General features: G+C 46.7%; 56 protein-coding genes, 2 tRNA genes and 1 other annotated feature (2 of these 59 cut by a window edge). Of the genes, 30 read left to right on the forward strand and 28 right to left on the reverse strand.

Going from position 1 to position 57671, the window contains the following annotated elements; translation table 11 throughout:
- Positions 1-591, reverse strand: the 5' portion of a protein-coding gene (gene nadE, locus M2387_RS00580) for an ammonia-dependent NAD(+) synthetase (protein WP_259046552.1). The gene continues 237 nt to the left of window position 1, outside the view; only the first 591 of its 828 coding nucleotides appear in the window; its start codon is at positions 589-591; its stop codon lies beyond the left edge, outside the window.
- A 259-nt stretch (positions 592-850) separates the two neighbouring features.
- On the opposite strand from nadE, the gene osmE reads away from it, so the two are divergent.
- The 3 genes from osmE to M2387_RS00595 all read left to right on the forward strand — a co-directional run bounded on the left by osmE (position 851) and on the right by M2387_RS00595 (position 3037).
- Positions 851-1189, forward strand: a complete 339-nt coding sequence (osmE, locus tag M2387_RS00585; protein ID WP_259048203.1) for an osmotically-inducible lipoprotein OsmE — start codon at positions 851-853, stop codon at positions 1187-1189.
- A 527-nt stretch (positions 1190-1716) separates the two neighbouring features.
- On the forward strand, positions 1717-1953 hold the full coding sequence (gene cedA, locus M2387_RS00590; RefSeq protein WP_259046553.1) for a cell division activator CedA: 237 nt from the start codon (positions 1717-1719) through the stop codon (positions 1951-1953).
- A gap of 304 nt (positions 1954-2257) precedes the next feature.
- Complete coding sequence (locus M2387_RS00595; protein ID WP_259046554.1) at positions 2258-3037, forward strand: SGNH/GDSL hydrolase family protein; 780 nt, start codon at positions 2258-2260, stop codon at positions 3035-3037.
- Between the two features lie 81 nt (positions 3038-3118).
- Here the strand turns inward: M2387_RS00595 and M2387_RS00600 are convergent, their stop codons facing one another.
- The 3 genes from M2387_RS00600 to hxpB form a co-directional block, all read right to left on the reverse strand.
- Positions 3119-4510 (reverse strand): L-cystine transporter, encoded by a 1392-nt coding sequence (locus M2387_RS00600; RefSeq protein ID WP_259046555.1) that lies wholly within the window; start codon positions 4508-4510, stop codon positions 3119-3121.
- Between the two features lie 284 nt (positions 4511-4794).
- Positions 4795-5385 (reverse strand): metal-dependent hydrolase, encoded by a 591-nt coding sequence (locus M2387_RS00605; RefSeq protein ID WP_259046556.1) that lies wholly within the window; start codon positions 5383-5385, stop codon positions 4795-4797.
- A 116-nt stretch (positions 5386-5501) separates the two neighbouring features.
- The gene (gene hxpB / locus M2387_RS00610) at positions 5502-6170 is read right to left on the reverse strand and encodes a hexitol phosphatase HxpB (RefSeq protein WP_259046557.1); all 669 of its coding nucleotides are present in this window, start codon (positions 6168-6170) and stop codon (positions 5502-5504) included.
- 165 nt (positions 6171-6335) lie between these two features.
- On the opposite strand from hxpB, the gene M2387_RS00615 reads away from it, so the two are divergent.
- Positions 6336-6872, forward strand: a complete 537-nt coding sequence (locus M2387_RS00615) for a YniB family protein (RefSeq protein WP_259046558.1) — start codon at positions 6336-6338, stop codon at positions 6870-6872.
- Positions 6873-6875: 3 nt separating this feature from the next.
- Here M2387_RS00615 and M2387_RS00620 read toward each other — a convergent pair whose 3' ends face one another.
- The gene (locus M2387_RS00620; RefSeq protein WP_259046559.1) at positions 6876-7736 is read right to left on the reverse strand and encodes a fructosamine kinase family protein; all 861 of its coding nucleotides are present in this window, start codon (positions 7734-7736) and stop codon (positions 6876-6878) included.
- 449 nt (positions 7737-8185) lie between these two features.
- Between M2387_RS00620 and M2387_RS00625 the strand changes: the two genes are divergently transcribed.
- Together M2387_RS00625 and M2387_RS00630 are read left to right on the forward strand one after the other, a co-directional pair.
- The gene (locus M2387_RS00625; protein WP_259046560.1) at positions 8186-8944 is read left to right on the forward strand and encodes a DUF481 domain-containing protein; all 759 of its coding nucleotides are present in this window, start codon (positions 8186-8188) and stop codon (positions 8942-8944) included.
- A gap of 255 nt (positions 8945-9199) precedes the next feature.
- Positions 9200-9433: a hypothetical protein gene (locus tag M2387_RS00630; RefSeq protein ID WP_259046561.1), complete on the forward strand. Its 234-nt coding sequence runs from the start codon at positions 9200-9202 to the stop codon at positions 9431-9433.
- A gap of 159 nt (positions 9434-9592) precedes the next feature.
- Here M2387_RS00630 and M2387_RS00635 read toward each other — a convergent pair whose 3' ends face one another.
- The gene (locus M2387_RS00635) at positions 9593-12253 is read right to left on the reverse strand and encodes an autotransporter outer membrane beta-barrel domain-containing protein (protein WP_259046562.1); all 2661 of its coding nucleotides are present in this window, start codon (positions 12251-12253) and stop codon (positions 9593-9595) included.
- A 718-nt stretch (positions 12254-12971) separates the two neighbouring features.
- Here M2387_RS00635 and M2387_RS00640 point away from each other — a divergent pair.
- The 15 genes from M2387_RS00640 (at position 12972) to selO (ending at position 26559) form a co-directional block, all read left to right on the forward strand.
- Positions 12972-13580, forward strand: a complete 609-nt coding sequence (locus M2387_RS00640; protein ID WP_259046563.1) for a hypothetical protein — start codon at positions 12972-12974, stop codon at positions 13578-13580.
- 279 nt (positions 13581-13859) lie between these two features.
- The gene (thrS, locus tag M2387_RS00645) at positions 13860-15788 is read left to right on the forward strand and encodes a threonine--tRNA ligase (protein WP_259046564.1); all 1929 of its coding nucleotides are present in this window, start codon (positions 13860-13862) and stop codon (positions 15786-15788) included.
- A gap of 3 nt (positions 15789-15791) precedes the next feature.
- Positions 15792-16334: a translation initiation factor IF-3 gene (gene infC, locus M2387_RS00650; RefSeq protein ID WP_259048205.1), complete on the forward strand. Its 543-nt coding sequence runs from the start codon at positions 15792-15794 to the stop codon at positions 16332-16334.
- Positions 16335-16425: 91 nt separating this feature from the next.
- Complete coding sequence (gene rpmI / locus M2387_RS00655) at positions 16426-16623, forward strand: 50S ribosomal protein L35 (protein WP_010275699.1); 198 nt, start codon at positions 16426-16428, stop codon at positions 16621-16623.
- A gap of 45 nt (positions 16624-16668) precedes the next feature.
- Positions 16669-17025 carry a 50S ribosomal protein L20 gene (gene rplT / locus M2387_RS00660; RefSeq protein ID WP_259046565.1) on the forward strand — a complete coding sequence of 119 codons (357 nt, stop codon included), beginning with the start codon at positions 16669-16671 and terminating at the stop codon, positions 17023-17025.
- Positions 17026-17098: 73 nt separating this feature from the next.
- Positions 17099-17222, forward strand: a sequence feature (Phe leader region).
- Positions 17104-17148, forward strand: coding sequence for a pheST operon leader peptide PheM (gene pheM, locus M2387_RS00665; protein WP_181684249.1), 45 nt, complete (start codon positions 17104-17106; stop codon positions 17146-17148). (Overlaps the previous feature by 45 nt.)
- Positions 17223-17281: 59 nt before the next feature.
- Positions 17282-18265, forward strand: coding sequence for a phenylalanine--tRNA ligase subunit alpha (pheS, locus tag M2387_RS00670; protein ID WP_259046566.1), 984 nt, complete (start codon positions 17282-17284; stop codon positions 18263-18265).
- Between the two features lie 14 nt (positions 18266-18279).
- Complete coding sequence (gene pheT / locus M2387_RS00675; RefSeq protein ID WP_259046567.1) at positions 18280-20667, forward strand: phenylalanine--tRNA ligase subunit beta; 2388 nt, start codon at positions 18280-18282, stop codon at positions 20665-20667.
- A gap of 4 nt (positions 20668-20671) precedes the next feature.
- On the forward strand, positions 20672-20971 hold the full coding sequence (gene ihfA / locus M2387_RS00680) for an integration host factor subunit alpha (RefSeq protein ID WP_211991189.1): 300 nt from the start codon (positions 20672-20674) through the stop codon (positions 20969-20971).
- Between the two features lie 109 nt (positions 20972-21080).
- On the forward strand, positions 21081-22061 hold the full coding sequence (gene btuC / locus M2387_RS00685) for a vitamin B12 ABC transporter permease BtuC (protein WP_259046568.1): 981 nt from the start codon (positions 21081-21083) through the stop codon (positions 22059-22061).
- A 19-nt stretch (positions 22062-22080) separates the two neighbouring features.
- A complete protein-coding gene (locus M2387_RS00690; RefSeq protein WP_259046569.1) occupies positions 22081-22632 on the forward strand; it encodes a glutathione peroxidase in 552 nt (183 codons plus the stop codon).
- A gap of 10 nt (positions 22633-22642) precedes the next feature.
- A complete protein-coding gene (gene btuD, locus M2387_RS00695) occupies positions 22643-23380 on the forward strand; it encodes a vitamin B12 ABC transporter ATP-binding protein BtuD (protein WP_259048208.1) in 738 nt (245 codons plus the stop codon).
- Between the two features lie 57 nt (positions 23381-23437).
- Positions 23438-23902 carry an NlpC/P60 family protein gene (locus tag M2387_RS00700; protein WP_259046570.1) on the forward strand — a complete coding sequence of 155 codons (465 nt, stop codon included), beginning with the start codon at positions 23438-23440 and terminating at the stop codon, positions 23900-23902.
- A gap of 415 nt (positions 23903-24317) precedes the next feature.
- Positions 24318-25040 carry an EAL domain-containing protein gene (locus tag M2387_RS00705; protein ID WP_259046571.1) on the forward strand — a complete coding sequence of 241 codons (723 nt, stop codon included), beginning with the start codon at positions 24318-24320 and terminating at the stop codon, positions 25038-25040.
- A 73-nt stretch (positions 25041-25113) separates the two neighbouring features.
- Positions 25114-26559 (forward strand): protein adenylyltransferase SelO, encoded by a 1446-nt coding sequence (gene selO, locus M2387_RS00710; RefSeq protein ID WP_259046572.1) that lies wholly within the window; start codon positions 25114-25116, stop codon positions 26557-26559.
- A gap of 1 nt (position 26560) precedes the next feature.
- Here the strand turns inward: selO and M2387_RS00715 are convergent, their stop codons facing one another.
- The 8 genes from M2387_RS00715 to ppsR form a co-directional block, all read right to left on the reverse strand.
- A complete protein-coding gene (locus tag M2387_RS00715; protein WP_259046573.1) occupies positions 26561-27340 on the reverse strand; it encodes a heme ABC transporter ATP-binding protein in 780 nt (259 codons plus the stop codon).
- Entirely contained in the window at positions 27340-28296 is a 957-nt protein-coding gene (locus tag M2387_RS00720; RefSeq protein WP_259048209.1) for a FecCD family ABC transporter permease, read from the reverse strand. The genes M2387_RS00715 and M2387_RS00720 overlap by 1 nt, the downstream gene beginning before the upstream one ends.
- A 35-nt stretch (positions 28297-28331) precedes the next feature.
- Positions 28332-29147, reverse strand: coding sequence for a heme/hemin ABC transporter substrate-binding protein (locus tag M2387_RS00725; RefSeq protein ID WP_259046574.1), 816 nt, complete (start codon positions 29145-29147; stop codon positions 28332-28334).
- On the reverse strand, positions 29144-30178 hold the full coding sequence (locus M2387_RS00730) for a hemin-degrading factor (RefSeq protein WP_259046575.1): 1035 nt from the start codon (positions 30176-30178) through the stop codon (positions 29144-29146). Before M2387_RS00730 ends, M2387_RS00725 begins: the two co-directional genes overlap by 4 nt.
- A 128-nt stretch (positions 30179-30306) precedes the next feature.
- Positions 30307-30585 carry a hypothetical protein gene (locus M2387_RS00735; RefSeq protein ID WP_259046576.1) on the reverse strand — a complete coding sequence of 93 codons (279 nt, stop codon included), beginning with the start codon at positions 30583-30585 and terminating at the stop codon, positions 30307-30309.
- A 75-nt stretch (positions 30586-30660) separates the two neighbouring features.
- Positions 30661-30825, reverse strand: a complete 165-nt coding sequence (gene hemP / locus M2387_RS00740; protein WP_259046577.1) for a hemin uptake protein HemP — start codon at positions 30823-30825, stop codon at positions 30661-30663.
- Positions 30826-31065: 240 nt separating this feature from the next.
- Positions 31066-32112, reverse strand: coding sequence for a 3-deoxy-7-phosphoheptulonate synthase (locus M2387_RS00745; RefSeq protein WP_259046578.1), 1047 nt, complete (start codon positions 32110-32112; stop codon positions 31066-31068).
- Between the two features lie 166 nt (positions 32113-32278).
- Positions 32279-33112 carry a posphoenolpyruvate synthetase regulatory kinase/phosphorylase PpsR gene (gene ppsR / locus M2387_RS00750; RefSeq protein ID WP_259046579.1) on the reverse strand — a complete coding sequence of 278 codons (834 nt, stop codon included), beginning with the start codon at positions 33110-33112 and terminating at the stop codon, positions 32279-32281.
- A gap of 355 nt (positions 33113-33467) precedes the next feature.
- On the opposite strand from ppsR, the gene ppsA reads away from it, so the two are divergent.
- Positions 33468-35846, forward strand: coding sequence for a phosphoenolpyruvate synthase (gene ppsA / locus M2387_RS00755; RefSeq protein ID WP_259046580.1), 2379 nt, complete (start codon positions 33468-33470; stop codon positions 35844-35846).
- Between the two features lie 302 nt (positions 35847-36148).
- Here ppsA and ydiK read toward each other — a convergent pair whose 3' ends face one another.
- Positions 36149-37270, reverse strand: coding sequence for an AI-2E family transporter YdiK (ydiK, locus tag M2387_RS00760; RefSeq protein WP_259046581.1), 1122 nt, complete (start codon positions 37268-37270; stop codon positions 36149-36151).
- Between the two features lie 200 nt (positions 37271-37470).
- On the opposite strand from ydiK, the gene ydiJ reads away from it, so the two are divergent.
- Together ydiJ and M2387_RS00770 are read left to right on the forward strand one after the other, a co-directional pair.
- Complete coding sequence (ydiJ, locus tag M2387_RS00765) at positions 37471-40527, forward strand: D-2-hydroxyglutarate dehydrogenase YdiJ (protein WP_259046582.1); 3057 nt, start codon at positions 37471-37473, stop codon at positions 40525-40527.
- Positions 40524-40934: a hotdog fold thioesterase gene (locus M2387_RS00770; protein ID WP_259046583.1), complete on the forward strand. Its 411-nt coding sequence runs from the start codon at positions 40524-40526 to the stop codon at positions 40932-40934. The genes ydiJ and M2387_RS00770 overlap by 4 nt, the downstream gene beginning before the upstream one ends.
- 220 nt (positions 40935-41154) lie before the next feature.
- On the opposite strand, the gene M2387_RS00775 is transcribed toward M2387_RS00770, so the two are convergent.
- The 5 genes from M2387_RS00775 to mdtK all read right to left on the reverse strand — a co-directional run bounded on the left by M2387_RS00775 (position 41155) and on the right by mdtK (position 45494).
- Positions 41155-41391, reverse strand: coding sequence for a major outer membrane lipoprotein (locus tag M2387_RS00775; protein ID WP_259046584.1), 237 nt, complete (start codon positions 41389-41391; stop codon positions 41155-41157).
- A gap of 420 nt (positions 41392-41811) precedes the next feature.
- Positions 41812-43224: a pyruvate kinase PykF gene (gene pykF, locus M2387_RS00780; RefSeq protein WP_259046585.1), complete on the reverse strand. Its 1413-nt coding sequence runs from the start codon at positions 43222-43224 to the stop codon at positions 41812-41814.
- A gap of 536 nt (positions 43225-43760) precedes the next feature.
- Positions 43761-43837 (reverse strand) — tRNA-Val (locus tag M2387_RS00785).
- A gap of 13 nt (positions 43838-43850) precedes the next feature.
- A tRNA-Val gene (locus tag M2387_RS00790) sits at positions 43851-43927 on the reverse strand.
- Between the two features lie 193 nt (positions 43928-44120).
- On the reverse strand, positions 44121-45494 hold the full coding sequence (gene mdtK / locus M2387_RS00795; protein WP_259046586.1) for an MdtK family multidrug efflux MATE transporter: 1374 nt from the start codon (positions 45492-45494) through the stop codon (positions 44121-44123).
- A gap of 302 nt (positions 45495-45796) precedes the next feature.
- On the opposite strand from mdtK, the gene M2387_RS00800 reads away from it, so the two are divergent.
- Complete coding sequence (locus M2387_RS00800; RefSeq protein WP_259046587.1) at positions 45797-46438, forward strand: riboflavin synthase subunit alpha; 642 nt, start codon at positions 45797-45799, stop codon at positions 46436-46438.
- 76 nt (positions 46439-46514) lie between these two features.
- On the opposite strand, the gene cfa is transcribed toward M2387_RS00800, so the two are convergent.
- Together cfa and punC are read right to left on the reverse strand one after the other, a co-directional pair.
- On the reverse strand, positions 46515-47663 hold the full coding sequence (gene cfa / locus M2387_RS00805) for a cyclopropane fatty acyl phospholipid synthase (protein WP_259046588.1): 1149 nt from the start codon (positions 47661-47663) through the stop codon (positions 46515-46517).
- A gap of 254 nt (positions 47664-47917) precedes the next feature.
- Positions 47918-49120, reverse strand: a complete 1203-nt coding sequence (gene punC, locus M2387_RS00810; RefSeq protein WP_259046589.1) for a purine nucleoside transporter PunC — start codon at positions 49118-49120, stop codon at positions 47918-47920.
- Between the two features lie 113 nt (positions 49121-49233).
- On the opposite strand from punC, the gene punR reads away from it, so the two are divergent.
- Positions 49234-50157: a DNA-binding transcriptional activator PunR gene (gene punR, locus M2387_RS00815; RefSeq protein WP_259046590.1), complete on the forward strand. Its 924-nt coding sequence runs from the start codon at positions 49234-49236 to the stop codon at positions 50155-50157.
- A gap of 11 nt (positions 50158-50168) precedes the next feature.
- Here punR and purR read toward each other — a convergent pair whose 3' ends face one another.
- Positions 50169-51194, reverse strand: a complete 1026-nt coding sequence (purR, locus tag M2387_RS00820; protein ID WP_259046591.1) for an HTH-type transcriptional repressor PurR — start codon at positions 51192-51194, stop codon at positions 50169-50171.
- Positions 51195-51485: 291 nt separating this feature from the next.
- Here purR and cydH point away from each other — a divergent pair, with 291 nt between their 5' ends.
- Positions 51486-51575 carry a cytochrome bd-I oxidase subunit CydH gene (gene cydH, locus M2387_RS25855; protein ID WP_299996175.1) on the forward strand — a complete coding sequence of 30 codons (90 nt, stop codon included), beginning with the start codon at positions 51486-51488 and terminating at the stop codon, positions 51573-51575.
- A gap of 63 nt (positions 51576-51638) precedes the next feature.
- Here the strand turns inward: cydH and M2387_RS00825 are convergent, their stop codons facing one another.
- Entirely contained in the window at positions 51639-52484 is an 846-nt protein-coding gene (locus M2387_RS00825) for a C40 family peptidase (RefSeq protein ID WP_259046592.1), read from the reverse strand.
- A 400-nt stretch (positions 52485-52884) separates the two neighbouring features.
- On the opposite strand from M2387_RS00825, the gene M2387_RS00830 reads away from it, so the two are divergent.
- On the forward strand, positions 52885-53226 hold the full coding sequence (locus tag M2387_RS00830; RefSeq protein WP_259046593.1) for a Grx4 family monothiol glutaredoxin: 342 nt from the start codon (positions 52885-52887) through the stop codon (positions 53224-53226).
- A gap of 85 nt (positions 53227-53311) precedes the next feature.
- On the opposite strand, the gene rnt is transcribed toward M2387_RS00830, so the two are convergent.
- From rnt to M2387_RS00850, 4 genes are all read right to left on the reverse strand, one after another.
- The gene (gene rnt / locus M2387_RS00835; RefSeq protein ID WP_259046594.1) at positions 53312-53971 is read right to left on the reverse strand and encodes a ribonuclease T; all 660 of its coding nucleotides are present in this window, start codon (positions 53969-53971) and stop codon (positions 53312-53314) included.
- 95 nt (positions 53972-54066) lie between these two features.
- Positions 54067-54474, reverse strand: coding sequence for a lactoylglutathione lyase (gloA, locus tag M2387_RS00840; protein ID WP_259046595.1), 408 nt, complete (start codon positions 54472-54474; stop codon positions 54067-54069).
- 82 nt (positions 54475-54556) lie between these two features.
- Entirely contained in the window at positions 54557-55660 is a 1104-nt protein-coding gene (nemA, locus tag M2387_RS00845; protein ID WP_259046596.1) for an alkene reductase, read from the reverse strand.
- A gap of 51 nt (positions 55661-55711) precedes the next feature.
- Complete coding sequence (locus tag M2387_RS00850) at positions 55712-56311, reverse strand: TetR/AcrR family transcriptional regulator (protein ID WP_259046597.1); 600 nt, start codon at positions 56309-56311, stop codon at positions 55712-55714.
- Between the two features lie 223 nt (positions 56312-56534).
- On the opposite strand from M2387_RS00850, the gene M2387_RS00855 reads away from it, so the two are divergent.
- Positions 56535-56774, forward strand: a complete 240-nt coding sequence (locus tag M2387_RS00855; protein ID WP_259046598.1) for a DUF1289 domain-containing protein — start codon at positions 56535-56537, stop codon at positions 56772-56774.
- 119 nt (positions 56775-56893) lie between these two features.
- Positions 56894-57671 carry the 5' portion of an aldo/keto reductase gene (locus M2387_RS00860; RefSeq protein WP_259046599.1) on the forward strand. Its footprint extends 119 nt past the window's final position, so 778 of the gene's 897 nt are visible here — the first part of the coding sequence; the start codon lies at positions 56894-56896; its stop codon lies beyond the right edge, outside the window.

Below are 57671 nucleotides of genomic sequence, written 5' to 3' on the forward strand. Positions count from 1 at the left end.
TTTCAGTAGTATCTTTCCCTGCCGTTTATTTAGACGGAACAGCGGATTAATATCGGTACCACCATCACCATATTTAGTATAAAAACCGGTGAGCGCTTCTGCTGCATGGTCAGTTCCTACCACCACGCCTTGGGTCATACTGGCAATGCTATATTGTACTTTCATGCGTTCGCGCGCTTTTTCATTACCGCGCACAAAATCACTGACTTCAATACCTGCATCACGCAATGCTTGTTCACTGGCCTGTACTGCCGCTTTAATATTGACCGTTAATACACGGTCAGGCTTAATAAATTGGATAGCATCCTGGCAGTCTTTCTCGTCAGCCTGGACACCGAAGGGCAGGCGTACCGCAATAAACTGATAGCGATTATCATTGGTTTCAGCGCGCAGTTCACTGATGGCTATCTGGCAAAGTTTACCGGTGAGAGTTGAATCCTGACCACCACTGATACCCAGTACCAGTGATTTGATAAACGGGTAGGTTGCCAGATAAGATTTTAAGAAATTAACGCTCAGACGAATTTCCTGGGCGCTGTCAATTTCTGGCTTAACACCTAATGCCTGAATGATTGCCTGCTGCAGACTCATTGATACCTCCGGTTACGGACTACCTGCGATGTGCAAGTATAACCCCTTGAACAATAAAACTACCTGTTTGCTATTGAAACGACAAGTCGCAAGCAGCAGCTGTGGCATAAGCCTGACAATTTTTTGATATTTTGGCTAAAAATGTCGCACCACAGACATAATTTAGAATCAAAATTGCCAAATAGTTGAAAAAAAGCCATTTCTATTCCAGGCTTGTCAGTGAGATGTATCTATAAGACCAACAGACTAAGGACATATGATGAACAAGAAATTTGCTGCTTTGATCGGAAGTGCTGCGCTTATCAGCCTGCTGGCAGGTTGTACTGCCTACGATCGTACCAAAGACTTGGTCACTGAGCCGGTGGTCAAGGATGTTAAAAAGGGAATGAGTCGCGACCAGGTGATGCAACTGGCAGGAAAACCTTCTTCAGAAGTCTCGATGATTCATGCTAAAGGGACCTGTCAGACTTATATTCTTGGTCAGCGTAATGGCAAAATCGATACCTATTTCGTTGCTCTGAACGATACAGGTCATGTGATGAATTCGGGTTATCAAACCTGCGCGGAATATGACACCGATCCACAAGCAAAAAAATAATCCGCTAATACCCTCTATCGGCCATCTTCCGGATGGCCGTTTTTCATATGTGTAACACCTATTTAATCGACCTGCCATTAACAAAATAGTGGGTAAGTTCCTTCGAACACATCGGATAGTCTTTATTAAAGACTCGATTGATCACTTCTTTGACTCCGTACTCCGCCAGAATTTCCCGAAGTCACCAAAAAGGTCTGGAACTCTGATGATTCTGATACGTATATTGGGAAGGGATTACTTAAGAATATATTCAATTCGACCTTTTAAATAGAACTTGTCTGATTTTTTACTAATCAGCTTGTTGGTGTTGTGGTTTAGGGCTAATTCCTTCATGTTGCTACCCCTATTTTTTGCCATTATGTTCATGTCCACATTTTGTTTTAATCTTAACCTTTTTGTAAATCAGGCAGGAGAAATCCAGGGACTGGCACCGTTCATCCGCACTCTGAGCGTTATAGCAACATGCAAATTGAATTAATTAGGGTATAGTACAAGTGTTTCCTAAACTCACTGAACCCATGTTACTTATGAAACCACTACGTCAAGCGAGTTCGCGTCCTGTCATTAGCTATAAACCGCGTGTTGAACCAGCGCCTCCGGTGCATGCCCGGCGGGTGGAAGGGTATCAGGATGTCTATCAGTTACAGAAGCAGTATGTGGCTTTTGTCTTACTGGGTGATGTTTTTCAGCAATCACCGGTATTTACTCAGCCCGAGTCGGCGCAGCGCTGGGCTAACCAGACTCGACAAAATAACGATACTTGACAGGCCATCGGAGTTAGCAGGAACGTGAGTTACTACGGTTCCTGATTTTATATATTATGTTCTCAGTCAGGGAATGATTTGTAATAATTCACTCCTCTTTCTTTACCATATTAACTTGGCACTGGTTCCCTGCATTTATTTAAGCTCAATTACTGGGCGATGTAGAGCTCATTTCTGTTAATGATTAAAAATAGCGCTTTTAGCAAGTAATATCAGACTGATTATTTTATGCTGAATTCAGTGAGATGTTATGGATGATATTATAGGTTTTTATCCGAAGTGTTATTTATAAAGGAGCATCACTATGTCATTTAATGTTGGAAATGGTTTGCTCACCGCACATATCAGTTATGAAAGACTACATGATATAAAAAATAACGAATTTCTGCCGGAGATGACCCTGTGGGAAAAAATAAAAGATTTTTTCTTTTCCACTCATCAAAAAGCCGCGTATGAATGTGTTCATAAGCTTTATCATCGAGATGATTTTAATATGTCCGAACAGGATGTTCGGGAAACTTTTATTAACCTCAGGCAGCTCGCATCGCCAGGTTGTAAAAATAAATTTATTATAGACAGCAACATCTATAAGGACGTCTATAAAATAGATTCTGAGGTGATTTTATCCTGTCCTAACCCGAATCTGCACGAACATAGAATCTGGTCTGATACCGATGATGAGGACGATGATGACATTTTGCAAAATGATAATAATGAACAACCGACTGCATCAGAAATATCGTTATTGCAGCAAAGAAAGATATCTGCACCAGAAAGGGATTTTTTATTAGTAGATAATGTAGATGTTCAAAATTTCAAAATATTAAAATCGAAAATTGAAGAGACCATTCGTACAATTGGTGTTTTTAAAATTATCGATTCAGGTGGTTATTCAAAATTATTTGAGGCACTAGATATAAGTAATCGGATAATTAAAAACCTTCATGAGCCGAATAATAACAGACAGGCTTTTTACAACAATATAGATGCTTTGCTAAAAATTTCTGAAGGGTTGAATTTAGTGGCGCCAGATATTACCAGAATGCCAGAGTTCACTGCTATTCAAAGTAGCTTTGCTGGGTAATACCTGTCAGTACCATTATGGACGCCCTGTCAGATAATTTACCGACAGGGCGAGATAGTTTTCAGCTATTAATAACGTCTGTTAACGTTGAATCAGTTCGGCGTCATCTTCACTGTTCAGTACTGACTTATCAGTTTGCTTCATCAGTTGACTGGTGACAGTACCAGCAGTCATTGATCCGCTCACGTTAAGTGCAGTTCTTCCCATATCAATTAATGGCTCAACTGAAATCAGCAGCGCAACCAGCGTCACAGGCAGGCCCATAGCAGGCAAGACAATCAGTGCTGCAAAGGTCGCACCGCCGCCGACACCGGCAACACCGGCAGAACTAATAGTGACAATACCGACCAGCGTCGCAATCCACAGAGGATCAAACGGGTTGATACCAACAGTCGGAGCAACCATGACTGCCAGCATAGCAGGATACAGGCCAGCACAACCGTTTTGGCCAATGGTCGCACCGAAAGATGCCGAGAAACTGGCTATAGACTCTGGAATACCTAAGCGACGAGTCTGGGTTTCAACGTTTAACGGGATACTGGCAGCGCTGGAACGGCTGGTAAAGGCAAATGCCAGTACCGGGCCTGCTTTGCGGAAGAATTTCAGCGGACTTACACCGGTGAACGCCAGCAGTACGCCATGAACCACAAACATGATTCCCAGCCCGATATAAGACGCCACTACAAAGCTACCGAGCTTAATAATGTCATCGATATTAGAGCTTGCGACAACTTTAGTCATTAATGCCATTACACCATAAGGTGTCAGTTGCATAACCAGACGAACCAGCTTCATCACCCAGCTTTGAATCACTTCAATCGCCATCAGGGCTCGCTCGCCTTTTGGCGCATCATCTTTTAACAAACGAAGAGCTGCAACACCCAGGAAGGCGGCAAAGATGACGACACTGATAATTGAAGTTGGATTAGCCCCAGTCAGATCGGCAAACGGGTTTTTAGGTACAAATGACAGAATCAATTGCGGTAACGACAGGTCGGATACTTTCGCAATATAACTCGACTCTATTGTTGCCAGACGCGCGTTTTCAGCAGTACCCTGGACCAGTCCTTCAGCTGTCAGACCAAACATATTGGTCACCAGCACCCCAACAAGTGCGGCTATCATCGTGGTAAAAAGCAGGGTTCCAATGGTCAGAAAACTGATTTTACCCAGCGATGAAGCATTATGCAGCTTTGCTACCGCACTCAAAATAGAGGCGAAGACTAATGGCATAATGATCATTTGCAGTAACTGAACATAGCCGTTACCGACAATATTAAACCATTGAATAGATTCTTTTAGAATCGGATTGCCAGCACCGTAAACGGTATGCAAGCCAAGACCAAACAGTACCCCGAGCGCCAGGCCTGCAAGAACTTTCTTTGCCAGGCTCCACTGTTTTTTACGCGTTTGCGCAAGCAACAATAGCAATACTACGAACACAACAATGTTCGCTATCAGTGGAACGTTCATCCCATATCTCCTTAATTATTATTATCCCGAATACATCAAGTCACCTGCTGGTGACTCGAGATCTTTGGGATGTATCCGTCATATTTCGAGTTACCCGGGCATTAGTGTCGTAAAACACGTCAAATAACCGTGTTTTTCAGTGCTTAATGGCACGTCTTACAGCGAGCTCGAATTATTCCGAATAGATACAACAAAATATCATGTTGCATATATTATCAGAAGGTGATGAACGACTATATAATCAAAAGAAATTGATTATACTTAAAGGTAATAACGCGGTGCGTTTATTGCTCACGTTGATGATGTAGCAAGCCATTAAAAGTGGTTTGTAGCGAGTTAATCATTTGTGATGACCAGCGTACGACATGGTTTTCTGGCAAAGTATGTGGCATCCAGACGGCAAATCCAAATAATGCCATACAGAGTACGCGTTCGAGCTGGTTACCTTTTTGTGGCCTGATAACGGGGAACCGAAAACGCCAGCGGCAAGGCCAGAGCAAAGGGACACCGGCAGGCGTGAGCATATCGGCGATGATATGACTGATATAACCCAGAACCATGCCCTGGAGTGCATCAGCCGGGATAACCCAGTCATTCGGTACTTGCAGAGAAAATAGGGCCAGACCAATAAATACCGCCAGCAAACTGTGGGTAAATCCGCGATGCCCGAACATCCGGGCAACAGGTTTAGAAATCCATTTTAAGCGCTGGCCGAGAAACGATTTAGGATGATCGATATCGGGTAGCAGGCAAGTCAGAATGGCTGACGGAACAATATGCCACCAGTCCCCATTAGCCAGGACCGGCGTTAACTCCGCATTTTTAGCAAATACTGCAAGCGAAATAGAAAAAAGCAGATGGCCTTCCGCCGTCATAATGCACCCGAATAAGAACTGTCAATTCGTCCAGTATAGGGTTTTTATACAGTATGCGAAAGAGGTGACGCTGTAACATTTAATCAGAATGAGGGTGGTTTGCACCACCCACAGTATCAGCCAGTCAAATTGCTGGCGGTGAGCTGTTCCAGAGAGCTGATTTTAACCTCTGCCAGGCCCCAGCGTGGGTCTGAAAGGCTTTCAACCAGCGGCACCACAATAGAGCGCATACGTGCAGCTTTACTGGCAACCATGCCTGTCACAGAATCTTCCAGTGCCACACAGTTAACCGGGGAAATATTCAGTTGAGCAGCCGCATTCAGATAGACCTGAGGATGTGGCTTGCTATAGGGCAGATGCTCTGCCGAAGCGAGTGTGTCGAAGTACTCGCGCAGTTCGAAAATTTCCAGTACTTTTTCCAGCATGGCTAAAGGTGATGCGGAAGCGAGGCCAATTTTCAGTCCCCGAGCCTTGCACAGTATCAGAGCTTCTCGTACGCCAGGCTTCAGTGGGCGCTGTTGTTCGACTAACTCAATAACACGTTTAATCACACTGGCTGTCACCTCTGCACAAGAGGGGCCTGCCCACGGCATCAAGTTAAACCACAAATCCACCACCACATCGATACGTACGCCGAGGGTTTCGGGAAGTTCATGGTGCCTTGAGGTGTCCACTCCTATAGAGGAGAGAATTTCGTGCTCAGCCTGTTCCCAGAGTGGTTCAGAATCAATTAACAGACCATCCATATCAAAAATCGCCGCATGGATCTGGTGCGTACTTGCCATTAGAGACCTCCCTTAGTCCATATTAATCACGGGTTCGTTAACTTCAGACCCCAGACAATACAGGACAATGGCTCTTTTGCGAATTTAAGCTGTAAAGCCCGGGCGAAAAGAGGATATACAGGGTAGACTTTAGCCGACATGTTACGTCTTAAATAAGGGGAGTTCATGACGTATCAACAAGCTGGACGTATTGCTTTACTAAAACGCATCGCCGGCTGGGTGATTTTTATCCCGGCGTTGCTATCTACTTTTATCTCTGTGCTGAAGTTTATGTATGCGTACAGCGAGAAACAAGTCGGTATTAATGCGGTGATGCTGGACTTTATTCATGTCATGATCGAGATGGTGCGTTTCAATACGCCTTTCCTGAACCTGTTCTGGGATAATTCACCGCAGGCAGATTTTCTGCAACAGGCAAACATTACGTTCTGGATTATTTTTGCTCTTATATTTATTGGTCTGGCGTTAAAAGACTCAGGTGCAAGAATGTCACGGCAGGTAAAATATATACGGGAAAGTCTTCAGGATCAGCTGATTATTGAAAAGGCCAAAGGCGAAGAGGGACTTAGCAAACAGCAACTGAATGCTAAAATTAATGTCCCGCATCACACGTTTCTGGTTCAGGTTTTCCCGCTATATATTCTGCCGGTGATTGTGCTGGCAGTCGGTTATCTGTTTTTCCGACTACTGGGCTTTGTTTAACCGCTAACGGGACAGCACTTGTTCCAGAGCATGATCTGCTACCGGAATATGTTCCCTGCCAAACACGACAGCCCGATTAATCAGGGTATAAAGCTGGTAAATCGGCTGTCGCTCAATAAATCCGGATGGTAGAGGCGCTATTGACTGGTAACCATCATAAATGTGCGGTGGCTGTTCCGGATGCAAGGGCAGCATGGCTAAATCGCACTCCCGGTCCCCCCAGTAGCAGGCGGGATCATAGATAAAAGGGCCGTCAGGTCCCAGCGCGCAGTTATCAGCCCACAAATCACCATGTAATAGCGACGGCTGTGGCTGGTGTGCGGCCAGAGCCTGCTGAACAGTGTCAACAATCGTATCGATATTTCCGAACTTAATCCCTTTTTCTGCCGCTATCTCGAGTTGCCAGCCAATACGTTGCTCAGCAAAAAAAGTAGACCAGCGGCGCTGCCAGAGATTAGGTTGTAATGTCGTAGACAGCGCATTATCGAAGTCCAGGCCAAATTGCGGCTGGTCACTCCATTGATGGAGTCGTGCCAGATGTTGTCCGAGTAAATAGGCATTGTGCAAATCTAAAGGTCTGGCAGGGAGGTACTCCAGTAGCAGGAAACTATTATCCCGGTCAGCTCCTGTCGCCCAGACGGCGGGGACTCTGACGGTATTCGTGCGTGCTAGCAGCGCCAGTTGATCGGCTTCGGCAATAAATAACGGTAACATCTCATGGTTATCACTTTTGACAAAAATCTCATGTTCACCGTAGTAGAGATGCCATGCCTGGTGACTCTGGCCACCAGGCACCTGCGTCGGTGCTGAGATTTCGGCTTCACCTAACTGCTCGCTTAACAAACGACGAATAGTTTGCCACATATTGAATTCCTCTGCGGGTGACCGGATTATCAATAGATTATCGCGCTTAGTGGTGACTAACCGCGACATCACGCACAGTTACCAGGATTTTTATAGTCATGCGATTTCTCCGCGATGACTGCCTTTTGATATCAAGAATAGTTCATTCTGAAACAAGCAGGAGGTAAACCCCTGTTATTTGTGTGTCTGCTCCTACAGGTTATGGGATGCGTTATGGTGATAAAATCCATATGTTTTATAATGTTATGCGGAAAGGTCTGATTTTTTTATCATTATGAAAATAAACACTTTTTATTTTACACTTGGCTAGAAAATGTTATTAAGATCTCATTGCTAAGTTTACGGGGCTTTTTTATAATTCACCTCCTTCCAAGGGGCATATTCTCTAGCCCTTGTGAAATAGGCCGAATACTTGCGGTTATCTTTTTTTGTGTTGTACGGATTAATAAATGAAGCTTTTAAAGACAGTACCGGTAGCACTCCTCCTGGCTGGAGGATCGTTTGTAAGTCATTCTGTTTGGGCAGATGATTCGGTGTTCACTGTCATGGATGACCCCGCTACAGCCAAGACAGACTTCGGCGGTAACCTTAACGCAGGCTATACTGCTCAGTCAGGGAACACCAAAAGCTCGACGCTGACTGCAAATACCAATATGACCTGGTACCAGCAGGTAACAGCATGGTCACTGTGGGGCAGCGCAAGTAATACTTCCTCTAACGATGTACGTTCTTCCGAAAAATATTCTGCCGGTGGTCGTGGTCGTTACAATCTGTCTGATAGTAACTATGTTTTTGGCCAGGCAAGCTGGTTGACCGATCGCTTCAATGGTTATCATGCCCGCGATATCTTTACCGCTGGTTATGGTCGTCAGGTATTGGCAGGGCCTGTACAGTTCCTGCGTCTGGAAGCCGGTCCTGGTGTACGCTATGACGAATATGTCGACGGTGGTCATAAAACGCAGGCTTTAGGCTATGCGTCTGCCATCTATAACTGGCAATTCACAGATAATGCTAAATTTACTCAGGGCGTATCGTTCTTTGGTTCTGAAGACAGCACCGTGAATACTGAAACCTCAGTTGATGTAGCCATCAATGAGAATTTCGGTCTGAAACTCGGTTACTACGTGACGTGGAACTCTGAGCCACCAGCATCAGCGCCTAACCGTACTGATAAGCGTACCCAGATTACGCTTGGTTATAAGCTCTAGTCATGAAAAGCCGGATAATCATCCGGCTTATTTTTTGTCCATCTTAAACTAATTGTTACTTTGGTTAACTCGTCTCCGGCTATGTTCTGCAAAGGTTATTTATTGTCAGTTGATCCTCGCCTTTATTTACATCTCACTAACGAACGCAGTAAATTTGAGTCTCTCTGACAAATAAACTGACTATCAACAAAGCGTAATACACGGCTATAATTGCCCCGTATTCAGAGAACTTAGTTATTGAGTAAGAGATAAATTATGAAAGCGCTAAAATATATAGCGATATCCGGTTTGTTGCTGTCATTCTCCGTCGGCGTATTTGCAGCACGCCCGGCCAGCACAGTGGTTGCCGTTGAAAAATCAACCACCCCATACTTTGTTAATATCGTCAATGTTGGTTGCGATATGCTATCGCGAAAAAATCCGACGTTACGGGAGCGTATCAGTGCTATTGACGCCCAGATTTCAGTGCCGGGAGAGTGTGCTGACTAGCGGGTGGGTCCCTTAGTTGTGGTTCAAAAAATAAGGGATGCTGTACCCATAGATTTACCCGGTAGCGATATACAGGGTGCAGTTTCTATCTATGGGTACGATACATTCTAACTCATCTTATTTCGGGGCGACAACCTGCTGTGTATTCCCCAATATGGTTCAAAAATTATATTTAATACCAAGCATCGCGCTGGTATTACTGTATCCCTTATGGCCCACCTGGCTGCCTGTATTTGCCCATAAATTGATTTTAGGGTTAAGCTTACCGGCAACACCAATTTTCACTTCTCCGATATCACGCGTACCTGCCTGAGTGACGCGAGCATCATCCATTTTTACGCTGAAACTGCGAGTATTATGTAGCCAGTTTGCTTCAATGAAGGGTTCAAACTCACGTTCTTTATTTTTATCCAAAATATGATGACCTTTCATAGATGCCCTGATCCCCAGGCGGGTCTGGATATTACCCTCACCATTACTGATAACACGGGTTCCGTTAGCTTCGCGGTGATTACTGGATTTTACGTTCATCAAGGTGACCTGAGCCTGTGGCTGAATAAACCATGAATTAACAGCTTCTTTGCTATCGGTAAGTTCCCCCATCTTAAAGGTATAACCTGCTTCAAGTGAGGTATTTACACCTTTTGACTGATAACGCTCTGCGGATATGTTCTGGCCTTGAACGTGATTATTAAACCAGTTGTACTGTAGCCAGCTATTGATATACAGACCGGATTTATCCGTATGATTCCCGTACCAGCTAGCGTAGGTGCCGATACTGTATCCTTTAGCCGAACTCTTTGAATGATAATCGGTGACAGCTGAATGGCTATTGCTACGGCTGGTGCCATGACCTGCAGTCAAACCAAAATTTCCCCGATTACGGTTATTTGTACTCCAGCGGAGAATATCTCCACCCAGTTGGGTCATCATATTATTGGTCTGTGTTGTTAACTGACTGCTATTATCGCGCCAGTTATTATGACTGCCTGTCTGACGTAGCCATAAGCTGGACCACTTTTTTTTACCAGTAAAAACGTCGGTATATTCAGTATCAGCTGGACGATCATTGATTGCTGTGGCGAACAGAGTATTAGCGGCGCTTAAGTTTGCAATATAACTCGCGGCCTCCGGACGTACGATATGTCTGGCCTGGGGAGAATTAAGGGATGCCTGGCTGGTGAGATACCAGTTTCCACTATTATTTCCCTGTCCACGTACCAGGGAGTAATCGTAGGCTCCTGCAATAATACGCCCTGATTGGCTAAAAACAGCACCAGAAGAACCATCGACATGAATGAGTTCAAAGCCATTAAGACGGGCATCCCCCGCACCGCCAATATTATTGATAGCAACATTAGTGGTACCGAAACTATTACCACCGATAATCAGTTTGTCTGGAAGAGGGTATTGGTCAGTTAACTTAGAATTGAAAGTCATAGTGCCATTCATTCCAAAATAATTATTATGAATAAGTAACGCTATGCCTTTGTTTTTCATATCAGTTAACACAATGTTACCTGCGTGATTGAGGTTCTCTGTGTCAGAATTGGTGGTCAATTTCCATAAAGAGTTCCATCCTGAAGTGAAATTATTCACGTTTCTTGTATAACCATCAAACAATGAATGTTCACCAAGGAGAATATTTATGATTGATTCATGATGAGCGCTAATTCCCCCGGAAATAGTGCTTTCATGAATGCCAATATTAACGTTTGAGTATTTAAATGATTCCAGAGCAATATCGTTTCCAGCACTGATCTGTGAATTGTTAGTTAACATTATTTCTGTGTTGTTTATGATGGGTTCATCTATATCTTCTCGATTAACTACTATAGCTGTATTGTTAGTTGTCGTAATTGCTGAGTTATCAATAATAATAGTATTGTTATTATACAAAGCGGATTTTCCCGCAAAAATATATATGCCATGAGCATTATTGTTAGCTTTTAGCACAGAGCTCTGGTTGAGGGCTAAATTTCCACCCTCAGTCATAATAGCATAATTTTTGCCTGCCATGATTATAGAGTTGTTTATGTCAGTATCACCACCGGACATAAAAATACCGTCACCATATGAATTTATTTTACTATTATTTATTTCAGTAGTGGTTACACTCTCATGCTCTGCATTTTTTGCGTATATTTTAACGCCAGTAGAGTGTGTGTTTTCCCTGTTTTTTTGACCGGTTTTTATTATCGTATCATTAATGCTAACATTACTTAGTTGGTTCACTATTCCATAATCGTCTCCTGTAATAATAGTGGTTTTATTAATCGTGGCATCAAGAAACTCGTGATCATCCAAAATACTTTTTTTGGTGATATTAATGCCTCCACCAGTACTATTACGTATCAGGCAGGTCTCGATACTGACCTCACCACTTTCTACATCTATGGCTGAGTGTCTATTATTGCTGGATATAAGCGTATCTTTTAGACTAAGTTTATTGGGTATTGATTCATCTTCAGGGCTCTGTTGATGAAGATAAATATCACCAGTGATAGTTGCCCGATTGACATTGATTTCTGAATTATCACCAATGATGCTACCGATAAATCGACTACCTGGTTGGATATCTAATTCACCATGCTTCAGGCGTAATTTTTCAGGATTTAAATCCGTACCAACGGATCTTTCAATCCTCAATGTACTATCTGTGATAACTGTAAAGTCATCAACTGAAGGAGGAGTGATAGTTGCATCAAATTCAGGTGCTGGGAATATATCATTAGCCTGTGCTTCCATTATAGATAACGTAAAACAAGATAATAATGAAATATATGCTATATTTCTTTTGAGTCTAACTCTGGTACTCATAATCATTTTTCCACTATATCATTAAGACATTTGTTGGAGGGGGTGGTTTTTTGATACATGATGGCGAAAGGGATGTTTGATTATCCTGTTTGCATAAGGTCAAACAATCCGCTTAATACCGATTAAGAAGTGACGCTACTCTGTTAATTGCATAATAAATACCTCCTGCTATGTCTGTTAGTGGGTCTGAATTGATGGGGTTTATTATTCAGTACTCACCGATGATCCTTCATCTTTAGCCACGTTAATCGTAAGATAATGCATTCTTTATGGTTTCTTTATATGACAATTATTTATGATATTTACGAGTTAATTAATATTGGAAATTATTAAAATGAATTAAGTTCTGCATTTCTTATTCTGTCGTTGGTATGAAATAAATAGCGTTAAGATACCCGTTACTGGAACAGTGGATGATATATTGCATTCTGGTGTATGATGTATTAGTTCCGAAAGTCAGTGGCACAATGATGGATGGTGATATAGATAAATAATGTATCATTTTTTATTGTATTATTGCTAATGAAAGTGGAAATAATCTTTTAATATATTGTATATGTTGAGTGATTGTTTGATATTCTAGAATAAATACGCTAATGATAGCTCGCTATTATTTATTGCAAGAGCCTGTGTGACATAATGAAAACGACAATTCCTTTTCCGCTGGGCCTTTTCATCATGGTGGTGGGGTTTCTGAAGAGAGTAGATAATCGATAACATGAAAGATAGAAAGGTTGTACCGGACCAGGATAACTGGGACGCCTGGAGCCCAACTGAGTTATCGCATCGCCTGAGCAGTGTATCGAAACCCTGGGGCGTGGTTGGCGGCTGGGCTCTCTGCTTATGGCATGGGGCAAAAACGCGTGAGCATGAAGATCTCGAATTTACCATTTTGCGTGAAGACCTGAATGTTTTCCGGCATGCGTTGAACGATATGGAATTTTACACCGTCAATAATGGTGAACTCCAGCAACTGAGGGATGACCAGGAGCCACAGGCAGATATCTCTCAGATCTGGTGTTTCGATCGCCCGGCTGCTTGCTGGCGTGTGGATATGATGATTGAGCAGGGAACCGATGAGTTCTGGGTCTATAAACGAGAGCCGGAAATCAGGCGTCTGCGCAGCGAGATGTTCGGACTGAGTGAATCGAATATTCCTTACCTCAATCCTTCTGCAGTGTTGTTATTTAAGGCAAAGTATCGTCGGCAAAAAGATGAGGACGATTTCGCCATGGCAGTGCCGGGATTATCTCCACCTGAACGTATCTGGTTGAGAGATTGCCTTAATCGTTTACATCCGGGACATGCCTGGGCAGAGATGTTGTAGCAGCTGAGCCGTTTAAAGAATATGAGCGAAATTTGGGTATTAGCCCGGGGTTAGCCTGGAGGTGATTACCCCAATATCTTTCGCCTTTATATAATGAGGTGTATCATACAGCCGCGTAGTCAGTAAGCGTGGTTGGGTATCGTTCAAATATTGTATATCTGAGCGTACATAGTTTGCAGAGTGAAGCATTCACCAGTCATTAACCTACTGATTAATATAAACAATGTAAATTTGTATGTGATCTTACGTGTGGGTCACCACTGCAAATAAGGATTTTAAATGCCTGTTATTACACTTCCTGATGGTAGTCAACGTCATTACGAACAAGCGGTTAGTCCATTAGATGTCGCTCTGGATATCGGTCCGGGTCTGGCAAAAGCCTGTATTGCTGGCCGTGTAGACGGCGAGTTGGTTGATGCGACGGACTTAATTGAAAACGATGCCCAATTAGCGATTATTACCGCAAAAGATGAAGCCGGTATCGAAATCATTCGTCACTCTTGTGCTCACCTGCTGGGACATGCCATCAAGCAGTTATGGCCGGACACCCGGATGGCGATTGGTCCGGTTATCGATAATGGTTTCTACTATGATATTGACCTTGACCATACATTGACTCAGGAAGATCTCGAGCGTCTTGAAAAACGGATGCATGAGCTTGCCGAAACAGATTACACCGTCATCAAGAAAAAAGTGAGCTGGCAAGAAGCGAGAGATACTTTTGTTGCTCGTGGTGAAAACTATAAAGTTGCCATTCTTGACGAAAATATTAGCCATGATGATAGGCCTGGTTTGTATCATCATGAAGAATACGTTGATATGTGTCGTGGCCCGCATGTTCCTAATATGCGTTTCTGTCACCATTTTAAACTGCAAAAAACCTCCGGTGCATACTGGCGTGGTGATAGCAGTAATAAAATGCTGCAACGTGTTTATGGCACGGCCTGGGCGGATAAAAAGCAACTTAACGCTTATCTGAAACGCCTGGAAGAAGCTTCTAAGCGCGATCACCGTAAAATCGGTAAGCAGCTTGATCTCTATCATATGCAAGAAGAAGCACCAGGAATGGTATTCTGGCATAATGATGGCTGGACTATCTTCCGTGAACTGGAAGTTTTTGTCCGTTCCAAACTGAAAGAGTACCAGTATCAGGAAGTTAAAGGTCCGTTTATGATGGACCGTGTTCTGTGGGAAAAAACTGGTCACTGGGACAACTATAAAGATGCAATGTTCACCACCTCATCAGAGAACCGTGAATACTGTATTAAGCCAATGAACTGCCCGGGACATGTACAGATCTTTAATCAGGGGCTAAAATCATACCGTGATTTGCCGCTGCGAATGGCTGAGTTTGGGAGCTGCCACCGTAACGAACCATCAGGTGCACTGCACGGTTTGATGCGTGTTCGTGGCTTTACTCAAGATGATGCGCACGTTTTCTGTACCGAAGATCAGGTCCGTGACGAAGTTAACAGCTGTATTCGTATGGTCTATGATATGTACAGCACCTTCGGTTTTGAAAAAATCGTGGTGAAATTGTCGACTCGTCCGGAAAAACGTATCGGCAGCGATGAAATGTGGGATCGCGCCGAAGCTGACTTGGCTGCAGCCCTTGAAGAGAACCAGATCCCGTTCGATTTACAACCGGGAGAAGGGGCGTTCTATGGCCCGAAAATTGAGTTTACCCTCTACGATTGCCTGGACAGAGCCTGGCAGTGTGGTACGGTTCAGCTTGACTTCTCGTTGCCTGGACGGCTAAATGCATCATATATCGGTGAAAATAACGAACGTGTGGTCCCGGTGATGATTCACCGCGCGATTCTCGGTTCAATGGAACGCTTCATCGGTATTTTGACCGAAGAGTTCGCAGGGTTCTTCCCAACCTGGCTTGCTCCGGTACAAGTAGTAGTGATGAATATCACTGATAGCCAGTCTGATTATGTCAGCGAAATAGTACGAAAACTGCAAAATGCGGGAATTCGTGTAAAAGCAGACTTGAGAAATGAGAAGATTGGCTTTAAAATCAGAGAACACACGTTACGTCGTGTCCCTTACATGTTAGTCTGTGGCGATAAAGAGGTTGAGTCCGGCAAAGTAGCCGTACGTACCCGCCGCGGCGTTGATCTGGGAAGTATTGACGTAAGCGAATTGATTGAAAAACTGCAGAATGAAATTCGCAGTCGCAATCTACATCAACTGGAGGAATAAAGTATTAAAGGCGGAAAAAGAGTTCAACCGGCGCGTCCAAATCGCATAAATAGAGAAATTCGTGCTACTGAGGTTCGTCTGACAGGCCTTGATGGCGAGCAGATTGGCATTGTCAGTCTTAATGAAGCTTTAGAAAAAGCCGAAGAAGCAGGCGCAGATTTAGTTGAAATCAGCCCCAATGCTGAACCGCCTGTTTGCCGCATAATGGACTACGGCAAGTTCCTCTACGAAAAAAGTAAATCTTCTAAGGAACAGAAGAAAAAGCAAAAAGTTATCCAGGTTAAAGAAATTAAGTTTCGTCCTGGCACCGATGATGGCGACTATCAGGTAAAACTCCGCAGCCTGGTTCGCTTTCTGGAAGATGGAGACAAAGCCAAAATCACTCTGCGTTTTCGTGGACGTGAAATGGCACACCAACAGATCGGAATGGAAGTGCTTAACCGCGTCCGTGACGATTTGAGTGAACTGGCAGTGGTCGAATCCTTCCCTACGAAGATCGAAGGCCGCCAGATGATCATGGTGCTTGCTCCGAAGAAGAAACAGTAAGGCCATCAAGTAACATTTCTACGGGGTGTATGCCCCGTAGTATTTGTTCGCCTTCTGGTTCGTTTATTAACAATGCGAAGTGGAAATTGAAATGCCAAAGATTAAAACAGTACGCGGCGCCGCTAAGCGCTTCAAAAAGACTGCCTCTGGTGGTTTTAAGCGCAAGCACGCTAACCTGCGTCATATTCTGACTAAAAAGTCTACTAAGCGTAAACGTCACCTGCGTCCAAAAGGTCTGGTTTCCAAAGGGGATCTGGGTCTGGTTATCGCTTGTCTGCCGTACGCATAAGTTTACTTTTAATTTTTTTTCAGAATATAGAACAGGAGAGCTAATATGGCTCGCGTAAAACGTGGTGTAGTAGCACGTGCTCGTCACAAAAAAATCCTTAAACAAGCTAAAGGTTATTATGGTGCGCGTTCACGCGTTTACCGTGTTGCCTTCCAGGCTGTTATCAAAGCTGGTCAGTATGCTTACCGCGACCGTCGTCAACGTAAACGTCAATTCCGCCAGCTGTGGATTGCACGTATCAACGCTGCAGCTCGTCAGAATGGTATCTCTTACAGCAAATTCATCAACGGCCTGAAAAAAGCCTCTGTTGAAATTGACCGTAAGATCCTGGCTGACATCGCAGTATTCGACAAAGTGGCATTTACTGCACTGGTTGAGAAAGCGAAAGTAGCTCTGGCGTAAGCCCGTTATCAGAGGGAGCATTGCTCCCTCTTTTATTTTAAGTGATTCTGTCCGTTTCAAAATAAGGTAACCGCAAGCATGTATGCTGCTATTTTCCGTTTCTTTTTTTACTTTAGCACCTGAATTCAGGGGGCTTTGCGCGTAAGAAAAGAAACGAAAAACAGCGCCAGAAGCCTCCTTTAGGAGGCTTTTTTTTGCGTTTCGTTTCCGTGTCAGACTAACTAATCCGGCAGTTTGCCGGTATATGAGGAATACCATGCCACATCTCGCAGAGCTGGTTGCAAATGCCAAAGCAGCCATAAACGATGCCCAGGATGTTGCCGCGTTAGATACCGTACGCGTCGAATATTTAGGGAAAAAAGGGCACCTGACCCTCCAGATGACCACCCTGCGTGAACTACCAGCGGAAGAGCGCCCGGCGGCTGGCGCGGTAATTAATGAGGCAAAAGAGCAGGTTCAGGAAGCGCTGAATACACGCAAAGCGACGCTGGAAAGTGCCGCGCTGAATGCCCGGCTGGCAGAAGAAACTATCGATGTTTCTTTGCCTGGACGCCGTATCGAAAACGGTGGCCTGCATCCGGTGACCCGCACAATCGACAGAATTGAAAGCTTCTTTGGTGAGCTGGGCTTTACGGTAGCTACCGGTCCGGAAATTGAAGATGATTACCATAACTTTGATGCGCTGAATATTCCGGCACATCACCCAGCACGTGCCGATCACGATACATTCTGGTTTGATGCAACGCGTTTACTGCGTACTCAGACTTCAGGTGTACAAATTCGCACCATGAAAGATAAGCAGCCACCGATTCGTATTATTGCTCCAGGTCGTGTCTACCGTAACGATTACGATCAGACTCACACCCCAATGTTCCATCAGATGGAAGGGTTAATTGTTGATACCAATATTAACTTCACCAATCTGAAAGGTACCCTGCACGAGTTCCTGAATAATTTCTTTGAGGAAGACTTGCAGATCCGCTTCCGTCCGTCTTATTTCCCGTTTACTGAACCCTCCGCTGAAGTTGATGTGATGGGAAAAAATGGTAAATGGCTGGAAGTGCTGGGCTGCGGCATGGTGCATCCTAACGTGTTGCGCAATGTGGGTATTGATCCAGAAGTCTACTCTGGCTTTGCTTTCGGTATGGGTATGGAACGTCTGACTATGTTGCGTTATGGCGTTACCGATCTGCGGGCATTTTTCGAAAATGATTTACGTTTTCTCAAACAGTTTAAATAAGGGCGGAATATCCAATGAAATTCAGTGAACTCTGGTTACGCGAATGGGTAAATCCAGCCAACAATAGCGAAGAACTGAGCAATCAAATTACTATGGCTGGCCTGGAAGTGGACGGCGTTGATGCTGTCGCAGGTGCTTTCCATGGTGTCGTGGTCGGTGAAGTTGTCGAATGTGGTCAGCACCCTAACGCCGACAAACTGCGCGTCACCAAAATCAATGTTGGCGGTGAGCGCCTGCTTGATATCGTCTGCGGAGCACCAAACTGCCGTCAGGGACTGAAAGTCGCAGTGGCAACCGTCGGTGCTGTACTGCCGGGCGATTTTAAAATTAAAGCGGCGAAATTACGCGGTGAGCCATCAGAAGGCATGCTGTGCTCTTTCTCTGAGCTGGGTATCAGCGATGATAGCAACGGCATTATTGAACTACCGGCAGATGCGCCGATTGGTGTTGATATTCGTGAGTTTTTGCAGCTTGACGATAACACGATTGAGATAAGTGTGACGCCAAACCGTGCCGATTGCCTGGGCATTATTGGTATTGCTCGTGATGTTGCTGTTCTCAATCAGTTGACATTGAATCAGCCTGAAATCACTACCGTGAAGGCTGATATTGATGACAGTCTGCCGATCCGTGTTGATGCGCCAGAAGCTTGCCCGCGTTATCTTGGACGTGTAGTTAAGAATATTAACGTTAACGTCAGTACGCCTTTATGGATGAAAGAAAAACTACGTCGCTGTGGCGTTCGTTCTATTGATCCTGTTGTCGATATCACCAACTACGTATTACTTGAGTTGGGTCAGCCAATGCATGCCTTTGACCTGAGCCGTATCGATGGTGGTATCGTGGTGCGTATGGCAGAAGAGGGCGAAACGCTGGTTCTGCTCGACGGCAACGAAGTTAAACTGAGTGCTGATACTCTGGTTATTGCTGATAACAGCAAAGCGTTAGCGATGGCGGGTATCTTTGGCGGTGAGCACTCAGGCGTGAATGGCGAAACACGTGATGTGCTGCTGGAATGTGCGTTCTTCAGCCCGCTTTCAATCACCGGTCGTGCCCGTCGTCATGGTTTACATACGGATGCTTCTCACCGTTATGAGCGTGGCGTTGACTCATGCTTGCAGTATCAGGCGATGGAACGTGCGACACGCCTGCTGGTTGATATCTGTGGTGGTCAGGTTGGACCTGTCATCGATGCCAGCAATCAAGAGAGTCTGCCAGTTCCGGCAACCATTACTTTGCGCCGTAGCAAACTGGATCGTCTGATTGGTTATCATATTGCTGATGAGCTGGTGACCGATATTCTGTCTCGTCTCGGTTGTAAAGTGACAGTCGGTGAGAATCAGTGGACGGCAATAGCGCCAAGCTGGCGTTTTGATATGGCGATTGAAGAAGATTTGGTGGAAGAAGTTGCCCGTGTCTACGGCTACGATAATATCCCCAATTTACCGATTCAGGCCAGTCTGATTATGGGTGCGCATCGTGAAGCAGATTTGTCCCTTAAGCGTGTGAAAACTATGCTTGTGGACAAAGGCTATCAGGAAGTTATCACCTACAGTTTTGTTGATCCTAAAACCCAGCAATTGCTCCACCCTGGTGAAGAACATTTGATTCTTCCTAATCCGATTGCCAGCGATATGTCCGCAATGCGCCTATCCTTGCTAACCGGATTACTAAATACTGTGGTCTATAACCAAAATCGTCAACAAAGTCGTGTACGTATTTTTGAGTCTGGGTTACGGTTTGTACCTGATACTCAGGCTAATTTAGGTATTCGTCAGGATGTTATGCTGGCTGGTGCTATTTGTGGTAACCACTATGAAGAGCATTGGGACATGGAACGCAGAACGGTCGATTTCTTCGATCTGAAGGGTGATTTGGAGTCTGTGCTCTCGCTCACCGGCAAACTGGGCGATATCGAATTTCGCGTTCAGAATAATCCGGCTCTTCATCCAGGACAGAGCGCAGGATTGTTTTTAGCAGATGAATATATTGGATATATTGGTGTTGTACATCCGGAACTTGAGCGTAAACTGGATTTGAATGGCCGCACCCTGGTGTTCGAAATTTTGTGGGATAAGCTTGCAGACCGCGCCATTCCTGATGCGCAAGAGGTTTCTCGCTTCCCGGCAAACCGTCGCGACATCGCTGTTGTCGTGGCAGAAAACGTCCCTGCAGCAGATGTTTTAGTTGAATGTAAGAAAGTTGGCGTAAATCATATAGTTGGCGTAAACTTATTTGACGTGTACCGTGGTAAGGGCGTAACCGATGGTTATAAGAGCCTGGCCATAAGCCTTATCCTTCAGGATTCAGGTCGTACACTCGAGGAAGATGAGATTGCTGCTACCGTTGCGAAATGTGTCGCAGCATTAAAAGAGCGATTCCAGGCCTCATTGAGGGATTGAACGTATGGCGCTTACAAAAGCTGAAATGTCAGAGTATCTGTTTGATAAGCTTGGACTTAGCAAACGAGATGCTAAAGAGCTGGTTGAACTATTTTTTGAAGAGATTCGTCGTTCTTTAGAAAATGGTGAGCAGGTGAAACTCTCGGGTTTTGGTAACTTTGACCTGCGCGACAAAAATCAACGCCCTGGGCGTAACCCGAAGACTGGTGAGGACATTCCCATTACGGCTCGCCGTGTGGTGACTTTCCGCCCTGGTCAGAAACTGAAAAGTCGGGTTGAGAATGCGTCGCCAAAAGATGAGTAATCTCGCGTAACAAAAAGGCCGCTCTCGCGGCCTTTTTCTTTGCTTGTTCCCACCGCTAAAGATTCCGTAAAATCATTGCATCTTTCCCTATAAGGACACTTCAGGCCTGATGCTTACTTTTGTCACCCGACAACGTCGTCTTGAGCGTCGCTGGATTGCCGCTCTGACACTGGTCATGCTGGGTACCCTGACGCTCAGTTTATGTGCCGGAGATATCTGGATACTCCCTAATCATTGGTGGAGTGCTGAAGGTCATCTCTTTATCTGGCAAATTCGTCTCCCTCGCACCCTGGCCGTATTACTGGTCGGTGCGGCCCTGGCATTGTCGGGAACCGTTATGCAGGCACTGTTTGAAAACCCGCTTGCTGAGCCTGGCTTACTGGGCGTATCGAGTGGTGCCGGTGTGGCACTGATAGCAGGTTTACTACTGGGGCAGGGGATGTTACCCGGCTGGGCTCTGGGGTTATGTGCTATTGCAGGCGCTTTTATTGTCACGGTAATTCTATTACGTTTTGCTCGTCGCCACCTGTCAACCAGCCGTCTGCTACTGGCGGGAGTTGCGCTGGGTATGATCTGTAGCGCACTCATGACTTGGGCGGTCTATTTCAGCTCAAGCCTCGACTTACGTCAGCTGATGTACTGGATGATGGGAGGGTTTGGAGGGGTGGACTGGCGGCAGCTGTGGCTAATGGTGACGCTTTTACCAGTGATTATCTGGTTATGTTTTCAGCATAAGCCTCTGAATATCATGACGCTTGGGGAAAATTCTGCCCGTCAACTGGGCTTGCCCGTCTGGCTATGGCGCAATATTCTGGTTATTGTAACAGGCTGGATGGTCGGGGTGAGTGTTGCGCTAGCTGGCGCCATCAGCTTTATTGGCCTGGTGATACCACATCTGCTGCGTATCATGGGGCTGAGCGATCATCGGGTACTGTTACCAGCCAGTGCTCTGGCCGGGGCTATAGCCTTGGGCGGTGCCGATATTGTGGCTCGTCTGGCTCTCCAGTCAGCTGAATTACCGATCGGTGTTGTAACAGCAAGCCTGGGGGCTCCGGTCTTTATCTGGCTATTATTGAAAGTTGGGCGTTAACTTACTGAGGATAAATGTGATGTCGCAGACCATTTTAAACAATGAAGTAAAAACTATTGACGGTGAAATCACGACTCTTGCACCCTGGAAGGGCAAAGTATTATTGATTGTGAATGTGGCCTCACAATGTGGTTTAACGCCACAATATGCTCAGCTTGAAGTCCTTCAGGAAACATATGGCGACCAAGGGTTTGCGGTGCTTGGTTTTCCTTGTAACCAGTTCCTCGGACAAGAGCCTCTGGGTGAGGAAGAGATAAAAACCTTCTGCAGCACCACCTACGGAGTTACCTTCCCGATGTTCAGTAAGATTGAAGTTAATGGTGATAACCGTCATCCATTATATCAACAACTGACCAGCGCTCAGCCAGTGGCTGTGGCACCAGAGGATAGCGGTTTCTTCGAACGTATGAGCAGTAAAGGTCGCGCGCCGAAAAATCCGGGTGATATTTTGTGGAACTTCGAAAAATTCCTTATCTCCCGTGATGGTGAAGTTATTCAGCGTTTCTCCCCGGATATGACACCTGAAAACCCGGTGCTTGTTGAGGCAATCACTCTGGCTCTGGAAGCATAACGTGCCGGTTCTGCAAGTTAGGAATGTCGCCGTTGCCGGAAGGCTGATGCCTGTCAGTACAGATGTTAATGCGGGGGAAATCATCCATCTTGTGGGGCCGAACGGTGCCGGAAAAAGTACGCTGTTAGCGAGAATGGCCGGGATGAGTGACGGTCCCGGCGAGGTGTTGCTGAACAACCAGTCAATCACAGACTGGAATGCGACAAGCTTATCCCGTCACCGGGCCTGGTTAGTTCAGCATCAGACGCCACCGTTTGCTATGCCAGTGTGGCACTATTTACAGCTTCATCAATCGGCTCCCGGGGCCGACGCCCTGATGCTGAAGTTGGCAGAGGTCCTTTCTCTGACGGCTAAACTGACGCGCCCGGTCAATCAGCTATCTGGTGGTGAGTGGCAGCGAGTGCGTCTGGCAGCCGTGTTTATGCAGATTGATCCACAAATTAATGTCGCAGGACAGCTGCTATTGCTTGATGAGCCTATGAATAGCCTGGATGTTGCGCAACAGGCTGCGCTGGATAATCTGTTACAGGCCTTCAGAGAAGCGGGTATTGCCATCGTTATGAGCAGTCATGATTTGAACCATAGCCTGCGCTATGCGGATAGGGTGTGGTTATTGCGTGCTGGAGAATTGCTGGCACAAGGAACGAGTACTGAGGTCTTATCACCCCAGTATCTGGATAATGCCTATAATATGTCATTCAGGTTATTATCTGTCGAAGGACACAGGATGCTTATCCATTCAGCATAACGATATCGCAGGGTACGTCATGTCAGAGGGGGCTCACCGAAATGATGAGGTTATAGAATGCGTTTATGGTTGATTACAATACTGTGCATCATTCTGGCTGGTTGTAGCAGCCACCGGGCCCCTGCGCCAAATGCGCGACTCTCTGACTCAATAACGGTTATTGCCTATCTCAATGAGCAGCTCCAGAGCTGGCACGGTACGCCTTATGCTTATGGTGGCATGAGCCGACGCGGTATTGATTGTTCCGGTTTTGTTCTCACGACCTATCGTGATAAATTTGCCTTGCAGTTGCCCAGAATGACTAGTCAGCAAGCCGAAATAGGTACCCGTATCGATAAAACAGACTTGTTACCCGGTGATTTAGTTTTTTTCATTACTGGCTCAGGTGAAAATGGTCTGCATGTCGGAATCTATGACACGGATAACCAATTTATTCATGCCTCTACCAGTCGGGGAGTGATTCGTTCTTCGCTCGATAATGTTTACTGGAAGAAAAAATTCTGGCAAGCACGACGTATTTAACGTTTCTGTCTGGATGTTATTTTTATTCATCGAGATGAATGTACAGAAAATGATCATGCTACATCAATGTGAATAATTGATATCGTATATTTCTTCCTAAGCCCGCTATTATTAAGTAATATCTAAGTGAAATTGGCTGAAATAGGTATTCAGTCAGGTGTTCCCTTATTTGTTGCTTCAATCTATCCGTAATACTTCAAGTTGTCTGGACGTTTTGGCGCGTAAGCCATCGGATCATAGAATTTATCTATGATTATCGTCTGCCTGAACCTGGCGTTTACAGGCAATTCGAATTATTTAGGGTATAGCTGTTTTAAAAATTATCTGGCGCTGACTGAGTTCACTCTCATGCCATTACTCACGGGTGAGCACTTTTTATGATGCTATTTCGATAACCCTACGTAAGGTTTGGGAAATGAATAATTTTTCTGGTGATACGGGCTCTGCTCACCACTACTTTAAACCTGCCTGGCGGTCTGATAACCGACTGATGGGTATGGAAATTATGACCTGTTTGATCGCCCATAATTCGTCCGAATATTTATCTCCCGCATGGCAAAGTGCTCATCTTGATGCGAATCAGCAGATAGCATTATTTAACGAAAAAGTATTATTTCTTGAAAATGTTAAGACTTTACTTGAGTCCTGGAACATAACTATTTGGCTAAATATCAACGATATTATTCTCACGGAGATGATGCAGAATACCGACTGGATAACGAGGTTACAGAACTTATCATTTTTGACACTGATGATTGACGAAGATTTTCCTGGTATGGTTTACGGACGAAACAACCTCCGACTTATCTGGCTTGCGGAAAAGTTTCCTCTTGCTCTGGCTAATTTAGGGTCGGGACAAAGTTCAAATAGAGCTATTTTCGACAGATTATTCAGACATATTTTCCTTAGTCAGGAGTTTATTCATCATCAGATTAATCGACCCTCTTTTGTTCCTTTTGCCAATGCGATTATTCGTCAGATAGCACCTTTTTGTGAGGCTCTTATGGTATCGGGTATTGATGATATTACGCTATATCATCAAGTTAAGAGTCTTAATTTTGAGGCCATGAGAGGAAACCTGTGGCCAGCTATTGCAGCAGAAAATATCTCTGACCTGTTCAGTACTTCTGAACATTAACAGCGATAATATCCTTATTTTTTGAAAGTATTTAAAAGTTGTATCAGCGGATACACTGTGATGTGGAGGACTTATGACAAACACCATCACTTTTCAAAATAGCTGGCATGATGAACTGCCAGATTTTTACAGCGCCTTAACACCGGTACCGTTAAAAAATGCACGTCTGCTTTACCACAGTGCACCGCTGGCACAAGAGTTAGGCCTTGAGCGCTCGCTGTTTGATGAGTCCTCTTGTGGCTTATGGAGTGGCGAGATCTTACTGCCGGGTATGCAGCCTCTGGCTCAGGTTTACAGTGGGCATCAATTCGGCAGCTGGGCCGGTCAGTTAGGTGATGGTCGAGGCATGTTACTGGGAGAGCAGCGACTTGCAGACGGGCGTAAAATGGACTGGCATCTGAAAGGTGCCGGGCTGACGCCTTATTCTCGAATGGGGGACGGACGTGCAGTATTACGATCCACTATTCGTGAATTTCTTGCCAGCGAAGCGATGCATGCCCTGAGGATCCCTACCACTCGTGCCCTGACGATTGTCACCAGCGATACGCCGGTGCAGCGTGAAACCACTGAGCAAGGAGCGATGCTGCTGCGAGTGGCTGAAAGTCATCTCCGTTTCGGCCATTTCGAACATTATTACTATCGCCGGGAGCCGCTAAAAGTGCGTCAGCTTGCCGACTATGCGATAGCCCATCACTGGCCACATTTGCAGGATGAAGCTGACCGCTATGCCCTTTGGTTCAGCGATATTGTTAAACGCACAGCGATGCTGATGGCGCACTGGCAAACGGTGGGTTTTGCCCATGGAGTGATGAACACGGATAATATGTCGGTGCTGGGTCTGACAATGGATTATGGCCCCTATGGTTTTCTGGATGACTATCAACCGGACTATATATGTAACCATTCTGACTACCAGGGGCGTTATGCATTTGATAACCAGCCAGCGGTAGGGTTATGGAATTTACAGCGTCTGGCCCAGTCACTCTCTATGCTTATCACTGCTGACAGACTTAATAGCTTACTGGAAGAGTATCAGCCATTGCTAATGCAGGCGTTTGGTGAACAGATGCGCGCTAAACTGGGACTCTTCACAGCTCAGAAAGAGGACAATCAAATCCTGAGTAGCCTGCTGGCCCTGATGACGAAAGAGGGGAGTGACTATACGCGAACTTTCCGTATGCTTAGTGCGACTGAACAAATGAGTGGCAGCTCAGCGCTGCGTGATGAGTTTATCGACCGGGAAGAGTTTGACCGGTGGTTTGCGGTATATCGGACGCGTTTACAGGATGAACAGGTTGACGATGCAACCAGACAGCAGGCTATGAAATCGGTCAATCCAGTATTGGTGCTGAGAAATTGGCTAGCCCAGAGGGCTATCAGTGCCGCAGAACAGGGGAGTACCGATGAACTTGCCGCCTTGCATCAGGCATTAAGTCAGCCGTTTACCGACAGAGACGATGACTTTACACGACGGCCACCTGACTGGGGTAAACGGCTGGAGGTGAGCTGTTCCAGCTAAACTATTGGCGTAATCCGACCTGGGGCACAGGATGCTCCGGGTGACGGAATACCCGGAGATCGGCCTGATACCAGCGTTGTAAGGTTTGCTCTTCCAGAACCTGATCGGGGGTTCCGTTTGCCACTACCCGTCCCTGGTGCAATAACACAATACTGTCAGCCCACAGGGCTGCCAGATTCAAGTCATGCAATACTACGCAGACCGAAAGCTCACCCATTGCTGCCAGCCGTTTAAGCAGACGTAATAAGTGTTGCTGATGATAGAGATCCAGTGCTGAGGTGGGCTCATCAAGGAACAGCCAGCCCCGGGGAATATCCTCATGCCAGAGCTGAACCAGCGCACGAGCTAGCTGAACGCGTTGCTGTTCACCGCCAGACAGTTGACAGAAATCCCGGCCTTTCAGGGCATCACAACCTGTCAGGACCATGACCTGAGTGACCACTTTTTCCGTGCTTTCGGAAGGCCATGGGGCACGCCCCATCGCAATGACTTCTTCAACAGACCAGCTAAACGCCATGGTGCTTTGTTGACGCATCACTGCCCGCTGGCGGGATAATGCTTCGCTTGGCCAGTCAGCAAGACTTTTGCCATTCAGGACAACATGACCGCTGCTTGGAGGCTGAAACCCGGTAAGGGTGCGTAGTAGCGTTGACTTTCCTGCACCATTCGGGCCAATGAGCGCCACGACTTTTCCAGGTGTTAACTCGACATTGATACTGTCGAGAAGCAATCGGTTACCGATTTTGAGCGACAAATTTTCAGTATGAAGTAACCCTGACATCAGTTTCTCCCCTGATTGCGGAAAATCATCGCCAGGAACCATGGGCCACCAATCAGGCTGGTAATTAAACCGACCGGCATCTCAGCAGGTACCACAAGCGTTCTCGCCAGAGTATCGGCAATCAGCAGCAATAGTGCACCGGCCAGCACCGATCCGGGAACTAACCAGCGATGGTCAGCACCTAACCACATTCTGACCAGGTGTGGCACTACCAGCCCGACAAAACCGATTACGCCACTGACCGCAACCGCTGCGGCAACCAATAGTGCACTGAGGATTAACAGCTGACGCTGGGTACGTTTAACATCAACGCCCAAATAATGAGCCTCTTCATCGCCCAGTTGCAGTAAGTTCAACCGTCGTGCCAGCAACCAGATGCCGACAGTGGCAGGAATAGCAAGTGAGGCGGCAGCCAGCAGGGTTGACCACTGTGACTGTCCCAGACTTCCCATTCCCCATAGTGATAACTGACGTAGCTGAGTATCGTTACTCAACCAGGATAAAATACCGACGGCAGCACCACACAGGGCATTGATAGCAATACCGACTAACAGTAAGCGCGCAAGACTGTTATTCCCCTGACGACTGAGCAGGAAAATAATGAATGTGACCACCAGACTGCCAATAAATGCAGCAAACATCGGTACATACAAAGCGAGTATCGCCGGTAGCGCGAGTGGAAAGACGATTGCCAGACCGACAAAGAGCGCGGCACCGCTACTGATCCCTAGTAAACCGGGGTCTGCCAGCGGGTTACGGAACAAACCTTGCATCACACAGCCAGAAAGGGCCAGAGCCCCGCCCACCAGAATGGCGAGCAGAACACGGGGAAGGCGGATGTGAAGCCAGATATGGCGCAAAGCCTCATCCTGAGGCTGCCACAACACCGCCAGCGAGAGCTTCATTGCGCCAAGGTTGGCCGCGATGAGCGCCGTAGCAACTAACATGGCCCCCATTAGCCACAAGGCGTGACGTGGTAGGGGACGTCGTTTCACGGCAGTTGCTCCGCTTTTTGTCGCAGATTGACAATCTGTTGCGGAGTATGGATACCAAATCCTAACAACGCCATATCATCAACGACCATCAGCTGTTTATTCTTAGCAGCAGGAGTTTGTGCCAGACCCGGTAAAGCCCAGACATTCTCTTCGCTACCTAAAGTTTTCAGACCGTTGGTGGTCACCAGTATCAAGTCCGGCTGGCTTGCAATTACGCCCTCCTGAGACAAAGGCTGGTAGCGGGTGAATCCTTGCATCGCGTTTTGCAGACCGGCTGCTCGAATAACGGAATCAGCGGCTGTTTCCTGACCAGCACCCATTGCCGTTGTGCCACCGTGACTCATGATGAACAGCACTTTTACAGGTAGCGGTTGAGTGGGGACAGACGCCAGCTGTTGTTTGATCTGCTTACGCAGTTCATTACCTTGCGGCTCTTTATCGAGCGCTTTGGCAACGGCAGCCACTTTCGCATCAATCACGTCAAGGTTATTTGCCCCAGGTACGGTGACGACGTTGACGTTAGCTTCCGCGACTTGTTTGAGTGCCAGAGAGGGCTGGGCTTGCTCACTCGCCAGCACCAGAGTCGGGCGCATCGCAAGAATACCTTCGGCATTTAACTGTCGCATATAGCCTACGTCTGGCAGTTTAGTGACTTCTGCCGGAGTGAGACTGGTACTGTCTCGCGCGACTAAATCTTTGTCGGCACCTAAAGCCCAGGCAATTTCAGTGACATCACCACCGATAGTGACCAGACGTTCAGCCGCTCCTGCCATTGCAGGCAGGATAAGAAGGGCTAAAAGCAGCCTTTTCATGCAGTTAATCCTTTGCTCTGAATAGCATCGATTTGTGTACGCCATTGCTGTTGCTCTGGCTCACCTTCGGTACGCTGACCATAAACTTGCGCAATTTGCGTGCCGTCAGCAGCGAACAGTTCAAGGCTGGTAACATAGCCATCTTTGGTGTATTTGCGAGTTATCCAGCTTTCTGCAATGGTGTCAGACATCAAGTGCAGGGTGAACTCAGGATTAAAGATATTAATCCAGTTCTCCATTGGCATTAACTTACGCACTTCACCGGTAAAGATCTGCACACAGCCGCGGTTGCTCACGAAAATCATGATTTCGTTCTGATCGGCTTTTGCCAGATCGAGGATCTGCGCCAGTGCTGTGTTATCGACTTTACAGGCCAGGTCATCGCTAACCAGGCGGAAAGCTTGCTGACGCGTAAGTTGATGACGCTTGAGCAGAATAAAGAATTCATGCACATCGGTCATCGCACGCCATTCGGCTTCGATTTGTGCGCCGTCTACCGTTGGTGTGATTTCGACCGGAGTTTCTGCAACAGCGACCGTCAGCTCAGGGTTTTCTTCCTGAACAAACTGCGCCACAACCTGATCCCATGCGGCAAAATCGGTGTTATCGGTGGTGTAAACTTTCAGTACCGCATCACCGTAGCTGTCGAAAAATTGGATACTCTGACGTTCACCGCGAGCATTCGTTTCACGGATATAGAAGACATGTACCCACTGGCTGAAGAACAGACGTAAGTCCAGAGCACGTGGGTTAAGAATCAAGCCGGCATGACCGTCAAGGTGCTGGTTTTCAAAACGGCCTACCTGCTCATGAACCGCGTATTCATTGCGGCAAATACATTTTGTCTCACCAACGGCTTCCAGCGCTTTCAGCAGAGCTTTAGCATCGCTTTTTAAACGTTTAGCATCCTGACCAACACGGGCCTGGGTCAGTTCAGCTTCGCTAATCTGCATCAATTTGGCTATATCCCGGGCATACAGCTTCGGGTGTTCTTGTTTTAGTTGTAACCAAGTTTCATAACGCTGACTCATGTAATGTTCCTTTACCATTGATAACGCGAAATATTTCTCATTACGGCCATACTGCGGAATATGCCGCGGTGGCCAGCATTCTTTGTAGAAGGCATTACCTGGTACCAGTGAAGGCTAACGTCAGGTAATTACGGCTGCCTTTTATAACTGTTATAGAAATCATTGATACCATAACCCGTCTCAGCGATGGGGCCCGACGAGCACAGGCTTGTTTCACTTTCCGGGGTATGACGTTCAATCACACTGAAAATCATCAGCGTTTCACAAGTACTGTGTTGATTACCGGTGTCGACAACCGTAATTTGGTCATACTTTTGCAAAAGTGGGTAGGATGCTGAAGATAGCCAGCGTGATAACAGACAGGCGTAAACCAGCCGACTTTTTGCAAGACATGCGGAATTCTCCATAGAACACAGAACATGCTGGCTGCCTTGGCGATAAGCCTGGGTGGCTGGCTTTTACTATTACTATTACTCATAAAACTATTTGGTCAGAATGAGCTTTCCAGCTTGAGTCTGGCGCAAAAAATATTGTTGGCCTTCATGTATAATGACCACTCGACCTTCAGCACCGAGTAATTCTTTACTGTCAACCTGGCGGGGTGCATTTGCAGGTTGCGGGCGAGCAGGGGGAGAAAATTTATCCATGCGGCTCATTCAACTCATAAATGTAAATCACAATAACAATGATAATCATTATCATAAAAACCATAATGAGCTGCAAGTATTATTTGTGATAAGGTTGTGAACGAAAGGATTTTATAAGAAAAGAATTGTTAGAAACATTAAGTTTTAATTAATTGTTTTTACGCTTGTATTTGTCGCTATTCGTGATTGAATAGCGACAAATAAACGGTCAGACGTATGTTGCAGTCTTGTATTGACGTGTCAGAACCGTGATTCAACGGCTGTAGCCAGTTTGTTCAGCAGGGTAACCGTATCATCCCAGTGCAGACAGGCATCAGTAATTGACTGACCATAAACCAGCGCCTGACCTGCCACCATCGGCTGGCTGCCTTCTTCAAGAAAACTCTCCGCCATAATGCCTGCAATAGCCTTGGATCCATTAACTATTTGGGTACAGACATCATCACAAACCGTCAGTTGCTGGCGATGTTTCTTCTGGCTATTTCCGTGGCTAAAATCAATCACCAAATGGGGTGCCAGCTGGTGCTCACTGAGCATGGCACAGGCAGCAGCAACATCCTCAGCATGGTAGTTAGGCTGTTTTCCTCCACGCATTATTACGTGTCCGTATGGGTTACCACTGGTCTGATAAATTGTCATCTGACCCTGTTTATCCGGCGAGAGAAACATATGACTTGCCTGTGCTGCCCGGATAGCATCGATAGCAATACGGGTATTACCGTCGGTACCATTTTTAAAGCCTATCGGGCAGGAGAGAGCTGAGGCCATTTCACGGTGGATCTGACTCTCAGTTGTGCGGGCACCAATTGCGCCCCAGCTAATTAAATCCGCAATATACTGACCGGTCACCATATCAAGAAACTCTGTTGCCGTGGGCAGACCAAGCTCATTGACAGCCAGTAATACACGGCGTGCCTGTTCCAGACCGTGGTTAATCCGGTAGCTGCCATTTAAATCCGGATCGGAAATTAAGCCTTTCCAGCCAACAACGGTGCGAGGTTTCTCAAAGTACGTCCGCATCACAATTTCTAATCTGTCTTGGTACCGGCCACGTATGGCTGCAAGGCGACGAGCATAATCAATAGCGGCATCAGGATCGTGAATTGAGCAAGGACCGACAATAACCAGCAGACGTGAATCCTGGCCACTGAGGATTTTTTCAATTCGCTTCCGGGAGTCAGTGATATGTTGCGCAACTGACTCAGAAAGAGGCTGGCGGGCTATCAGTTCAGCGGGCGTTATTAGGCTCTCAATACGAGCGGTACGTAATTCATCTGTCTTATGCATGATAATCTCAAAAATTTAGCTCTCTTTGTCGTTACCAGACAAAGAAGTGATGAGGATCACAATAGATGAAATCAATATGATTTCAATGTTTGTTTAAGCCCACGTAACAGATCCTCACAGTATTTTCAGAGTTTAGCACAGACGAATGGTCTTTCGTACTAGCTTGTTAGTACATTCTGCGATTTAATCCCATGATATCGAGAATTTTAGTCGCCATCTCCTCAACGGAGTAATTGGTACTGTTCAGATAGCGGATTTGATTTTTTCGAAACAATGCCTCGACTTCTGCGACTTCCAGGCGGCACTGGCGCAATGAAGCGTAACGGCTGTTTTCACGGCGTTCTTCACGTATTGCAGCCAGCCGTTCAGGATCAATCGTCAGCCCAAAGAGTTTGGGTTGTAGCGCTTTGATAGCCGCCGGCAGATGCAGGTTATCCATATCATCTGCAATAAAAGGATAGTTAGCGGCCCGGATACCGAATTGCATCGCCAGATAGAGGCTGGTGGGTGTTTTGCCGCAGCGCGAGACCCCTAATAAAATGACCTGAGCCTGGTCCAGGTTGCGCAACGACACGCCATCATCATGCGCCAGGGTATAGTCGATGGCAGCAATGCGGGCATCATACTTGGTGATATTGCCGGGATTCAGACCATGGGTACGATGCGCAACAGGGCTCGGATCCAGTTGTAACTCATTCTGTAGCGGTGCCACCAGAGCTTGCACGATATCCTGACAAAATCCTTCGCTTTGAATAATAATTTCCCGAATTCTGGGAATGACTATTGAATAAAATACCAAAGGGCGGATCCCTGTCACTTGATAAAGACCGTCGATTTGTTTTTTGACTTCTTGCGCACGCGCCTCTGTTTCAACAAACGGCAGAGTGACGCTATTAATTGAGACAGGAAACTGCGACATGACCGCGTGGCCCAATACTTCAGAAGTAATGGCTGTGCCGTCAGAAATATAAAAGACGTGACGATCGACTTTGCTATCCATAGAGAATCCCGGTGTATTAAAACGTTAATCACAGCATAAATGAAAATGCGGGCCATACCAGAGGCATTCTGTTAAATCTCATTATTAATTTATCAGGTTCATTATTATTGGTATGAATGGTTCATTAATAATGAAACTACTGTTTCATTTATTTAGCGGTAAGCTATTTTCATTGAATATTTGATAATACTTTAAGAATCAGTGCGTTGTTGTGGTTACTGATTTATATGAAAATTTAAAATAATTATTTTGCTTGAACGATTCACCGGTTTCTTTCTTACCCCGGAATATGTAAAGCTTATTAAGAAGTCTGGTGTTTCTTGTACCCATTCATTTTAAAAAAAGGATTGCTTCAATGTCCAACCATGGTTCGTCACCGCTGGTACTTTGGTATAACCAACTCGGCATGAATGATGTAGACAGGGTCGGAGGCAAAAATGCCTCTCTGGGTGAAATGATTACAAACCTCTCGGGTATGGGTGTTTCCGTACCGAATGGTTTTGCGACTACTGCCGAGGCGTTTAATCAGTTCCTTGATCAAAGTGGTGTGAATCAACGTATTTATGAATTGCTGGATGTAACAGATATCGACGATATCAGTCAGCTGACTAAAGCCGGTGCTCAGATTCGCCAGTGGATTATTGATACGCCGTTCCAGGCTGAACTTGAAACGGCAATCCGTGAAGCCTATCAGACACTTTCGTCTGATGATGGCCAGGCCTCATTTGCTGTACGCTCTTCTGCTACGGCCGAAGATATGCCGGATGCCTCATTTGCCGGGCAGCAAGAAACATTCCTGAATGTTCAAGGTTTTGATGCAGTATTAGTCGCGGTCAAACACGTATTTGCCTCGTTGTTTAATGACCGTGCTATCTCCTATCGTGTGCATCAGGGCTATGACCACCGCGGTGTTGCTTTGTCTGCGGGTGTGCAGCGTATGGTTCGTTCAGACCTCGCGTCATCGGGGGTGATGTTCTCCATCGATACCGAATCAGGTTTTGATCAGGTGGTATTTATTACCTCTGCCTGGGGACTCGGTGAAATGGTGGTGCAGGGTGCCGTTAACCCGGACGAATTCTACGTTCATAAACCGACCCTGGCGGCAGGTAAGCCTGCGGTTGTTCGCCGTACTATGGGGTCAAAAAAGATCCGCATGGTTTATGCTCCGACCCAGGAGCATGGCAAGCAAGTCCGTATTGAAGATGTACCAGAAGCAGACCGCGATCGTTTCTCTATCACTCAGGAAGAGATTCAGGAGCTGGCGGTCCAGGCGGTACAAATTGAAAAACACTATGGTCGCCCGATGGATATCGAGTGGGCCAAAGATGGCCATACCGGTAAATTATTTATTGTCCAGGCGCGTCCGGAAACCGTACGCTCTCAAGGGCAAGTGATGGAACGCTACCAGCTACATGCCCAAGGTAATATTATCGCAGAAGGGCGTGCTATCGGCCACCGTATTGGCGCGGGTGTGGTTAAAGTTATTCATGATATCAGTGAGATGCATCGTATCGAACCCGGTGATGTACTGGTGACAGATATGACCGACCCGGACTGGGAACCTATCATGAAAAAGGCTGCGGCGATTGTGACCAATCGCGGTGGGCGTACCTGCCACGCAGCCATTATTGCCCGTGAATTAGGGATCCCGGCGGTAGTGGGCTGTGGGGATGCAACCGACAGGATCCGTGAAGGGCAGAGTGTCACCGTTTCCTGTGCTGAAGGTGATACCGGTTATGTCTACGGTGAAATTCTCGACTTTACTATCAAGAGCTCGACCGTTGATAAAATGCCTGAGTTACCACTGAAAATTATGATGAATATCGGTAACCCGGATCGCGCATTTGATTTTGCCTGCTTACCTAACGAAGGTGTCGGGCTGGCTCGTCTTGAGTTTATTATCAACCGCATGATTGGTGTCCATCCGCGCGCATTGCTGGAGTTTGACCAGCAGGAGCCGGCAATACAAAACGAAATTCGTGGACTGATGAAAGGCTATGACAGTCCGACTGAGTTCTATATCGGCCGTCTGACCGAAGGAATTGCCACACTGGGTGCCGCTTTCTGGCCAAAACGCGTTATCGTTCGTTTGTCTGATTTTAAATCAAACGAATATGCCAACCTGGTGGGCGGTGAGCGTTATGAGCCGGAAGAAGAGAACCCGATGTTAGGTTTCCGTGGTGCGGGTCGTTACGTTGCTGACAACTTCCGTGACTGCTTTGCGCTTGAATGTGAAGCCATGAAGCGGGTACGCAATGAGATGGGCTTAACGAACGTCGAAGTGATGGTACCCTTTGTTCGTACTGTCGCCCAGGCGAAGGCTGTGGTTGAAGAACTGGCACGTCAGGGGCTCAAACGCGGTGAGAACGACCTGAAACTGATTATGATGTGTGAAATCCCATCGAATGCGCTGCTTGCGGATCAATTCCTTGAGTACTTCGACGGTTTCTCCATTGGCTCAAACGATATGACACAGCTGACCCTGGGGCTGGATCGCGATTCGGGTGTGGTCTCTGAGTTGTTTGACGAGCGTAACGAAGCGGTTAAAGCGTTACTCTCCATGGCAATCAAAGCGGCGAAAAAACAAGGTAAATATGTCGGTATCTGTGGTCAGGGACCTTCTGATCATGAAGACTTTGCCGTCTGGCTGATGGAAGAGGGGATCGATAGTTTATCTCTGAATCCGGATACCGTGGTACAAACCTGGCTGAGTCTGGCTGAACAAGCTAAATAACCCCATCCCATCCCCCCTGGAACTAAAAATCCACGGGGGATTTTTTTGTCTCATCATTTCCCTGAACGACATCCAAAAAAAAGCCCATCTTAGAGATGGGCAAAGACTACACAGCAATTCTTTAGAGGGTAACGTCTGAACGCTTATTGCGTCTGAGGAGGTTGCATTTGCTATACCTCGATACTAGGTTTTCATCCGCACAGCGTCATTCAGATTCATCCCAATCGGGAATAAGAGACTGCACAGAATGTTAATGTCATCACAAAAATAACCTTAAACATCCTAATGCTTTGTCTCATTAATTATTTATCCTCTGAATCTGCTGCTGAACTCTCTTCAATACGTTCGATCACTTCATGAGGCGGTTCGTGAGGCTCGGGCACTTCATCCATCCAGACCGCGACGAGTCGGTAAGAAACGGCGAGTAACATCGGGCCGATGAACAAACCAATCATACCAAAAGCTATCAGGCCACCGATAACACCACAGAGGATAAGTATAATGGGCAGATCGGCACCCATTTTGATCAGTGCCGGACGAAGTACGTTGTCCATGGTGCCCACTACACAGGCCCATACCAGTAACACAGTTCCCCAGGTAGCGTCACCGCTCCAGTAAAGCCAGATGATGGCGGGAATGAGCACCAGTAACGGACCTATCTGAACCAGGCAGCAAAGGATCATCACGACGGTTAACAAAGAGGCAAACGGAATACCCGCTACTGCAAGACCGATACCGCCTAAAATACCCTGAGCAAGCGCTGTGACAACGACACCCAGTGCGACCGCACGGATAGCCTGACTGGCAAGAATAACGGCGGCATCACCTCTTCTCGGTGCGAGGCGAGCGGCAAAATGACGCAGACTGTAGCCAATACTTTCGCCCTTGGCATAGAGCACGATACTGAACAACAGCATTAAGCCCAGGTGGATAAATAAGCTGCCGATTTGTACCGCTTGATTTAAAAACCAAGTGGTGGTGATACCCACATAAGGTTTTACCTTATCAAAAAGCGCATTGCCGCCACTGTTTAAGATGTTATTCCACAGGTTGTATAAATTGTCGCCAACCAACGGAACACTTTGTAGCCACTCAAAGGTCGGCAGGACAAAATGACCTTCTTTTGCCCATTCAATAATCGGGCCACTGTTGACCACCAGGCTGTTCGCGAGTAGCGAGATAGGAATAACAAAAATCATGATAAGCAGTAGCATCATGACGATGACGGCAGGAATGCGTTTGCCCCATAAAATACGTTCAATTTTGATCAACAGAGGCCAGGAGGCGATAACTATCGTTCCGGCCCATGCCAGCCCCAGTAGGAACGGATTGATTATCCAGATACAGGCGACAATCATCAATGAGATACATAAAACAGAGAGGATAATCCGCAGAAGATCCTCAGTCGGACTGGCTTTAACCATGGAATAATCACCTTAATAAACAGCAAGAACGTTCAAACAACGTTAGCAGAGAACACAGCGATGGTGCATTTTATCGAGCGTTAACAAGCGTCTTGAGCAATTTTTTATCGTAAATAACTGCCGCAACTTTTAAAAAAATATGCTAAAAAAAGAGACGCAAACGATAACTTACAACTACCAGAAACAGGGTCGGCTCATCAATGATCCCACAAATTTCTCAAGCACCGGGCGTCGAACAGACGGTGCTCAATTTTTTGCAGGTACTGGAGCAGCAAGGTTTTACAGGCGATAGCGCTACTCGCTATGCAGATCGTTTAACCATGGCAACGGACAACAGTATCTATCAACTGCTACCCGATGCGATAGTCTTTCCTCGTTCGACTGATGACGTAGCGTTAATTACCCGAATCGCGAATCAACCGGCGTTTAAGTCACTGATTTTTACCCCGCGCGGTGGCGGAACCGGGACGAACGGCCAGGCGCTTAATCGCGGCATTGTGGTCGATATGTCCCGCTATATGAATCGTATTCTGGAGATTAATCCAGAAGAGGGTTGGGTGAGAGTTGAGGCTGGGGTTATCAAAGATCAGCTCAATCAATATCTTAAGCCCTATGGTTATTTTTTTGCTCCTGAGCTCTCAACCAGCAACCGGGCAACGCTTGGTGGCATGATTAATACTGATGCATCCGGGCAGGGTTCACTGGTCTATGGTAAAACCTCTGACCATGTGCTGGGGGTTAAAGCGGTATTAATGGGGGGCGATATTCTTGATACCCATTCCATGCCAACAGAACTTGCTGAAGCTAAGGGTCTGGAAGACGGCACAGTCGGACATATCTATCATACTGTGTTGACGCGATGTCGTGAACGACGTCAACTGATCATCGATAAATTCCCGAAACTCAATCGCTTTCTCACCGGCTACGATTTACGTCACGTCTTTGACGACCAGCTGTCTCAGTTTGACTTAACGCGTATTCTGACCGGTTCGGAAGGAACGCTGGCGTTTATCACCGAAGCTAAGCTCGATATTACCCGTCTACCTAAAGCCCGCTGCCTGGTAAACGTCAAATATGACTCGTTTAACTCAGCCCTGCGTAATGCTCCCTTTATGGTTGAGGCGCGCGCCTTGTCAGTTGAGACGGTTGATTCCACGGTACTGAATCTTGCCCGGGAAGATATTGTCTGGCACTCCGTCAGTCAGCTGATCACCGATATCCCGGGTAAAGAAATGCTCGGTCTGAATATCGTGGAGTTTGCGGGTGATGATGTCGCACTAATCGAACAGCAAGTCAGTGCGCTCTGTGCGCGTTTAGACCGCCTGATAGCGAGTGAGGAGGGCGGTGTTATTGGCTGGCAAGTTTGTCAGCAACTGGCCGATATTGAGCGCATCTACGCGATGCGTAAAAAAGCAGTCGGGCTATTGGGCAATGCGAAAGGTGCGGCGAAACCTATTCCTTTTGCGGAAGATACCTGTGTGCCTCCTCAGCATCTGGCTGACTATATTGTAGAGTTCCGCGCCTTGTTAGACAGTCATAACCTCAGCTATGGCATGTTCGGCCACGTTGATGCCGGCGTTTTACATGTGCGCCCGGCACTGGATATGTGCGACCCTCAGCAAGAAATTCTGATGAAAAGCCTCTCAGATGAAGTCGTGGCTCTGACGGCGAAATATGGCGGATTACTTTGGGGAGAACACGGTAAAGGTTTTCGTGCTGAGTACAGCCCGGCATTTTTCGGCGAAACTTTGTATGAAGAACTCTGTCGAATTAAAGCCGCTTTTGACCCGGATAACCGCCTGAATCCAGGAAAAATTTGCCAGCCGTACGGCAGCGATGCGCCGATGATGCAGGTGGATGCTGCTAAGCGCGGGACCTACGACAGACAGATCCCGGTCAATGTTCGCAGCTCCTGGCGTGGTGCGATGGAATGTAACGGTAACGGCTTGTGCTTTAACTTTGACGTGAAAAGCCCAATGTGCCCGTCAATGAAAATCACCAGCAACCGCCTGCACTCCCCGAAAGGCCGTGCCACGCTAACCCGTGAATGGCTGCGCATGCTGTCTGAACAAGGCGTCGACCCACTTAAACTTGAACAACAGTTGCCTGAGCGTAATACCAGCCTGCGATCGTTGATAGTGAGAACACGCAATAGCTGGCGAGCCCGTAAAGGCGTCTATGACTTTTCCCACGAAGTAAAAGAGTCGATGTCAGGCTGTCTGGCCTGTAAAGCCTGTTCCACACAGTGTCCGATTAAAATTGATGTTCCGGCATTCCGTTCGCGTTTTTTACAGCTCTATCACACCCGCTATCTGCGTCCTGCACGGGATCATTTGATGGCGAATGTTGAGCTATATGCACCGTTAATGGCTAAGACACCGAAAATGTTTAACTTCTTTATGCGCCAGTCCTGGGTGCAAAAGTTATCAGAAAAACATGTCGGGCTCGTCGACTTACCTTTGCTATCGGCGCCAAGTTTAAAGCAGCAACTGGTGGGACACCGCTCAGCGAATACCACACTTGAGCAACTTGAGCGCTTAAGCCCCGCACAGCGTGGGAAAACAGTACTGGTGGTACAAGATCCTTTTACCAGTTTCTATGATGCCAAAGTGGTGGCTGATTTTATCAAGCTCGCGGATAAACTAGGTTTTGAACCCGTAGTGCTCCCTTTCTCTCCCAACGGTAAAGCGCAGCATGTGAAAGGGTTTTTGAAACGCTTTGCACGCACGGCCAGTAAAACCTCCGAAGTGCTTAACCGTATTTCTCGTCTGGGTATGCCGATGGTCGGTGTCGATCCCGCGCTGGTACTGTGCTATCGCGATGAGTATCAGCAAGCTCTGGGCGAGGCCCGCGGTGAGTTTCAGGTGCAACTGGTGCATGAGTGGTTGCAGGCCGTGCTGGATAAATCAGCCGCTTCTGCTGCGCAGGGAGAGTCCTGGTACTTATTTGGCCATTGCACTGAAACAACAGCCTTGCCGACCTCAACCGGACAGTGGAGCGGTATTTTTGCCCACTTTGGTGCGAAGCTTGAATCGGTCAGTGTCGGATGCTGTGGCATGGCTGGGACCTACGGACATGAAACGCTTAATCACGCTAATTCCCGGGGAATTTATGCGCTTTCCTGGCAGCAGTCGATACAACATTTGCCGCAACAGCGCTGTTTGTCGACTGGATACTCTTGCCGCAGTCAGGTGAAACGAATAGAAGGGCAGGCTATCCGCCATCCGTTACAGGCGCTTCTGGAGATTATTGGATGATCTGGCGACGTGAAGTGACGCTCGAGCAAATTAATACCATGAGTAAAAATAACATGGTGGGTCATCTGGGCATTGAGGTGACTCGGTTTACTGCCGACGAACTGGAAGCGACTATGCCGGTGGATGAACGGACACGTCAGCCTTTTGGTTTATTACACGGTGGTGCTTCAGTGGTGCTGGCAGAAACGCTGGGATCGATTGCGGGATACTTATGCACTGAAGGCGAACAAAAAGTCGTGGGTGTTGAGGTGAATGCCAGTCATCTTCGTTCTGCGCGTGAAGGGTTGGTTCGTGGGGTTTGCCGCGCTATCCATGTTGGCCGGCGGAACCAGGTATGGCAAATCGATATCTATAATTCGCAGGGACAGATCTGCTGTGCAGCAAGGCTGACTACCGCGGTTATCTAGAAATTGGGCACTCGCTGTCACTTAGCCGTGATGGTGAGGCCTGTTTAAGGCTCTGGCATTGATACTACGGGTTTTTTACAGCGAACTGACCTAATGGCCTGCCTCGGCTTATTTTCTCTCTCAGAGCGTCTTCTGGAAGCTTTTGAAGGGTAGTGCTAAATGGGGGAGTAACAGGCAAAAAAAATGGCGCACAATGTGCGCCATTTTCATCAAGTTACTCTTACTTACGGTAAGAGTGAGCTTGATTGTCCAGACGCTGGTTAGCACGAGCTGCATCGTCTTTAGCTGCTTGAACGTCAGAACGGATTGCGTTCACGTCGCTGCTCAGCTGATCAACTTTAGCGTTCAGAGTCTGAACGTCAGAAGACAGTTGGTCGATTTTAGCGTTGCTTGAGCAACCAGCCAGCAGAGCAGAACCCAGGATTACCGCGCCCAGTACCAGTTTAGTACGATTCATTATAAATATCCTCTAGATTGAGTTAATCTCCATGTAGCCTTATAAGTATTACACAAAGTTTTTTATGTTGAGAATAAATTTTTCCGGATAATGCATTTAAAGTCGATCGTTCGCTCAAAGAAGCATCGAAAATGGAGTTGCAAGCGAAAAAATGACGCTTTGTATAAGAAAAGTCTCATTAAAAAAACGCCGTTAAATTAAAACAGGCAGTACTTTTTTATTTGGACGTTCAAAAAGAGAGTGACGGGATAAAATGAATTGCCGAAAAGCTGCTCTCAAAAAAATAATCTGCTTTTAATCAGGGTGCAACAAATTTATCTTTTGCCCCTGGTTCTTACCTTCACATTGTGCAATATGTCAGATAACAGACAATAAAAAAGCGCCCGCAGGCGCTTTTTCTATTCAGCTGAAGTGGTCGACTTACAGCACGTGTACTGATGAGGTATTGGTCGTGCCGCTGGAGACTAATGCGCCAGAGACCATAACCACAACTTCACCTTTTTTCGCCAGGCCACTTGCCAGAGCCGCTTCTTTACCCAGACGATAGAAATCATCAGTAGAAGCGATCTCTTTAACCACAGTACTCACTACGCCTTTGCTCAGCTGAAGCTGACGCGCAGTCTGCTCATTGGTTGTCAGAGCCAGAATAGTCGCGTTAGGGAAGTATTTACGTACAGCTTTGGCTGATTTGCCGCCTTGAGTGGCAACAACGATCAGAGCTGATTCCAGTTTCTCGGCAGTTTCAACGGCGCTACGGCAAACAGCTTCGGTGATACGCAGTTTACGGTTGTCAAAGCTGCTATCAAGACGGCTATCCATCACGCGGTCAGTACGGCTACAGATAGTCGCCATGATGGTCACGGCTTCCAGAGGATATTTACCTTTAGCAGACTCACCAGACAGCATAACGGCATCGGTACCATCGATGATGGCGTTAGCAACGTCGCCCGCTTCTGCGCGAGTAGGACGTGGGTTTTTGATCATTGAGTCGAGCATCTGGGTTGCAGTGATAACCACTTTACGTGCGCGTACACATTTTTCGATCATCATTTTCTGAGCGAAGATAACTTCTTCAACCGGAATTTCAACGCCCAGGTCGCCACGAGCAACCATGATGCCGTCAGAGGCTTCAAGGATTTCATCAAAATTGTTCAGGCCTTCCTGGTTTTCAATTTTGGAGATGATGTGAATATTCTCTCCGCCATGTGCTTTCAGGAATTCACGGATTTCGACAACATCTGAACGTTTACGGATGAAGGAAGCCGCAACAAAGTCAACACCTTGCTCACAACCGAAGATCAGATCTTGCTTATCTTTTTCAGCCAGAGCTGGCAGGGCAATAGAAACGCCTGGCAGGTTAACGCCTTTGTTTTCACCAAGGTCACCGTTATTCAGTACTTTACAGATAACGTTTTTACCTTCAATGGCGGTAACTTCCATACCAATCAAGCCATCGTCGACTAGTACAGTGTTGCCTACGCTCAGATCGTTGGTGAAGCCTTCATAGGTTACAGCAACGATGTCGCTGTTACCGACTACGGTTTTGTCTGTGGTAAAGGTAAAGGTTTGTCCCGCTTTCAATGGAACGTCATTACCGCCTTCGAGTTTGATAGTACGGATTTCCGGGCCTTTGGTATCCAGCAGGATTGCGGCAGGCATGCCGGTTTTTGCAACGACGTTACGCAGGTTTTTAATACGCTGACCATGTTCAGCGTAATCACCATGAGAGAAGTTTAAACGCATGACGTTCATGCCAGCTTCCAGCATTTTGGTCAGCATTTCTTCAGATTCAGTTTTTGGACCGATAGTACAAACAATTTTAGTTTTTTTCATAATAAGCTTATCTACAAGTTGAGGAGGATTGTTAAATTTTTATCCCGGCGATGCTGACTACCGAAACTTAAAAGAATATGGATGTTGCGCAAAGCGTACATGTTAAGGATAGGTGACAGAAAAGAAGCGTGCAGAAGAATATTTGCTAGAGGTTTAGCGGAAGATGATTGGGATAGTTTTCGTTGTATTAAGAAGGAGTCCAATCTGCTGAAACCTTTCAAGTTAAGAACGCGCGTATTATAAAGAGTTATTGGTATGAAAGGAATGAAAAATGATTATCACATGAAGAAAGAAGCACTTTATTTACCTGAAAGATCAGTAGATAGTGCTATTTCGGGCTGTTGATCGCAAATATGTGTAAAAAAGTATCAACCCCGGAGCGCAAATTTATCATAAACCTGATTTCTATTGCGCATGTGAAATAGTGCTTTATCTCAAACGTACCAGAAACAGTCAGCAACATTCATGCTGGAGTAGGTTTGGATTTTCAGGGAGTGGAGTAACCGAGAAGAGAAATTCATTTAACGTTTGTTAAATGGTGCGTCCGAGTGGACTCGAACCACCGACCCCCACCATGTCAAGGTGGTGCTCTAACCAACTGAGCTACGGACGCACTGTAAAGATGATGGTGCGTTCAATTGGACTCGAACCAACGACCCCCACCATGTCAAGGTGGTGCTCTAACCAACTGAGCTATGAACGCAATGTGTCTGTGTGACAACGGGGACGAATATTAACGGCACTGTTGCGTGCTTGCAAGGGGAAAAATACAAATTTATGCACTATTTCAATCAACTGTCGAGACTCTGCGCAGAATGCTGATAAAACAACCGTTTGAATTACAAAAAACATCGCCCGGGCCTGTTTACTCAGACCCGGACAACAGGAGTCAGCTATTAGCGAGCAGCACGCTGTAAAATCAGTTCCGCGGGCTGGCGCTGTAACCAGCGTACGCGCAACATCATCATCACCGCTGCGGCGCTCAGGCCGATAATAAAGCCTATCCAGAAACCTGCTGGCCCCATTCGCTCAACCACCAGATCGGTTAGTGCAAGAACATAACCACAAGGAAGACCCAGCACCCAGTAGGCAGTGAAGGTAATATAGAAGATAGCCCGGGTATCTTTATATCCACGCAAAATACCGCTCCCGACAACCTGAACAGAGTCTGAAATCTGATAAATTGCGGCCAGTAACATCAAATGGGTTGCCAGCGCAATAACGGCAGGATCGCTGTTGTACAGTAAAGCGATAGGCTCGCGGAACGTGATGGTGAACAACGCCGTTAGCATCGCCATGCAGATACCCACTGCAATACCGGTTCGGGTCGCAACCTGAGCCTTTTCTGTGGAGCCCTGGCCGAGATAAAAACCGACACGAATAGTGACGGAAACCGCAAGCGATAGCGGTAAGACAAACATCAATGAACTGAAGTTAAGCGCAATCTGATGCCCGGCAACATCGACAATCCCCAGCGGGGAGACCAGCAATGCGACGACGGCAAATAATGTCACTTCAAAAAACAAGGCAAGGGCAATAGGTAAGCCAATTTGCGTCAGGCGTTTGATAACGTGCCAGTCGGGTTTACTGAAAGAGGAGGGGTTTTTAATGTCGCGCATTGATCCTGCTCTTTTAGTATAAGAAAGCATACAAAAGAACATTGCCCAGTACACTACAACGGACGCAACGCCACAGCCGATCCCCCCTAATTCTGGCATACCAAAATGGCCATAAATGAAGATGTAGTTAATCGGAATGTTAACCAACAAACCAACAAAGCCTACAACCATGCCGGGTTTTGTTTTTGATAGCCCTTCACACTGGTTACGTCCAACCTGATAGAACAGGTAGCCTGGAACGCCCCAGAGTAATACGCGCAGATAAATGACCGCTTTGTCAGCCAGTTCAGGATCGACATTATCCATCGCATGAATAATATAGCCTGCGTTCCAGAGCACCATCATGACGAGTATTGAGACAAAACCGGCCAGCCAGAAACCTTGACCCACTTGATGGGCAATACGATGACGTCGTCCTGAACCATTCAGTTGCGCAATTGTCGGGGTTAACGCCAGCAACAAACCATGGCCAAATAAAATGGACGGAAACCAAATCGAGGTGCCAATAGCGACCGCCGCCATATCCGTGGCGCTGTATCCTCCCGCCATCACGGTATCGACAAACCCCATAGAGGTGAGTGCGACTTGCGCAATGATAACGGGAATAGCCAGAGTAAGAAGCTGCCGTGCTTCAACAAAATACTTCTGCATGAGAGATACCTGATTATACCGTTCATAAAACAGATTATCCGGCGACACGTTGAAGTTGTGTATGCAGGTAAGTTGAATTATTTAGGGTATCTATTAAAGACTTAAAAAGCCGCGATTTATGGCGACTATAAGATGAACTTATACTTAATCGAGTCTATTGTAGCGAGAGTTTATTTATACACCAGTGAAAAATAGGTAATGATAGATGATTGCTGGCACGCTTTTTTTTCAACTGATAAAGTGTGCCAATAGTCAGGTATTTTTATTACGGTAATCCCGGATTCATCGTCAGGAGTTAAAGCATGTTTACAGGTATTGTGCAGGGTATTGCTTCCCTGGTGTCTATTGAGGAAAAATCTAATTTCCGTACCCATGTTATTGAACTACCAGAAGAATTACTGCCAGGTCTGGAAACCGGAGCCTCAGTGGCACACAATGGTTGCTGCTTGACGGTCACGGCAATAGAAGGTAACCGAGTCAGTTTTGATTTAATTAAAGAAACGCTCCGTATTACCAATTTGGGTGAATTAGAAGTCGGTAGCGTCGTTAACATTGAGCGTGCTGCGAAATTCAATGACGAAATTGGCGGGCATTTAATGTCCGGGCATATTGCTACAACGGCAGAAGTTGCGAAGATTTTAACCTCAGAAAATAATCGTCAAGTGTGGTTCAAAGTTCAGGACCAGTCGCTGATGAAATATATTCTGCATAAAGGCTTTATTGGTATTGATGGTATTAGCCTGACGGTCGGGGAAGTAACGGCAACACGCTTTTGCGTGCATCTGATCCCAGAGACGCTGGAACGTACCACGCTCGGGAAAAAGAAACTGGGTCAGCGCGTGAATATTGAGATTGACCCGCAAACTCAGGCAATTGTTGATACGGTAGAGCGGGTGCTGGCAACGCGTGCAGTAAAGCTGTCAGAAACAGCAGAAGACGAATAAGCTGGGATTAAAGATGCGTGCTGGTCTTTCCGGCACGCATGAATAATCCCGTTTTGTGCTCGCAAGTCAGATTTGACTAACGCGCGACGCGGAGCCCGTTATCAGCCCCTCTGCTAAACAGAATCTGCCAGAGCTGAATATCCCGAGCCCGAAAAGCGCCGGCGCAGGCATTGAGATAATAGCTAAACATGCGATAGAAACGCTCGCCGTAATTCTGGCTGATTTCTGGCCAGATATTGTGAAACCGTTCAGCCCAGGCCATCAGCGTTTTGTCATAATCGGCACCAAAATTATGCCAGTCTTCCATCACAAAATGTGGCTCACTGGCGGCAGCAATCTGACAAACTGACGGTAGCCGACCATTAGGGAAAATATATTTATTAATCCATGGGTCAACTTTATCGTGGGATTGATTTGAGCCGATGCTGTGTAACAGGAAAAGACCCTGTGGTTTTAGATTACGGTCCACGACATCAAAATAGGTGGCGTAATTTTTTGGCCCGACATGCTCAAACATACCGACGGAGACTATTCGATCAAACTGTTCGTGAAGGTCGCGATAATCCTGGAGCAGGATAGTGACATCCAGTCCCTCGCAGCGTTGCTGTGCCATTTTTTGCTGTTCGGCTGAAATTGTGACGCCAAAAACAGAGACACCATAATAGCGAGCTGCATACTCAGCCAGTCCTCCCCAGCCACAGCCTATATCCAGTAGTTTCATACCGGGTTTTAGTTCTAGTTTTTCGCAGATGAGTTTGAGTTTGGCGTTTTGTGCCTCACTGAGATTTGTGGCATCTTTCCAGTAGCCACAAGAGTATTGCATATGCTCATCCAGCATTCGCTCGAATAAGTCATTTCCCAGGTCGTAATGCTCTCTGCCTACGATCCATGCACGTTTTTTAGATTGTAAATTCACTAATTTAGCGGCAGCAATACGCAGTGTATCTTTCAGATGGTGGGGGAGCTGGTGTTCAAGACCTGCGTTAATGGCTCGGGTAAAAAAAATATCCAGCCGCTCACAGTCCCACCAGCCATCCATATAACTTTCGCCAAGCCCCAAAGAGCCTTCCTGCAGCACTCGCTTATAAAAATCGGGATTATGCACCTGAATATCAAAAGGGTGTGATCCATTCAGCGTGATCTCTGCGCGTCCCAGCATTTCACTGACGATACGATACCACTCACTGTCCCGTAGATTTTCTTCTTCTATACACGATGAACTCATAGCTTCTCCATCACCCATTTTGAATAAACGCCAGGATACTGGTCATTAATCTGGCGGCTGTGAGAAATGTCACGGACGTTCCGTGAGCCTGAAATCCTGCGTCTGGTAAAGGGGAGATACCCCGTTAGAAAGCCTTAATAAGGCTAAGTCTTATTATGAGTGTAGTCAGAATCAGTCCTGATAATTCTTTTTTTTATCAAAACTGATTCATCATTAGCAAGATGATTATGCATCTTTATCAGGGGGGGGCATTGTTAATCCGTGCTGGATACCAGGGCCTCTCGTTTCTTGCTGGTGGTTGAACGGTACTGCAGCATATAACCTAAACCGGCGAGTACGATAGTCACGAGCATGACCACTGTGGTCGTCAACAGTGGCGTAATGATAAGCCATGAGACCACCAGGCTTGCAAGGAAACAGAGCCCGAGCTGCAAGGTATTTTGTAACGCCGCTGCTTTACCGCTGGCATGGGAGAACGGGAGGAGAGCCGAAGCCACCGCAATGGGATAAATAGCACCATTAGCCATCGCCATCACACAGAACGGAATCAAGACAAGTGTCAGCGTGGCATGACCACTGACAGCGACAGCCCAGGTCGCCGCCGTGCTCAAAGCGTAGAGTACCAGTAACCAGGGAAGTAAGGTTTCGCCTTTAATTTTTTGCAATGCGCTCCGGCAGCCGTACCCGCCGATTAAAAATGCAATGGTCTGGGGCATATAACTTAAACCAATGGCGGAAGCGCCATAGCCCATTTCGCTAATAATAAAAGGTGAACCGGTTAACCAGGCGAAGAAGCTGGCTGAGCAGGCGGCGTAAATCAATACATTACCACTATAGGTACGGGACCGTAGTAAGGAGAAGAAGCTGACTTTTTCTTTATTCTTATCCTTGGGGGTGGGTTTTGCGGGCCGCGATTTTAAAAATAATGCCGGTATCATTAGTATCAGCGTCACGCCAAACAGCACCGCAAAGATGGCCTGCCAGTCATAATGGTTAAGCAACCAGCTCCCAAGCAAAGGCGCCAGAGCAGGGGAAAGCCCCACCAATGGCATTATGGTGGCGAAGACACGGCTGGCACGATGGGCGGGATAATGGTCGGTCACCAGGGCCTGCCAGCTTACTGCGGCAGAGCAGACTCCAACTGCCTGAATAAAGCGCAGAACCAGAAGCTGGGTAACGTTTTCTACCCACAACATACCCAGGCAGCTTACCGCAAAGATACTTAAACCAATCAACAGTACGGATTTACGGCCGTATTTATCGGATAGTGGCCCCCAGGCTAGCTGGGCAAAAGCAAACCCTGCAAGGAACAGGCTGAGGCTGGCACTGATAGCCGAGGCATCACTGCCTAAATCTTGCTGAATAGCTGGGAAGGCGGGCAAATACATGTCTGTTGCCAGAAAGCCAAGAACGCTCAGGCCGACCAGCCAGATAAGAAATCCCTTTGACGGTTGCATATTTTTCTCTTGTTTTAGGAGCAGGTGAGTGAGTCAAAAGTCTACGGAGTGGAAATATTGTTGTGAAACGCTAATATTTGATTATTGTATTCAAAAATTTTGCAGGCAAACCTATGTGGTCTGAATATTCTCTCGAAGTCGTCGATTCGGTAGCCCGTAATGGCAGCTTCAGTGCAGCGGCTCAGGAGCTTCACCGTGTGCCTTCGGCGATTAGTTATACTGTTCGTCAACTGGAAGAGTGGCTCGCTGTTCCTTTGTTTGAACGCCGGCATCGGGATGTGGAACTCACCCCAGCCGGGGTCTTTTTTTTGAAAGAAGGCCGTTTTGTTGTCAAAAAAATGATGGTAACGCGTCAGCAATGCCAGCAGATAGCGAATGGCTGGCGCGGGCATCTGGCGATTGCGGTCGATAATATTGTCAAACCACACCGTATCCGGCAAATGGTTATTGATTTTTATCGTCATTTCCCTGATGTCGAGTTACATGTTAGCTGTGAGGTTTTCAATGGTGTCTGGGATGCGCTGGCTGACGGCCGGGTTGAGCTGGCAATTGGCGCAACTCAGGCAGTACCGGTTGGTGGGCGTTACGGATTTCGTGATATGGGCGTCTTAAGCTGGCACTGTGTGGTTTCTGCCACACATCCTCTGGCACAATTACCTGACGGCCCCATGAGTGATGAGGTGCTACGTGACTGGCCATCATTGATCCTGGAGGATACTTCGCGTTCGTTGCCGAAACGCACGACATGGCTTCTGGATAACCAACGTCGTCTGGTGGTGCCTGACTGGACATCGGCGATCGATTGTTTGAATGCCGGGCTTGGTATCGGAATGATCCCGTCCCATATTGCCAGGCCCTGGCTTGAAAAAGGTAGTCTGAAACCGTTACAGCTGGAAAACCCGTTCCCGGACGCGGCTTGCTGTCTGACCTGGCGGCAAGACGATCAGTCGCCTGCATTAAACTGGTTACTGGATTATTTGGGAGACAGCGAGACCATGAATCAGGAGTGGTTACAGGAGTCAGATACTGAGTTCTGACTCCTGTAGGACTAGCGACGATAATCGATAAACGGACCATCGGCTACTGAGCGGCGTTCAATAATCTGCGGATGAACTTCGATGGTTTTAGACTCTTCACGTTTATTAATAATACGGTCAAGCAGCATATTCAATGCGGTTTCACCGAGATGCTCTTTGGGCTGATGAACGGTGGTTAATGCCGGAGAAAAATAACGTGAGTTTCTTATATTGTCATAACCAATGATGGAGATATCTTGCGGAACGCGTAATCCCATTTCATCAGCAGCACAAATAGCGCCCATCGCCATGACATCGCCACCGCAAAAGACCGCGGTAGGACGATTTGCCTGATTTAATAGCTGCTGCATCGCGCGATAGCCCGACTCTGGCTCAAAGTCACCTTGAACAACCCAGCTATCAGGAATCGTCAGATTAGCCTCTTCCAGTGCTTTCATAAAACCGGCATGGCGACCGCCACCGGTATTACGCTCCAGCAATCCCGGAATAGCGGCAATATCACGATGTCCACGTTCAATCAGATAGCGCCCGGCCAGGTAGCCACCATGGAACGCGTTATCAATAACAGAGTCAGTAAAGTCAGCGCGTGATTCACCCCAGTCCATCACCACCATCGGAATATTGCGATACTCTTCCAGTGTCGTCAGCAGATCGTCAGGATACTCTGAACACATCACGAGTAACCCGTCGACGCGTTTTTGCGCCATCATCGACAGATAGGCTTTCTGTTTTTCAAAATTGTTATGGGCATTACCGAGAATGAGCGTATAGCCTTTTGCAAAGCAGTGATTTTCAACCGCCTCGATTATTTCTGCGAAATAGGGCGCTTCACTTGAGGTTGCCAGCAGGCCAATAGTTTTGGTGTGGTTGACCTTCAGGCTGCGTGCTACGGCGCTAGGGGAGTAGTGCAGCTCTTTAATCGCTGCCCAAACCGCATTACGCGTTTCTTCCGCCACAAATCGTGTCTTGTTAATAACATGTGACACAGTGGTAGTGGAAACGTTTGCGCGCTTCGCTACGTCTTTAATTGTTGCCATTAAATGTCACTCCAGACCATCCAGACCATATTGAAACCTCCTGAGGTAAACGTTTGCCTTCGCCAGTTCCCGCGATTTTCATCAAGTCGGGTCTGTCGGAATACGATATCGGATGGGGAAGGCATACTGCCAGATATCGGGTAATAAAGTAGCAGGGGATTTTGGCCGATTCTGATCAAAAGTGAAAGCAGAAAAAAGCTGTTATTATCAGAGATAACATGATTTTTTTACGCAATTGTGGGAAAATCATTCAAGCCCTATTTTTTATAAGGTCATAAAAGGAGAGTAGTGATGAGTACCGACCTGAAATTATCTCTGAAGACGACAGTTGTTACATTAGCTCTGATTGTTATTGTAGGTTTTATTGCAGTACTGAACTAATCAGTCTGAGGGGCCCGTAATCTGGCCCCTCAATGCTTTCGGTGAATGATAGTAGATACACCTTTAACGCAATGTTTTGGCTGTCATTACCCGGCGAGCACCAACGTAATGGCGTTGCCAGTAGTCTTCACTCAACGATGTAATCTGTATGTCACGACCACTACGAGGTGACTGAATAAACTTGCCGTTGCCGACGTAAACACCCACATGATCGGCCGTGCCTCGCCCCTGAATACGGAAAAACACTAAATCACCGCTTTCAAGTTCGCTGCGATTGATTCTGGCAGCATCCTCAAGATGATACATTTCGTTGGCGGTACGCGGGATCTGGAAGTTCACCAGATCTTTATAGGCGTAATACACCAGACCGCTACAGTCAAAACCGGTCATCGGAGAGGATCCCCCCCAGCGATAAGGTTTACCTAACTGTCCCATCAATTTAGTCATCGCCGTTTTTTGTGCTTTTTGTACCCGAACTTTATGGGCTTGTGCCAGCGTCAGATTTTTGGTTTGTTTAGGTTTAGACGCGCAGACTGTTTTTTGCCCTTTTTTATTCACGCATTTGTCTGACCGAACAGCTGTTTTAAGCTTTGCAGCCGAAGTCACTTTTGCCGTGGTTTTTTTATTCACTGTACGGGATTGTTTAGTTGTTTTTGTGACAGGCTTTGATTTGTTGATTGAGCGAGTTTTATTAGTACTGGTACTCGCCTGGCGCTGCTGTTTTTTAGGTGGGGTGGTTTTGCTATTGTGTTGCCGGTTTTTCTCTTTACTTTTTTTAGCGGTGCTGCTCGATGAATTTTGCGTCAGCTCAGTGGTGCGGGTTTGCTGAGAAGCTTGAGTTACCGGTGTCCAGGACAAAGCCAATAGCAGAGTACAGAGAGTAAGAGAACGTATTTTTATCCGTGCCACTCGTCAATCCTCTGATGAAAGAAAACATGATGGCTTGCATCATGTACGGTCTATCCCCGTCATACTGCAAATTATTGAGGGGAGATATAAGCGAAATTCGTTATTCGTTGTTCTGTATAAGTTAAACGCGTTAATTCTAATGCATAAACGCCATTTATGTTAATAGCAATAACCAATGAAAAACGCATAATGTTATCTACCGCTAGTAATTTAAACAATCAGGGCTGCTCACCTTGAGTCTATGGTGGATTTAAGGCCTGATTAAGCCAATTTTGCTGCTAATTGCAGCAGCGATTAATCTGCCGTAAATCCCACATAAAAAATGTTGTTTTCTGGCATGGACTCTAATGGATACAATGAGCGGCTAGAGTTGTATAAAAAAGTCTGAGGAAGCATAACAATGAGCACATTAGAAAAAATTCAACGCCAGATTGCAGAGAACCCAATTCTTCTCTACATGAAAGGTTCCCCAAAATTACCAAGCTGCGGTTTTTCTGCACAAGCAGTGCAGGCTCTGTCTGGCTGTGGTGAGCGTTTCGCTTATGTTGATATTTTGCAGAATCCGGATATTCGTGCCGAATTGCCAAAATATGCCAACTGGCCGACTTTCCCACAGCTGTGGGTTGACGGTGAGCTGGTAGGCGGATGCGATATCATTATTGAAATGTATCAGCGCGGTGAATTACAAAGCCTTATCAAAGAAACCGCAGCAAAGTATCCTGATACGGACGCGGATGCTTGATTTAAAGAGCCAGGCTGAATAACTCAGCCTGTCTTCCTCCTGGCCGGTTCCTGGCGGACCGGTCATCATTCTACTATGATGTTGCTTAACTGGTTGATTCTGGAGTTTCAGGAATCGCTAACGGCCAGCCTCCCATACGCTTCCAGCGATTGACTATCTCACAAAACAAAAGAGCTGTTTGCTCGGTGTCGTAAAGGGCAGAATGCGCCTGCGAATTGTCAAAGTTTAATCCTGCTGCGTTACAGGCTTTGGCCAGAACGGTTTGTCCAAGGGCAAGGCCGCTCAGAGCTGCAGTATCGAAGGTGACAAAAGGATGGAAAGGGTTACGTTTTAATGATGCGCGCTCAGCTGCGGCCATGGTAAAACCGTGATCAAAAGTCGCGTTATGTGCCACCATAATGGCACGGCTACACTCAGTTTCTTTCATGCCTTTACGCACTGCTTTAAAAATGGCATGTAAGGCTTCATATTCACTTACAGCACCACGCAGTGGATTATGCGGGTCAATACCATTGAAGGCGAGGGCTTCGGGTTGCAGATTCGCACCTTCAAAGGGCTCAACATGAAAATGCAACGTCTCATCAGGTAGCAACCAGCCATCTTGATCCATCTTCAGTGTGATAGCGGCTATTTCCAGTAACGCATCCGTTTTGGCATGAAAGCCAGCGGTTTCAACATCAATAACCACCGGGTAAAAACCACGAAAACGTTCGCACAAGCTATGCAATTGCGTGTTGTCTGACATCTGATTCTCTTAAGACGGGGAAGATACAAGGCGTATTATGACAAATTTTAGCGAGGGATGCAGTACTGGACGCAGGATACGTCCAGCAACCTGAATTAGTGACCTAAACCTTTACCCGCATCTTTTTCTTCGATTAGCTCAATTTTATAGCCGTCGGGATCTTCAACAAAAGCGATAACGGTAGTGCCCCCTTTGACCGGGCCAGCTTCACGAGTCACATTTCCGCCATTATTACGGATACGTTCGCAGGCTTCAGCAGCATTATCAACACTCAGAGCAATATGACCGTAAGCGTTGCCCAAATCATAACTGTCAACACCCCAGTTATAAGTCAGCTCGAGAACAGCACCTTCGCTTTCAGGGCAATAGCCCACAAATGCAAGTGTATATTTATATTCGGTATTTTCACTGGTACGCAGTAAGCTCATGCCCAGCACTTTGGTATAAAAATCGACTGAACGTTGTAAATCACCAACACGCAGCATGGTATGGAGTAAGCGCATATTGTCCTCATTAAATGAAATCATGCATTACAAGATATGCTGAGTATAGCGGCGATGATACGCCGCTATCAATGGATGACTGTTATTCAGACCATACCGGGTAGTCAGTATAGCCTTCAACACCACCGCCGTAGAAGAATTCCGGGCGCTGTTCGTTCAGCGGACGATTATGCTGGAAGCGTTCCACCAGGTCAGGGTTCGCAATATAGTCACGGCCAAAGGCAACCGCATCGATAAGCCCCTTATCAATCAATGATTCGGCTTTCTCAAGGGTATAGGCGCCGGCGCCAATAATGACCCCATCAAAGTGCTCACGTACCTTCTGACGGAATTCCTCGGTATAGGGTAAGCCACCAGCCCAGTCAGACTCAGACAGATGGATATAAGCAATACCACGTTTATTCAGTTCATCAATCAGATACAGCGCATCTTCTTCTTCATTCTCACCGTTATCGACATTCTGGAAACTTCCGACTGGCGACAGGCGAATGCCAATACGGGATGCTCCCCATTCCGCACTGACGGCATCCACGACTTCCAGCAGCAGACGTGCGCGATTTTCACGACTACCGCCATACTCATCGGTACGCTGGTTTGCGGACGCTGACAGGAATTGGTGCAGTAAATAACCATGTGCGCCATGCAATTCAAGCAGGTCAAAACCCGCTTCCCTTGCGCTGGCTGCGGCATGGCGAAAATCTGCAACGATACCTGGGATCTCGCTTAACTCCAGAGCACGAGGAAGAGAAGTATCGACCCGAATCGGCTGACCATTTTCGTCACGCAGTGACGTACGGGTGCCAGCACTGAGCGCAGAAGGGGCGACCGGCGCTTGCTGGTCGGGCTGAATACTGTAATGGGAAATTCGTCCGGTGTGCCAAAGCTGGACGGCAATATGTCCATTTTTCTGGTGTACGTCAGCAGTGATTTTTTTCCAGACAGCAATTTGCTCGTCAGTATGCAGGCCCGGTGCTCCGGCATACCCTTTGGACTGGAAAGATATTTGAGTGGCTTCAGTGATAATCAGACCAGAGCTGGCACGCTGCTGATAATATTCAGCCATTAATTCTGTAGGAATATCGCCAGGCTCGATGCTACGCAGGCGAGTCAGAGGTGCCATAAAAATACGGTTAGCTACAGTAACAGCCCCAATTTTCAGTGGGGTAAAAATTTTTGCAGTGGACATATATGCCTCTAATAGACCGGTCGACTAGTTCTGTGATAAATAAAATACCTGTCAGCTGACAGGTACAACAAGAATACTTTTGATATGTGCCAGAGCATTCTCCAGCGGTGCAGGATCGCGGGATAACTTTGCTTGTAAGCCAGCGCCTAGCCATAACACATATAATATCTGGGCCAGTACGGATGTCTCACCTTCAAAATTAATTTCGTTCTCCAGACGGGCTTGTTCAAGTGAATTTGTCAGTATTGCAATAACCCTGGCTGCTCCACAGTTCAGAGCCGCCCGCATATCTTCTGAAAGATCGCAGACTTCAGCTGACAGTTTGAGTCCGAGACAATGGGTCAAGTGCCCGCAAGACTGAAATTCAGACAGCGCGTTCTGATACCAGCCCAGTAAACGTTCTGCATGCTGACCTTGCGGGGCATGCAGTTGTTCACTGAAGTACTGATTATACCGCTGGTAGTAACGTTCCAGCATGGCAACGCCAAAGGCTTCTTTGGAACGAAAATAATGATAAAAAGAACCTTTAGGAACTTCAGCAGTACGGAGCAATTCGCTCAGCCCCATACCGGTAAAACCGAGTGCCAGACAAAGTGTCTCGCCGGTTGCCAGCAGGTGCTCACGCGTATCATGTTCAGGGTTTCTGTTCATAGAACCAATATAATAGACCATTCGGTCTAGTGCAACAGGAAGAATAGGTGATTTTAAATCTCACAGCTCGATTTGTTAAGAGGCGGACAACACCATAAAGGCTGCCAAAACCTATCAAGCCGGAAGACGGTTTTATCTGGTGACCCGACATTATTTATATTTATCGCTTGCAAGTGGCTGTTTATCAGACTTGAATTAACGTATCACAATCAGAGGTCGATACGTGTCAGAACAGCTTGAGTTTTTTCCACTTCAAAGCCCGTGCCGTGGCATCTGTCAGTCAGATGAGCGCGGTTTTTGTCGTGGCTGTTTTCGTAGTCGTGACGAGCGTTTTAACTGGCAGATGATGACGGATGGCCAAAAGCGCGAGGTGCTTCGACTCTGTCGGCTACGGTTATTACGTAAACTCCGCACCGCAAAAGTGACATCTGGTGACGATCCTGAACAGCCCTCATTATTTTAATCACGTGGCGGGTGAGACTTCGCACAGCGCAGATTACTGACATCTATTTGAGGTTCAGAAATCGTTCGAATTATTTATCATAGATACCGATTCTTTTTTCTTAATAAGGCGATAACGTTATGGTACAGCGTATTAAAATAGCTCCCCAGGGACCGGAATTCTCGCGTCTGGTTATGGGATACTGGCGTTTAATGGAGTGGGGCATGACCTCCAGCCAGTTAGCCAGTTTTATTGAGGAGCATGTGGAGCTGGGTATAACCACCGTCGATCACGCCGATATCTACGGTGGTTATCAGTGTGAAGCCGCTTTTGGTGAGGCTTTACGGACGCTCGGACATTTGCGCAGTAAAATGCAGATTGTCAGCAAATGTGGCATAGCCACCAGAGCTAAAGCTGAAAACAAAATTGGTCACTATATTACTGACAGTGACTACATTATTCGCAGCGCCGAAAATTCACTAAATAACCTCGCAACTGACTACCTGGATTTATTACTGATCCATCGTCCTGACCCTTTGATGGATGCAGATGAAGTAGCGAGTGCATTTATCCAGTTACACCAGAGCGGTAAAGTCCGTCATTTTGGTGTCTCTAACTTTACGCCAGCTCAGTTCAGCTTGTTACAATCCCGACTGCCATTTACCCTTGCGACCAATCAGGTTGAGATCTCACCCGTGCATCAACCTTTATTGCTGGACGGTACGTTGGATCAACTACAACAGTTGCGTATCCGCCCGATGGCTTGGTCTTGCTTAGGTGGTGGGGCGTTATTTAATGACCCGCAATATCAGTCACTGCGTGATGAGTTGCAAATTGTTGCACAAGAGCTGGATGCCGAAACGATAGATCAGGTTGTCTATGCATGGATAATGCGTTTACCTTCGTTACCACTGCCTA

The organism is Klebsiella sp. BIGb0407 (assembly GCF_024807845.1).
Classification (GTDB): domain Bacteria; phylum Pseudomonadota; class Gammaproteobacteria; order Enterobacterales; family Enterobacteriaceae; genus JGM124.

Excerpts from the sequence above, each read along its gene's own strand:
- M2387_RS00720 (WP_259048209.1), bottom strand. The coding sequence starts at position 28,296 with ATGGGGGCCATGTTAGTTGCTACGGCGCTCATCGCGGCCAACCTTGGC.
- mdtK (WP_259046586.1), bottom strand. The coding sequence starts at position 45,494 with ATGCAGAAGTATTTTGTTGAAGCACGGCAGCTTCTTACTCTGGCTATT.
- M2387_RS00635 (WP_259046562.1), bottom strand. The coding sequence starts at position 12,253 with ATGAGTACCAGAGTTAGACTCAAAAGAAATATAGCATATATTTCATTA.
- cydH (WP_299996175.1), top strand. The coding sequence starts at position 51,486 with ATGAGTACCGACCTGAAATTATCTCTGAAGACGACAGTTGTTACATTA.
- M2387_RS00725 (WP_259046574.1), bottom strand. The coding sequence starts at position 29,147 with ATGAAAAGGCTGCTTTTAGCCCTTCTTATCCTGCCTGCAATGGCAGGA.
- hemP (WP_259046577.1), bottom strand. The coding sequence starts at position 30,825 with ATGGATAAATTTTCTCCCCCTGCTCGCCCGCAACCTGCAAATGCACCC.
- ppsA (WP_259046580.1), top strand. The coding sequence starts at position 33,468 with ATGTCCAACCATGGTTCGTCACCGCTGGTACTTTGGTATAACCAACTC.
- ydiJ (WP_259046582.1), top strand. The coding sequence starts at position 37,471 with ATGATCCCACAAATTTCTCAAGCACCGGGCGTCGAACAGACGGTGCTC.
- M2387_RS00715 (WP_259046573.1), bottom strand. The coding sequence starts at position 27,340 with ATGTCAGGGTTACTTCATACTGAAAATTTGTCGCTCAAAATCGGTAAC.
- ihfA (WP_211991189.1), top strand. The coding sequence starts at position 20,672 with ATGGCGCTTACAAAAGCTGAAATGTCAGAGTATCTGTTTGATAAGCTT.
- nemA (WP_259046596.1), bottom strand. The coding sequence starts at position 55,660 with ATGTCCACTGCAAAAATTTTTACCCCACTGAAAATTGGGGCTGTTACT.
- M2387_RS00600 (WP_259046555.1), bottom strand. The coding sequence starts at position 4,510 with ATGAACGTTCCACTGATAGCGAACATTGTTGTGTTCGTAGTATTGCTA.
- osmE (WP_259048203.1), top strand. The coding sequence starts at position 851 with ATGAACAAGAAATTTGCTGCTTTGATCGGAAGTGCTGCGCTTATCAGC.
- M2387_RS00770 (WP_259046583.1), top strand. The coding sequence starts at position 40,524 with ATGATCTGGCGACGTGAAGTGACGCTCGAGCAAATTAATACCATGAGT.
- M2387_RS00595 (WP_259046554.1), top strand. The coding sequence starts at position 2,258 with ATGTCATTTAATGTTGGAAATGGTTTGCTCACCGCACATATCAGTTAT.
- cfa (WP_259046588.1), bottom strand. The coding sequence starts at position 47,663 with ATGAGTTCATCGTGTATAGAAGAAGAAAATCTACGGGACAGTGAGTGG.
- gloA (WP_259046595.1), bottom strand. The coding sequence starts at position 54,474 with ATGCGCTTACTCCATACCATGCTGCGTGTTGGTGATTTACAACGTTCA.
- M2387_RS00745 (WP_259046578.1), bottom strand. The coding sequence starts at position 32,112 with ATGCATAAGACAGATGAATTACGTACCGCTCGTATTGAGAGCCTAATA.
- pykF (WP_259046585.1), bottom strand. The coding sequence starts at position 43,224 with ATGAAAAAAACTAAAATTGTTTGTACTATCGGTCCAAAAACTGAATCT.
- ydiK (WP_259046581.1), bottom strand. The coding sequence starts at position 37,270 with ATGGTTAAAGCCAGTCCGACTGAGGATCTTCTGCGGATTATCCTCTCT.
- hxpB (WP_259046557.1), bottom strand. The coding sequence starts at position 6,170 with ATGGCAAGTACGCACCAGATCCATGCGGCGATTTTTGATATGGATGGT.
- M2387_RS00700 (WP_259046570.1), top strand. The coding sequence starts at position 23,438 with ATGCGTTTATGGTTGATTACAATACTGTGCATCATTCTGGCTGGTTGT.
- rplT (WP_259046565.1), top strand. The coding sequence starts at position 16,669 with ATGGCTCGCGTAAAACGTGGTGTAGTAGCACGTGCTCGTCACAAAAAA.
- M2387_RS00775 (WP_259046584.1), bottom strand. The coding sequence starts at position 41,391 with ATGAATCGTACTAAACTGGTACTGGGCGCGGTAATCCTGGGTTCTGCT.
- ppsR (WP_259046579.1), bottom strand. The coding sequence starts at position 33,112 with ATGGATAGCAAAGTCGATCGTCACGTCTTTTATATTTCTGACGGCACA.
- M2387_RS00800 (WP_259046587.1), top strand. The coding sequence starts at position 45,797 with ATGTTTACAGGTATTGTGCAGGGTATTGCTTCCCTGGTGTCTATTGAG.
- M2387_RS00735 (WP_259046576.1), bottom strand. The coding sequence starts at position 30,585 with ATGGAGAATTCCGCATGTCTTGCAAAAAGTCGGCTGGTTTACGCCTGT.
- M2387_RS00730 (WP_259046575.1), bottom strand. The coding sequence starts at position 30,178 with ATGAGTCAGCGTTATGAAACTTGGTTACAACTAAAACAAGAACACCCG.
- M2387_RS00640 (WP_259046563.1), top strand. The coding sequence starts at position 12,972 with ATGAAAGATAGAAAGGTTGTACCGGACCAGGATAACTGGGACGCCTGG.
- cedA (WP_259046553.1), top strand. The coding sequence starts at position 1,717 with ATGAAACCACTACGTCAAGCGAGTTCGCGTCCTGTCATTAGCTATAAA.
- M2387_RS00705 (WP_259046571.1), top strand. The coding sequence starts at position 24,318 with ATGAATAATTTTTCTGGTGATACGGGCTCTGCTCACCACTACTTTAAA.
- M2387_RS00630 (WP_259046561.1), top strand. The coding sequence starts at position 9,200 with ATGAAAGCGCTAAAATATATAGCGATATCCGGTTTGTTGCTGTCATTC.
- rpmI (WP_010275699.1), top strand. The coding sequence starts at position 16,426 with ATGCCAAAGATTAAAACAGTACGCGGCGCCGCTAAGCGCTTCAAAAAG.
- M2387_RS00625 (WP_259046560.1), top strand. The coding sequence starts at position 8,186 with ATGAAGCTTTTAAAGACAGTACCGGTAGCACTCCTCCTGGCTGGAGGA.
- punR (WP_259046590.1), top strand. The coding sequence starts at position 49,234 with ATGTGGTCTGAATATTCTCTCGAAGTCGTCGATTCGGTAGCCCGTAAT.
- M2387_RS00830 (WP_259046593.1), top strand. The coding sequence starts at position 52,885 with ATGAGCACATTAGAAAAAATTCAACGCCAGATTGCAGAGAACCCAATT.
- pheT (WP_259046567.1), top strand. The coding sequence starts at position 18,280 with ATGAAATTCAGTGAACTCTGGTTACGCGAATGGGTAAATCCAGCCAAC.
- thrS (WP_259046564.1), top strand. The coding sequence starts at position 13,860 with ATGCCTGTTATTACACTTCCTGATGGTAGTCAACGTCATTACGAACAA.
- punC (WP_259046589.1), bottom strand. The coding sequence starts at position 49,120 with ATGCAACCGTCAAAGGGATTTCTTATCTGGCTGGTCGGCCTGAGCGTT.
- selO (WP_259046572.1), top strand. The coding sequence starts at position 25,114 with ATGACAAACACCATCACTTTTCAAAATAGCTGGCATGATGAACTGCCA.
- M2387_RS00850 (WP_259046597.1), bottom strand. The coding sequence starts at position 56,311 with ATGAACAGAAACCCTGAACATGATACGCGTGAGCACCTGCTGGCAACC.
- rnt (WP_259046594.1), bottom strand. The coding sequence starts at position 53,971 with ATGTCAGACAACACGCAATTGCATAGCTTGTGCGAACGTTTTCGTGGT.
- M2387_RS00690 (WP_259046569.1), top strand. The coding sequence starts at position 22,081 with ATGTCGCAGACCATTTTAAACAATGAAGTAAAAACTATTGACGGTGAA.
- purR (WP_259046591.1), bottom strand. The coding sequence starts at position 51,194 with ATGGCAACAATTAAAGACGTAGCGAAGCGCGCAAACGTTTCCACTACC.
- btuC (WP_259046568.1), top strand. The coding sequence starts at position 21,081 with ATGCTTACTTTTGTCACCCGACAACGTCGTCTTGAGCGTCGCTGGATT.
- M2387_RS00620 (WP_259046559.1), bottom strand. The coding sequence starts at position 7,736 with ATGTGGCAAACTATTCGTCGTTTGTTAAGCGAGCAGTTAGGTGAAGCC.
- M2387_RS00615 (WP_259046558.1), top strand. The coding sequence starts at position 6,336 with ATGACGTATCAACAAGCTGGACGTATTGCTTTACTAAAACGCATCGCC.
- M2387_RS00605 (WP_259046556.1), bottom strand. The coding sequence starts at position 5,385 with ATGACGGCGGAAGGCCATCTGCTTTTTTCTATTTCGCTTGCAGTATTT.
- pheS (WP_259046566.1), top strand. The coding sequence starts at position 17,282 with ATGCCACATCTCGCAGAGCTGGTTGCAAATGCCAAAGCAGCCATAAAC.